The sequence below is a fragment of the Ruegeria sp. CJ6 genome, assembly GCF_056536665.1.
The window spans coordinates 170,506-227,176 of sequence record NZ_JBQFQB010000006.1; the positions used below are offsets into that span (position 1 = coordinate 170,506).

The 56,671-nt window shown below is 55.2% G+C and carries 55 protein-coding genes and 1 riboswitch (1 of these 56 cut by a window edge); of the genes, 31 read left to right on the forward strand and 24 right to left on the reverse strand.

The genetic code is table 11. The features are described 5' to 3' along the window. Positions 1-722 precede the first annotated feature (722 nt). Positions 723-1,571, reverse strand: a complete 849-nt coding sequence (locus ACR0BT_RS17545; RefSeq protein ID WP_170818946.1) for a LysR family transcriptional regulator — start codon at positions 1,569-1,571, stop codon at positions 723-725. A gap of 86 nt (positions 1,572-1,657) precedes the next feature. Here ACR0BT_RS17545 and ACR0BT_RS17550 point away from each other — a divergent pair, with 86 nt between their 5' ends. From ACR0BT_RS17550 to ACR0BT_RS17565, 4 genes are all read left to right on the forward strand, one after another. Next, on the forward strand, positions 1,658-2,125 hold the full coding sequence (locus ACR0BT_RS17550; RefSeq protein WP_170509951.1) for a cytochrome c: 468 nt from the start codon (positions 1,658-1,660) through the stop codon (positions 2,123-2,125). 13 nt (positions 2,126-2,138) lie between these two features. After that, a complete protein-coding gene (locus ACR0BT_RS17555; RefSeq protein WP_480763705.1) occupies positions 2,139-3,047 on the forward strand; it encodes a c-type cytochrome in 909 nt (302 codons plus the stop codon). A gap of 158 nt (positions 3,048-3,205) precedes the next feature. Further along, complete coding sequence (locus ACR0BT_RS17560) at positions 3,206-4,087, forward strand: cation diffusion facilitator family transporter (protein WP_480763706.1); 882 nt, start codon at positions 3,206-3,208, stop codon at positions 4,085-4,087. Positions 4,088-4,246: 159 nt separating this feature from the next. Then, positions 4,247-5,110 carry a hypothetical protein gene (locus ACR0BT_RS17565; protein WP_480763707.1) on the forward strand — a complete coding sequence of 288 codons (864 nt, stop codon included), beginning with the start codon at positions 4,247-4,249 and terminating at the stop codon, positions 5,108-5,110. Positions 5,111-5,186: 76 nt separating this feature from the next. Here ACR0BT_RS17565 and ACR0BT_RS17570 read toward each other — a convergent pair whose 3' ends face one another. The 3 genes from ACR0BT_RS17570 to ACR0BT_RS17580 all read right to left on the reverse strand — a co-directional run bounded on the left by ACR0BT_RS17570 (position 5,187) and on the right by ACR0BT_RS17580 (position 7,736). Continuing rightward, positions 5,187-5,834, reverse strand: a complete 648-nt coding sequence (locus ACR0BT_RS17570) for a response regulator (protein ID WP_480763708.1) — start codon at positions 5,832-5,834, stop codon at positions 5,187-5,189. Then, the gene (locus tag ACR0BT_RS17575) at positions 5,831-7,228 is read right to left on the reverse strand and encodes a sensor histidine kinase (RefSeq protein ID WP_480763709.1); all 1,398 of its coding nucleotides are present in this window, start codon (positions 7,226-7,228) and stop codon (positions 5,831-5,833) included. Before ACR0BT_RS17575 ends, ACR0BT_RS17570 begins: the two co-directional genes overlap by 4 nt. A 109-nt stretch (positions 7,229-7,337) precedes the next feature. Continuing rightward, a complete protein-coding gene (locus ACR0BT_RS17580; protein WP_170509942.1) occupies positions 7,338-7,736 on the reverse strand; it encodes a MerR family transcriptional regulator in 399 nt (132 codons plus the stop codon). Positions 7,737-7,835: 99 nt separating this feature from the next. Here ACR0BT_RS17580 and ACR0BT_RS17585 point away from each other — a divergent pair, with 99 nt between their 5' ends. Both ACR0BT_RS17585 and ACR0BT_RS17590 read left to right on the forward strand, forming a co-directional pair. Beyond that, complete coding sequence (locus ACR0BT_RS17585) at positions 7,836-8,159, forward strand: hypothetical protein (RefSeq protein WP_480763711.1); 324 nt, start codon at positions 7,836-7,838, stop codon at positions 8,157-8,159. Between the two features lie 22 nt (positions 8,160-8,181). After that, positions 8,182-8,415: a GDCCVxC domain-containing (seleno)protein gene (locus ACR0BT_RS17590; protein WP_480763757.1), complete on the forward strand. Its 234-nt coding sequence runs from the start codon at positions 8,182-8,184 to the stop codon at positions 8,413-8,415. Between the two features lie 199 nt (positions 8,416-8,614). On the opposite strand, the gene mntR is transcribed toward ACR0BT_RS17590, so the two are convergent. Further along, complete coding sequence (gene mntR / locus ACR0BT_RS17595; RefSeq protein WP_480763712.1) at positions 8,615-9,067, reverse strand: manganese-binding transcriptional regulator MntR; 453 nt, start codon at positions 9,065-9,067, stop codon at positions 8,615-8,617. A 116-nt stretch (positions 9,068-9,183) separates the two neighbouring features. Between mntR and ACR0BT_RS17600 the strand changes: the two genes are divergently transcribed. Genes ACR0BT_RS17600 through phnE form a run of 4 tightly spaced genes read left to right on the forward strand, consistent with a single transcriptional unit; the run spans position 9,184 to position 13,407 of the window. Then, entirely contained in the window at positions 9,184-11,037 is a 1,854-nt protein-coding gene (locus ACR0BT_RS17600) for a cytochrome c peroxidase (protein WP_480763713.1), read from the forward strand. Further along, entirely contained in the window at positions 11,037-11,897 is an 861-nt protein-coding gene (locus ACR0BT_RS17605; protein ID WP_480615653.1) for a phosphate/phosphite/phosphonate ABC transporter substrate-binding protein, read from the forward strand. Before ACR0BT_RS17600 ends, ACR0BT_RS17605 begins: the two co-directional genes overlap by 1 nt. Beyond that, positions 11,894-12,664: a phosphonate ABC transporter ATP-binding protein gene (locus ACR0BT_RS17610; RefSeq protein WP_480763715.1), complete on the forward strand. Its 771-nt coding sequence runs from the start codon at positions 11,894-11,896 to the stop codon at positions 12,662-12,664. Before ACR0BT_RS17605 ends, ACR0BT_RS17610 begins: the two co-directional genes overlap by 4 nt. Further along, on the forward strand, positions 12,664-13,407 hold the full coding sequence (gene phnE / locus ACR0BT_RS17615) for a phosphonate ABC transporter, permease protein PhnE (RefSeq protein ID WP_480763717.1): 744 nt from the start codon (positions 12,664-12,666) through the stop codon (positions 13,405-13,407). Before ACR0BT_RS17610 ends, phnE begins: the two co-directional genes overlap by 1 nt. 7 nt (positions 13,408-13,414) lie before the next feature. Here phnE and ACR0BT_RS17620 read toward each other — a convergent pair whose 3' ends face one another. Both ACR0BT_RS17620 and ACR0BT_RS17625 read right to left on the reverse strand, forming a co-directional pair. Further along, positions 13,415-14,164 (reverse strand): transglutaminase-like domain-containing protein, encoded by a 750-nt coding sequence (locus ACR0BT_RS17620; protein WP_480763718.1) that lies wholly within the window; start codon positions 14,162-14,164, stop codon positions 13,415-13,417. 97 nt (positions 14,165-14,261) lie between these two features. Next, entirely contained in the window at positions 14,262-14,690 is a 429-nt protein-coding gene (locus ACR0BT_RS17625) for a MerR family transcriptional regulator (RefSeq protein WP_170392752.1), read from the reverse strand. 177 nt (positions 14,691-14,867) lie between these two features. Here ACR0BT_RS17625 and ACR0BT_RS17630 point away from each other — a divergent pair, with 177 nt between their 5' ends. From ACR0BT_RS17630 to ACR0BT_RS17665, 8 genes are all read left to right on the forward strand, one after another. Continuing rightward, positions 14,868-15,467: an SCO family protein gene (locus ACR0BT_RS17630; protein WP_480763719.1), complete on the forward strand. Its 600-nt coding sequence runs from the start codon at positions 14,868-14,870 to the stop codon at positions 15,465-15,467. 5 nt (positions 15,468-15,472) lie between these two features. Further along, positions 15,473-15,895 (forward strand): disulfide bond formation protein B, encoded by a 423-nt coding sequence (locus ACR0BT_RS17635; protein WP_480763720.1) that lies wholly within the window; start codon positions 15,473-15,475, stop codon positions 15,893-15,895. Continuing rightward, a complete protein-coding gene (locus ACR0BT_RS17640) occupies positions 15,892-16,551 on the forward strand; it encodes a DsbA family protein (RefSeq protein ID WP_480763721.1) in 660 nt (219 codons plus the stop codon). Before ACR0BT_RS17635 ends, ACR0BT_RS17640 begins: the two co-directional genes overlap by 4 nt. An 18-nt stretch (positions 16,552-16,569) precedes the next feature. Then, the gene (locus tag ACR0BT_RS17645) at positions 16,570-17,049 is read left to right on the forward strand and encodes a copper chaperone PCu(A)C (protein WP_170508625.1); all 480 of its coding nucleotides are present in this window, start codon (positions 16,570-16,572) and stop codon (positions 17,047-17,049) included. Continuing rightward, a complete protein-coding gene (locus ACR0BT_RS17650; RefSeq protein WP_480763722.1) occupies positions 17,049-17,675 on the forward strand; it encodes an SCO family protein in 627 nt (208 codons plus the stop codon). The genes ACR0BT_RS17645 and ACR0BT_RS17650 overlap by 1 nt, the downstream gene beginning before the upstream one ends. After that, positions 17,672-19,039 carry a M23 family metallopeptidase gene (locus ACR0BT_RS17655; RefSeq protein ID WP_170625042.1) on the forward strand — a complete coding sequence of 456 codons (1,368 nt, stop codon included), beginning with the start codon at positions 17,672-17,674 and terminating at the stop codon, positions 19,037-19,039. Before ACR0BT_RS17650 ends, ACR0BT_RS17655 begins: the two co-directional genes overlap by 4 nt. A 76-nt stretch (positions 19,040-19,115) precedes the next feature. Continuing rightward, the gene (locus tag ACR0BT_RS17660; protein WP_170391782.1) at positions 19,116-19,307 is read left to right on the forward strand and encodes a hypothetical protein; all 192 of its coding nucleotides are present in this window, start codon (positions 19,116-19,118) and stop codon (positions 19,305-19,307) included. Between the two features lie 23 nt (positions 19,308-19,330). Then, positions 19,331-21,226, forward strand: coding sequence for a penicillin acylase family protein (locus ACR0BT_RS17665; RefSeq protein ID WP_480763723.1), 1,896 nt, complete (start codon positions 19,331-19,333; stop codon positions 21,224-21,226). A gap of 192 nt (positions 21,227-21,418) precedes the next feature. On the opposite strand, the gene ACR0BT_RS17670 is transcribed toward ACR0BT_RS17665, so the two are convergent. Further along, on the reverse strand, positions 21,419-23,761 hold the full coding sequence (locus ACR0BT_RS17670) for a heavy metal translocating P-type ATPase (protein WP_480763724.1): 2,343 nt from the start codon (positions 23,759-23,761) through the stop codon (positions 21,419-21,421). A 186-nt stretch (positions 23,762-23,947) separates the two neighbouring features. Here ACR0BT_RS17670 and ACR0BT_RS17675 point away from each other — a divergent pair, with 186 nt between their 5' ends. Beyond that, positions 23,948-24,220, forward strand: a complete 273-nt coding sequence (locus ACR0BT_RS17675) for a hypothetical protein (RefSeq protein WP_480734780.1) — start codon at positions 23,948-23,950, stop codon at positions 24,218-24,220. Positions 24,221-24,261: 41 nt separating this feature from the next. Here the strand turns inward: ACR0BT_RS17675 and ACR0BT_RS17680 are convergent, their stop codons facing one another. Further along, on the reverse strand, positions 24,262-24,924 hold the full coding sequence (locus tag ACR0BT_RS17680) for a L,D-transpeptidase (protein WP_170392745.1): 663 nt from the start codon (positions 24,922-24,924) through the stop codon (positions 24,262-24,264). Positions 24,925-25,139: 215 nt separating this feature from the next. Further along, positions 25,140-25,352, forward strand: a riboswitch (cobalamin riboswitch). A gap of 76 nt (positions 25,353-25,428) precedes the next feature. Between ACR0BT_RS17680 and ACR0BT_RS17685 the strand changes: the two genes are divergently transcribed. Then, positions 25,429-26,112, forward strand: a complete 684-nt coding sequence (locus ACR0BT_RS17685) for an energy-coupling factor ABC transporter permease (RefSeq protein ID WP_170663599.1) — start codon at positions 25,429-25,431, stop codon at positions 26,110-26,112. A 105-nt stretch (positions 26,113-26,217) separates the two neighbouring features. On the opposite strand, the gene ACR0BT_RS17690 is transcribed toward ACR0BT_RS17685, so the two are convergent. The 10 genes from ACR0BT_RS17690 to ACR0BT_RS17735 form a co-directional block, all read right to left on the reverse strand. Further along, positions 26,218-26,841, reverse strand: a complete 624-nt coding sequence (locus tag ACR0BT_RS17690) for a transglutaminase-like cysteine peptidase (RefSeq protein WP_255611833.1) — start codon at positions 26,839-26,841, stop codon at positions 26,218-26,220. 504 nt (positions 26,842-27,345) lie between these two features. Further along, entirely contained in the window at positions 27,346-28,767 is a 1,422-nt protein-coding gene (locus ACR0BT_RS17695) for an AMP-binding protein (protein WP_480763725.1), read from the reverse strand. Further along, positions 28,760-29,605, reverse strand: a complete 846-nt coding sequence (locus ACR0BT_RS17700; protein WP_480763726.1) for a hypothetical protein — start codon at positions 29,603-29,605, stop codon at positions 28,760-28,762. Before ACR0BT_RS17700 ends, ACR0BT_RS17695 begins: the two co-directional genes overlap by 8 nt. Then, positions 29,602-30,933 (reverse strand): hypothetical protein, encoded by a 1,332-nt coding sequence (locus ACR0BT_RS17705; protein ID WP_480763727.1) that lies wholly within the window; start codon positions 30,931-30,933, stop codon positions 29,602-29,604. The genes ACR0BT_RS17700 and ACR0BT_RS17705 overlap by 4 nt, the downstream gene beginning before the upstream one ends. Beyond that, positions 30,930-32,030: a BtaA family protein gene (locus ACR0BT_RS17710; protein WP_480763728.1), complete on the reverse strand. Its 1,101-nt coding sequence runs from the start codon at positions 32,028-32,030 to the stop codon at positions 30,930-30,932. The genes ACR0BT_RS17705 and ACR0BT_RS17710 overlap by 4 nt, the downstream gene beginning before the upstream one ends. Continuing rightward, the gene (locus ACR0BT_RS17715; protein WP_480763730.1) at positions 32,023-34,479 is read right to left on the reverse strand and encodes a PEP/pyruvate-binding domain-containing protein; all 2,457 of its coding nucleotides are present in this window, start codon (positions 34,477-34,479) and stop codon (positions 32,023-32,025) included. The genes ACR0BT_RS17710 and ACR0BT_RS17715 overlap by 8 nt, the downstream gene beginning before the upstream one ends. Beyond that, positions 34,476-35,387 carry a UbiA family prenyltransferase gene (locus ACR0BT_RS17720; protein ID WP_480763731.1) on the reverse strand — a complete coding sequence of 304 codons (912 nt, stop codon included), beginning with the start codon at positions 35,385-35,387 and terminating at the stop codon, positions 34,476-34,478. The genes ACR0BT_RS17715 and ACR0BT_RS17720 overlap by 4 nt, the downstream gene beginning before the upstream one ends. Continuing rightward, positions 35,384-36,511: a hydroxymethylglutaryl-CoA reductase gene (locus ACR0BT_RS17725; protein WP_480763733.1), complete on the reverse strand. Its 1,128-nt coding sequence runs from the start codon at positions 36,509-36,511 to the stop codon at positions 35,384-35,386. Before ACR0BT_RS17725 ends, ACR0BT_RS17720 begins: the two co-directional genes overlap by 4 nt. Positions 36,512-36,992: 481 nt before the next feature. Beyond that, positions 36,993-38,360: a sensor histidine kinase gene (locus ACR0BT_RS17730; protein ID WP_480763734.1), complete on the reverse strand. Its 1,368-nt coding sequence runs from the start codon at positions 38,358-38,360 to the stop codon at positions 36,993-36,995. Continuing rightward, positions 38,357-39,025, reverse strand: a complete 669-nt coding sequence (locus ACR0BT_RS17735) for a response regulator transcription factor (RefSeq protein ID WP_170424968.1) — start codon at positions 39,023-39,025, stop codon at positions 38,357-38,359. Before ACR0BT_RS17735 ends, ACR0BT_RS17730 begins: the two co-directional genes overlap by 4 nt. Positions 39,026-39,164: 139 nt before the next feature. Here ACR0BT_RS17735 and ACR0BT_RS17740 point away from each other — a divergent pair, with 139 nt between their 5' ends. The 5 genes from ACR0BT_RS17740 (at position 39,165) to ACR0BT_RS17760 (ending at position 44,809) form a co-directional block, all read left to right on the forward strand. After that, the gene (locus ACR0BT_RS17740; protein ID WP_170402506.1) at positions 39,165-40,253 is read left to right on the forward strand and encodes a type 2 periplasmic-binding domain-containing protein; all 1,089 of its coding nucleotides are present in this window, start codon (positions 39,165-39,167) and stop codon (positions 40,251-40,253) included. Between the two features lie 79 nt (positions 40,254-40,332). Next, positions 40,333-42,363 carry a tripartite tricarboxylate transporter permease gene (locus ACR0BT_RS17745; RefSeq protein ID WP_170513284.1) on the forward strand — a complete coding sequence of 677 codons (2,031 nt, stop codon included), beginning with the start codon at positions 40,333-40,335 and terminating at the stop codon, positions 42,361-42,363. A gap of 92 nt (positions 42,364-42,455) precedes the next feature. Further along, positions 42,456-43,544, forward strand: a complete 1,089-nt coding sequence (locus ACR0BT_RS17750) for a 4-oxalomesaconate tautomerase (protein ID WP_170609833.1) — start codon at positions 42,456-42,458, stop codon at positions 43,542-43,544. 51 nt (positions 43,545-43,595) lie between these two features. Continuing rightward, a complete protein-coding gene (locus ACR0BT_RS17755; protein WP_170391780.1) occupies positions 43,596-43,832 on the forward strand; it encodes a hypothetical protein in 237 nt (78 codons plus the stop codon). After that, positions 43,829-44,809 (forward strand): D-2-hydroxyacid dehydrogenase family protein, encoded by a 981-nt coding sequence (locus tag ACR0BT_RS17760; RefSeq protein WP_480734769.1) that lies wholly within the window; start codon positions 43,829-43,831, stop codon positions 44,807-44,809. Before ACR0BT_RS17755 ends, ACR0BT_RS17760 begins: the two co-directional genes overlap by 4 nt. Here ACR0BT_RS17760 and ACR0BT_RS17765 read toward each other — a convergent pair. Next, a complete protein-coding gene (locus ACR0BT_RS17765) occupies positions 44,778-45,740 on the reverse strand; it encodes an AbrB family transcriptional regulator (protein WP_480763736.1) in 963 nt (320 codons plus the stop codon). The two genes, ACR0BT_RS17760 and ACR0BT_RS17765, sit on opposite strands and share 32 nt — an antisense overlap. Positions 45,741-45,920: 180 nt before the next feature. Between ACR0BT_RS17765 and ACR0BT_RS17770 the strand changes: the two genes are divergently transcribed. From ACR0BT_RS17770 to tcuB, 3 genes are read left to right on the forward strand one after another with little or no spacing between them, the layout of a single operon-like run. Then, positions 45,921-46,601, forward strand: a complete 681-nt coding sequence (locus ACR0BT_RS17770; RefSeq protein ID WP_170392730.1) for a GntR family transcriptional regulator — start codon at positions 45,921-45,923, stop codon at positions 46,599-46,601. Positions 46,602-46,612: 11 nt separating this feature from the next. After that, a complete protein-coding gene (gene tcuA / locus ACR0BT_RS17775; protein ID WP_480763737.1) occupies positions 46,613-48,007 on the forward strand; it encodes an FAD-dependent tricarballylate dehydrogenase TcuA in 1,395 nt (464 codons plus the stop codon). Continuing rightward, positions 47,997-49,067 carry a tricarballylate utilization 4Fe-4S protein TcuB gene (tcuB, locus tag ACR0BT_RS17780; protein ID WP_480763738.1) on the forward strand — a complete coding sequence of 357 codons (1,071 nt, stop codon included), beginning with the start codon at positions 47,997-47,999 and terminating at the stop codon, positions 49,065-49,067. Before tcuA ends, tcuB begins: the two co-directional genes overlap by 11 nt. 226 nt (positions 49,068-49,293) lie before the next feature. On the opposite strand, the gene ACR0BT_RS17785 is transcribed toward tcuB, so the two are convergent. After that, positions 49,294-52,386 (reverse strand): hypothetical protein, encoded by a 3,093-nt coding sequence (locus tag ACR0BT_RS17785; RefSeq protein WP_480763739.1) that lies wholly within the window; start codon positions 52,384-52,386, stop codon positions 49,294-49,296. Between the two features lie 374 nt (positions 52,387-52,760). On the opposite strand from ACR0BT_RS17785, the gene ACR0BT_RS17790 reads away from it, so the two are divergent. After that, positions 52,761-53,060, forward strand: coding sequence for a hypothetical protein (locus ACR0BT_RS17790; protein WP_480763740.1), 300 nt, complete (start codon positions 52,761-52,763; stop codon positions 53,058-53,060). Then, positions 53,057-54,091: a hypothetical protein gene (locus ACR0BT_RS17795; RefSeq protein WP_480763741.1), complete on the forward strand. Its 1,035-nt coding sequence runs from the start codon at positions 53,057-53,059 to the stop codon at positions 54,089-54,091. Before ACR0BT_RS17790 ends, ACR0BT_RS17795 begins: the two co-directional genes overlap by 4 nt. 58 nt (positions 54,092-54,149) lie before the next feature. Here ACR0BT_RS17795 and ACR0BT_RS17800 read toward each other — a convergent pair whose 3' ends face one another. Next, the gene (locus ACR0BT_RS17800; protein WP_480763742.1) at positions 54,150-54,386 is read right to left on the reverse strand and encodes a chlorhexidine efflux transporter; all 237 of its coding nucleotides are present in this window, start codon (positions 54,384-54,386) and stop codon (positions 54,150-54,152) included. Positions 54,387-54,587: 201 nt separating this feature from the next. Between ACR0BT_RS17800 and ACR0BT_RS17805 the strand changes: the two genes are divergently transcribed. After that, positions 54,588-55,394: a LysR family transcriptional regulator gene (locus ACR0BT_RS17805; RefSeq protein WP_480763744.1), complete on the forward strand. Its 807-nt coding sequence runs from the start codon at positions 54,588-54,590 to the stop codon at positions 55,392-55,394. Here the strand turns inward: ACR0BT_RS17805 and ACR0BT_RS17810 are convergent. Next, positions 55,391-56,272 (reverse strand): NmrA family NAD(P)-binding protein, encoded by an 882-nt coding sequence (locus ACR0BT_RS17810; RefSeq protein WP_170625055.1) that lies wholly within the window; start codon positions 56,270-56,272, stop codon positions 55,391-55,393. The genes ACR0BT_RS17805 and ACR0BT_RS17810 overlap by 4 nt on opposite strands. A gap of 56 nt (positions 56,273-56,328) precedes the next feature. After that, positions 56,329-56,671: the end of a lyase family protein gene (locus tag ACR0BT_RS17815; protein ID WP_480763745.1), read on the reverse strand. The gene runs 773 nt beyond the window's last position; only the last 343 of its 1,116 coding nucleotides appear in the window; the start codon falls outside the window, past its right edge — the gene reads right to left on this strand; it ends in the stop codon at positions 56,329-56,331.

The following is a 56,671-nucleotide window of genomic DNA, read 5'->3' on the forward strand; positions in this document are numbered from 1 at the left end:
CGATTTGCGAAACGAACAACGCTATGGATGATGCCGAAGGCCTAGTGCGGGCTCTGATCGCCAGTCGGCGCAAACCACGGTGGATGTCAGCGAGAAGCGCGTTTGCTCATTAGTCGAGGCGCAGCGAATACCTGAGAAATTCTAAGAAGGGCGCTGACTAACCGGAAATGCCTTGACTTGCGAATGTTTATGTCTGCGCTCCTCTGAGGAAAAATAACATATAAAATCAGTAAGCTAATATCTATCAAATGGCGAAGCTGTGTGTCTCACCACACTCCTGTTGTTTAAAGTCAAACGAACCCGATCTAACCGTCATGGTTGGACCAGAAATGCGGTGGACGTTCGTCATCAGAAGACGCCCCCAATGTTAGAAATTAGTTGAATTTGACATTTGCTTCATAAACTAACCCACCGCCCCCAGTTCATGCTCCGACGGACTGTTTGGTTTGATCTGACTTCCCTTTCGGAAAATCAGGGCTGATTTGTAGGTCAGGCAGCGAAGCTGTCTTGGGGACGAGGTAATGCTATTCGGCAATAGTGCTGCAGCCCGCAGACGCAAGCTGAGGACACGGTATTATCCAATGGAGTTGCCTTAGAGGTCAGCCGCGCCTTTTGCGACGTTCGTAACCGTAATGATCGCGCGCTTCCTGCCACCGGACGAAACCCTTGAAGGCCTGAAAGCGTACAGTCCGCCTGAGCGAGGGCGCGACTTCCCGTTGTTCTCAGCGGCAGAGTGTTTTGTTGGCTATGCGATCAACCAAAGCTCGTTGTACAATGGCAAACCTCGGAGTGTGTGCTATTTCATCAAGTGTCGCGACCCACAGTGGAACATCAATTCCAGGATCCATCTCGCTCGATAGCTGAAGCCGAGGGTCCGCGTTCCCGATGAACAAAGGCAGAAACGCTCTGCCCACCCCAGATGCAGCCATCTGCTGAAGCACTAAGAAGCTATCTGCTCCGTTGGTCATTTCATCCGCACTGACATGATCGGCAAGCCATTTTGCTGGAAGAGAACGACTCAATGCCCCATCAAGCCGCAACCATTTTCGATTGGTGCCGCCGTCGTCGAAAACTCCAAATGACAGCGTACCTGCGCGCTCCCCAACAAGCCCTTCTTCAAGTTTTATGGAGGGTCTTACGGCGATGTCCGCAGTTAATCTCGACAAATCATGATGGCTGTTGCCGCTCAATAAAGTCAGCTCCAAGCCAGGGTACAACTGGGATATCTCTTTAAGTATCTGGGGCAAGACAAGCTGACAAAGGCTGTCAGTTGACGCGATACGTACGTGACCTACTGGAGACCGGTTTGCTCCTACAAGCGCGCGCTCGACCGATAGCACCGCATCTTCGACGCTTTCCATAGCCGACAGAACTGCTCTGGCCTCGGGCAGGGCGGAGTATCCCGAAGGGCTTTTCTGGAAAATCACACAGCTATTGCGCTCTTCGAATGCGGCCACCCTTCGCAACACGGTCGCATGCGTGACGCCCAGTGCCGCTGCCGCTGCATTGAGTGAGCCGTATTTGCTTACGGCGAGCGCGTACCGAATATCATCCCAGTTTTCGTTGTTCATAAATTAACAAGTGACGACCAATAACAAACAATTACAAGAAAAATCGTTCAAGTTAACATTCGGAGCATTAAACAGGGAGACACATCATGAAGAAGAAGTTCTCAGTATTCGCGGCAGGTCTTTTGTCATTGGCCGCCATTGGCACAGCCATCGCCCAAGAAAGTGAAAACCCAGCTGTGAAAGCTCGTACCTCAATCATGCAACTCTATGCCTTCAATCTTGGTACACTTGGCGGAATGGCTAAGGGAGAGGTCGATTATGATGCCGAGGCCGCAACTCGGGCCGCGAATAATCTTGTTGTACTGACACAAATCGATCAATCCGCGATGTGGCCCCAGGGATCTGACAATGCGTCCGATCCGACCACCCGTGCATTGCCTGCGATCTGGGAGAACTTCCCTGACGTTGGTGCGAAAGGGCAGGCCATGGCAGACGCCGCTGTTGCGATGCAGGCTGCGGCAGGTCAAGATGTTGATGCCCTAAAAGCAGCGATGGGCGATCTGGGCGGAAGCTGTTCGGCATGTCACAAAGCATACAGAGCTCCAAAGAACTGATTGAGCACTGACGGTGCGGCGCTTTCTTTTCTTTGTCGCAATCGTCATTGTGTTGGTCGGGTTGGCCGGTTTGGTGCTGACCCGACCTCAACGAATGGAACAATCACGACTCGACGGTTTGAACCCAGATCTTGCCAGCGGTGAAATCGTGTTCCACGCGGGGGGATGCGCATCCTGTCATTCAGCGCCGGATGCGGTCGGTGAAGACAAGCTCGTGCTCGCTGGTGGTCGCCGGTTTGAGACGGAATTCGGCACGTTCATTGCCCCCAACATTTCCAGTGACCCGGAAACTGGTATCGGATCCTGGTCTGCCCTGGATCTGGCCAATGCCTTGATCCATGGAACCGGACCCGAAGGGCAGCACTATTTCCCAGCGTTTCCCTATACCTCTTACGCCAACATGTCGGCCGAAGACGTGGTTTCGCTACACGCATTCCTCGGCACGCTGCCAGCGGCCGCAACGGAAAGTGTTGCACATGAAGTAGGTTTTCCTTTCAGCGTTCGGCGCGGACTGGGGGGATGGAAGCTCTTGTTCATGTCATCAGGCTGGGTGGTCGAAGGTGATCTGACCGACCAACAAAAACATGGCAGGTATTTGGTCGAGGCGCTGGGTCATTGCGCTGAATGCCATACCCCGCGAAATGGTTTAGGGGGCCTGAAACGAGACCTTTGGCTGACGGGTGCACCAAATCCAAACGGGAAAGGTCGTATCCCCGGCTTAACCTCAGACCAGCTTGATTGGTCAGAGGCAGACATTGCCGAATACCTAAAATCTGGCTTTACACCAGACTATGACAGTGCGGGTGGTGAGATGGTGGACGTCATCGAGAACACCTCACGGCTGACGGATGAGGACCGTTTGGCGATTGCAGCCTATCTCAAGGCTGTTCCTGTTTCGTCGACCGGGCTTTCATCCGAATAACAGTCGTTTGGCGCCACGCAGCGGCGACCAGATGCTGTCGCCAATAGGATGCCGTAAGACCTATTCCCTTTTCGCCAAACACCTGTTTTACGTTTTGAACATCGGAGCTCACCAATCACCCGAGTTTCTGTACATGATTGACTGAGGGTCGCGACCAAATGACACAAAAAATCGCTCTTTGGTCTATCCCGATATCCATTGCGGTACTGGCCCTGAAACTGTTGGCTTGGTGGCTGACAGGTTCGGTGGCTTTGTTGTCAGACGCAATGGAATCAACCGTGAATGTTGTCGCGGCTTTGTTGGCGTATTTCGCAGTTCGGGTTGCCAATAAGCCCCCTGACCAAAACCACCCCTTTGGTCACAAAAAAGCGGAGTATCTTTCAGCCGTGGTTGAGGGCGCGCTGATTGTGTTGGCGGCGTTCTTGATCATCAGAGAAGCTGTACTGGCGCTCCCGAACCCGCATCTTGAGGATGCGACGCTGCTTGGAATTGCCGTCAATATCGTTGCAACGGGTGTGAACGGTGCATGGGCCTACCTCTTGCTTAGGACAGGTAGGCGCGAGGGATCGCCCGCCCTGGAAGCGAGCTCCCGTCACATTTTTACGGATGTTATGACTTCTGTTGGTGTCGTCGCAGGACTGATACTAGCGCTTGTCACCGGCTGGTTGATCCTTGACCCGATCTTGGCAATTCTTGTTGCGCTGAACATCTTGTGGGAGGGTTGGAAAGTTATTCGGGCATCCGTCGACGGCCTGATGGATGTGAGCCTGTCGGAACATGACTTGCAGACTGTTTCTAATGCAATCGAAGCAAATCTCGGCGCAGCCTTAGAGTATCATGACCTCAAAGGGCGCAGATCCGCGAATGTTATCTTTGTAGAGTTTCACCTTGTTGTGGATGGCACGATGCCAGTCAGCGCAGCGCACGATATATGCAACGACATAGAGGAAGAACTAGAGTGTCTGTACCCGGGTTCCGTCTTTGTCATCCACCTCGAACCTGATGACGAGCTGAAAGGCGACGGGGTTGATCCCCACTAAACTGCTCATTTGGTTCTGCAAAGAATTTATTGGTTTGACTGATCTGATTAAGACGTTCGGCTTGAAATTCGTCAGACCTAAGCCCGATGTGGGAAAGTCGGGCCGGTAGTAGCCTGTCTCCAATGTCACGAAGCGTGTCGATCAAAATTGGAGGCGAAAGTGAAAATTCAAAGAAAGCTGGGTCAACTTCTAAGTACCGCGGCGTTGGCTTCGTTGATTGCCGCGACGCCTTATGTACCAACCTTTGATGAAGATGGCCGTCTACATTTTGAACCGTCATATGCCTTTGCCAAAAGCGGCAAAGGGAAAGACGGGGATGATCGTGACGATGACCGGGATGATGATCGTGACGATGACAGGGATGATGATCGCGACGACGATCGGGATGATAACTCGGGGTCGGGTAATAGCGGCCGTGGTGGCGACCGAGATGATGATCGTGATGACGATAGAGACGATGATCGAGACGACGACAGAGATGATGACCGGGACGACAATTCGGGGTCAGGAAAAAGTGGTCGCGACGACGATGACGATAATGACGATGATGACTCCAAACGCTCCAATAAGGGCAGCGGAAAGAAGGATAAGTCTAATTCAGGGGGCAAATCGTCGGGTTCGGCTGGGATAACAAAGGTCGAAACGAACGCCAACGGCATTGAGGTGCGTTACTCGGACGGAACCAAGGAAGAGATCGAAAACGGGCGGTATGAGAGAAAGAATGCTCAGAACCGGACTGTTGAGGAACGCCCCGCGACCGGTGCTGATGTTTCAAGGCTTCGGTCCTTGGCGAATGGTATCTCAATCGACAATGTACGCTCATCTGGGCAAGGCGGCACTGCTGGAAGTCGACCCACGAAAATCGAACGCCAAGGCAACAATATCGAAGTAAATTATGCCAATGGTTGGAAAGAGGAGATCGAGTTTGGGCGTTACGAGTTGAAAGACCCTTACAACCGGACTGTTGTTGAAAGAAACGCAACGGCCTCTGATCGCCGGAGGTTACAGTCGGTCGCCAACTGAGCTGCAATTCCAGTCGATAATCCGTTGGCGGCTTCTTTTTGGTGAGGGGCCGCCACCGTCGTCAAAGAGACCGCAGCTATTCTCCCTTGTTCCAAACATCATGTGCAATGAGCGCGGCCTCTACCCGATTTCGCGCATGAAGCTTGGACAGAACTGCGGTCATGTAGTGCTTCACGGTCTTTTCCTGAAGGTCTAACTCGTCGGCGATTTCACGATTACTCAGTCCTTTGGCCACACGTCTCAGTATTTCTTCCTCACGATGTGTAAGGTCATCTAGAATGCTGCCGTTAACAGACATGCCGGTGTCAGCGTTGATTTGAAGAAGTACCCGCGAGGCCAAGCCAGGAGAAACGAACCCTTCACCTGCGGCGATGCTGCGTAAAGAAGCGGTTAGTTCGCTTGCGGTTACTCCCTTCACAATGTACCCAATCGCACCCGCCTCCAAGGCGTCCGCGACATCGCCGCTGTTCTCTGAGACCGTCAAGATTGCAATGACGGGTGGATTTGCCAATGCCGCGATTTTACGTGTCGCGCTTATCCCGCCACCGGGCATCGAGAGGTCAAGAATAGCTATGTCCGGCTGATGCGTGCCGACCAGCGATACTGCCTCTTCAGCACTGGACCCAGCGGCTAAAACTTCGAAGCCATCTGCTTCATCCAACGTGCGTTGCAAACCATCCCTGAATATCGGGTGATCATCGGCTATTACGACAGATGTAGTCATGATGTGCCTAACTTTCTGGGAAATAGTGTCATAGCTATGGTGGTGCCTTCGCCCGGTCTCGATGCGACGTCGAACCTGCCACCAATACTCTCGACCCGATCTCGCAAGCCCATAAGCCCCTGGCCACCATCGTCTCGCAACGCGGTTTCTTCTGACCTGTCAAATCCTGGTCCGTCGTCTGTGATCTTTACAACTATGCGGTCGTTCTGCGCCTCAGCGATAACAGTGCACTTGGAAGCTGGAGCATATCTAGCGGCATTGGAAAGCGTTTCCTGGAGGAACCGAAAAACGCACAGTTTGTCGGACAATGACAACTCTGGGGCCTGGCTGCCCAGGAATGAAATATCCGGTCGCAACGGGCTGTGTTCGGCGTGATCCTCTACGGCTCTCTTCACAACATCGACGAGTGACAGGCTATCGATATCTGGCGCGGACAGCCCTCGCGAAATTGCACGAATTTCAGCCAGCGATTTTTGCAAAGACTGCTGAATTTCCACTGCCTCTTTAGGCCTTTCCGACTCTTTGGAAAACGCCGCCTCCAGTCTAAGGGCGGCGAGCGACAGGTATTGCGCAGGGCCATCATGTAGCTCAGCTCCAAGATTCTTGAGGAACCGATCTGTTTGCGTGGTATATCTTTCTGACGCCTCGACCACACGCGACCGCAGCAGCGCATTCTGCTCAGCCATCTTCTCACTTTCTTTCAACCGCTGTTTAAGAAGAGACCCCTGTCGTCGAATTGTTTTGTCGCCAATTGCGACAATGGAATACAGAACAATAGTACTTGCCAGAAATGCGGAGCCGACGACCAACCAACTTGTTCGCCTAGCCTTGGCTAAGTCTAACTCAAGCTGGTCAGCTCTTTCGTAGAACTCCGCAACTGCGATGATTTCGCCGGACCAGAGTTCGCGGATGGGGCTGTAAACTTCAAGCAGTGGTATCCCCAATGCCGCCTCGGCGGCGCTCTCGGCATGATCAAGCTCTTCGAAAGAGCCGGAGATATCTCCGCTCCACGCTCGCCTTAAATCATCCGTTGGCTTGAAACGGTTTCCTATGATGTCTGTATCCGAGGCATGCGCAATCACACCGCCTTGCTTCCAGAATTTGTAGGAAACGATACGGTCACGCATTGGTTGGGTCATGAATATCTCATCCAGCGCCAGGCCCGCCTGCTCAGAAAGGCGGTCGCCATGTGCCAATTCCTGGCTGAGCGGGGAAACTACGCTTTCCATATACAGCGCTGCGGAGTTGGCGGAGTTTTGCACGACTGCGTTCTGAATTCGATTAGACACCCAGACCCCAACGATTGCGGTAGCAGTACCCATCACGAAGATACTTGCCGCAAGAAAGACTCGCGACAACGACCAATTGCCAATCGTCAGGTCAGTTACTTTCACTCTCATCGTGAAATCGACTATGAACTACAATCTGTTACCGCACCACAGACCTTGGTCTGAGGTGATCTGGCTAAATCTCAGACCCTGAGTTTCCGCCCAGCGTCCAGTGTCAGATATCATCCATCGTTCCCAGTCTTTGCAGCATCGGGCAGTGAACGTTACCACTATCACAATTGGCGGTAAGCTCACTCAAGGCGAGCTCCAGACGTCTGAGCTCATCAATCTTGCTTCGAACGCTGGCAATATGCGCCTCGGCCAATTCTTTCACTGACCAGCAGTCTTCGGCACTTCCTTCTGACAGCTCTAAAAGCGCCTTTGCGTCTGGGAGAGGAAATCCCAGGTCGCGGCACCTCTTCAAAAATCGAAGTCTTCCCACATCGCTTGCTGAATAGAGGCGACGATTGTTCAGAGCTCGCACAGGTCTTGGTACGATACCTTCGCGTTCGTAGTAGCGGATGGTTTCTATGCCAACCCCGGATTGCCGGGAAGCCTCACCTATCGCAATCATGTGAAGTGCCTCCACTTGATCCTGTAGTTACTACAGGAGTTATACGCTCTGAATACCGGTGCTTCAACACAATCAAATCGAGCATCTCGGGAGCAAAAGATGAAGAAATACGTGAACCTCAGCTACTTGGGATCGGTTTCAGCTCTGGGCGTCGCAACATGCTGTGTTCTTCCAATGGCCATGATGTTGTTAGGCTTGGGCGGCAGTTGGTTGGCAGTATTCGGAAAAATAGCGGCGGCAAGCTACTATGTTCTCGCCGTCTCAACAGCGCTGGTCGCGGTTTCGTGGTTCTTAGCGCATCTAAACGGGACGTTGGCAAATCTGAAATGGTGGCTTGTCGGAAGCACGGCGACTACCGCGTTGGCATGGTTCATCGTGTTCAATGAGGCTCAAATCAATGACTATCTAATCATGCGGATGTGAGACAATGACAAATCAAACTGTGATGCTCGATAGCACTTTGACCTGCCCAAAGTGTGGGCACATTGAAACCGAAAGAATGCCAACTGACTCGTGCCAGTGGTTTTATGAATGCAAATCATGCAAGGCAGTCTTGAAACCGTTAGAAGGCGATTGCTGTGTCTTTTGTTCCTACGCAACTGTACCGTGTCCGCCAATTCAGTTGGGGGATAGCTGCTGTAGTAAGGCCACTGCGGCTAAAGGTTTCGACCCCCAATGAAAATAAATGAGCTAGACCGATTTTTACCTTGGCTGCTTGGAAAAAGATTCAATCACTAAATCCGCTCATTTTTCGCTTTTCAGATGCGACAAGGGTTCGTGCGGGGCTAGTGTAACGGCCCAACAAAGGTTTAAGTGGTCTTAGTCTTTCTAAAACTAAGAGTGTCAGAATTCGCCAGCACAACTTAGGTTTTTAGTTTCTACTTTGTTTCCTCAGTCCGCCCAACGAACCCTTTAAAAACTGCAAGGGTCTCTTCGCTTACATGATGCTCAATACCTTCAGCATCATGCTCTGCGACTTCCTTTGAAACACCCAAGGCGATCAGGAAATCCACGACAATTCGGTGACGCCTTCTACAGGCTTCCGCCAATTGACGCCCGGCATCGGTCAGTTGAAGTGAGCGGTAGGGAATTTGTTCTATGAAACCTTCTCGTTTCAAACGGGCCAAATTCTTGGAAACCGTAGGTTGGGTCACGCCCAATCGCTCGGCTATTTCGACCGGGCGCGCCGTGCCATTCTGATGGATCAGCTCCGCGATAAGTTCAACGTAGTCTTCAACCATTTCGCTTTGGTGGGCCTGTCGCACAGCCTCAAACCCGCTCGCCTGGGTATCAATACTACGATCAGAATTTACCGGTTTTGTATCGGTCATCGGCTCATGATTACGTCGCTGGTCTAGTCTCCAGTGTATGCACCTGAAAGCCGAGCTTGACAATGAGCATGCCTTCATCATTAAATTAGACAAGGCTAACTTTAATAGACAGTGCTATGAAACACCTGATAGCGTCCACACTTCTTTGCGCATTGCCAGTGATCGCGGATGCCACGGCGATTGAAGAATCTCCTTGGGCACCACGCGCTGCCGCGTATCGACTGACCTTGTTCATGGGAAATCTAACTCCGGTTCCCTGGGATGATATTGAGAGGAGTTGGACTTCGCCTGCACCCGGCAGTGACATTCAGGTCGCTCCCTTATCACGCGTCTCCGACAATGAGGCGCTTGCGATCAACCGAGCTATGCAAGCCGAAGATAGGCAGGCGCTGTTTGAAGCAAGCACAACTGCCATTGCTGAGGGAATTCTGCGCCATCTGGATGTCGCAAAGACCGAGCTGGGTCAGCCTGAAGCGGCACGCGAGGTCGCGCAAGCGGCTGCTCTGTTCCGCGCATTCGAGGATGGTATCAAGGCTGCAGACACGTCGGCGTCTCGCGATCTGGGCCGGGCATGGTTGGTTCTGAACTCCACCCTTGGCAGCGCAGGAGTACTGGGCAGTGGCGCACAAACAGTGGATGTCGACCAATTTGCAGAAGCTCAGGCCACTATTGTTGCCTATATTCGTGCCAACTATCTGCCATCCGAGTATGCCCAACGCGACAAGTTAACACCGCTGCCTGAAGCAGTTGTGCTTTCCGGCGAACATATCACAATGCCCGCCACTCTGCCTCCAGGGTCAAACATCGGAGATCAGGCGCAGCTGCCGCGGCTGGTTCTTCAATTTGAGGAGGCGGGTGAGGATGAAGCCAATCTACCGCTGGTGGCCTATGGCGATATGCTGTTCGACAGCCCTGAAATCTTCGGCGGCCCGGCGCGCGAGTTGGGCATTGCCTGCTCGACCTGCCACAACCGCTCCGACGTGAACCGGGATTTTTTCATTCCGGGCCTTTCATCCCATCCGGGTGGGATGGATGTGGACGGATCGTTCTTCAATCCAATGTTCAATGACCGGACCGATGATCACTTGGACACGCCTTCCATGCGCGGCATCCGCTTTACCGCACCTTATGGCCGCGACGGGCGCGAACCCAGCCTGCGTCGGTTCATCCGAAATGTGATTGTGACCGAATTCGCGGGAAAGGAACCAACGCCGTTCCAACTGGATGCGCTGGAAGCCTATGTCAAACAGTTCGACTTTCTTCCCAACCCAAAGATCGATCGGTCCGGCAAGCTGACCGATCTGGCGTCAGACGCCGCCAAGCGCGGGGAGGTGCTGTTCAACTCAAAGTTTGCCGGACTTGGTGACAAGTCCTGCGCTTCGTGTCACACGCCTGACCGTCAGTTCCGCGATGGTCTGACCTACGACATCGGCAGCGCTGAACCACCATTCCCCGGCGGCACGGCTTCTGCGTTCGAAACCCCGACGCTGCGCAACGTCAATTTCACTGCACCTTACATGCATGACGGATCGCTGCCGACGCTGGCCAGCGTTGTTGACTGGTTCAATGATACCAAAAATTTGGGTTTGGACGAAGCACAGCGCGCAGATCTGACGGCCTACGTCGAAGCTGTTGGAGACGGTGAAGACCCCTATCAAGTATTCGAGGGTCGCAACAGCGTATTCCGCTTGTCCTGGGAAGAGCTGACGACATTCGCCAGCACGCTCGATACCCTGCTGCCGATGCAGGATGCCGAAAACATAGCGGTTCTGATCGACACGGTAGCTCCTGATCTGGCCGCGGATGCCAGTGTCATGGTCAATCAGAACGCCAAGCCCGAAATCTACGAATTCGCCGCGATCCTGCGAGCGGTCGGCGATGCCAGCGCCGAAGGGAACTGGACCGAAGCCACCCGCCGGTGGGAACTGTTCAAGGCCATGCAGGCCGAAATTGACGAGAGGATGTTCTGATGTTGTCGCGCCGCAATTTTCTGGTCGCTGCAGCCGCATCTGCAGCCCTGCCCGTAATGGCTGCAACTGACCGAGGGCTGAAGCTGGCCTTCATCCCGCAGGAGAACCCCGAAAAGTTATTGGGTGACATCAACGTCATCACCGGCTGGCTTTCAGAGCAGATGGGCGTCCCGGTCACGGGGTTTGTCACGTTCGACCACGCTGCCGCCGTTGAGGCGCTGCGCAACGGTGATGCCGATATCTCGTTCATGGGAGCGTTGCCCTTTGTGTTGGCCGAAGACCAGATCGGCGCCGTACCGCTGTTGTCCGAGGTATATCGCGGGCAACCCAGCTATTCGGGCCGGGTCTTCGTGCGGCGTGACAGCGGAATCGAAACGCTGGCCGATCTCCGGGGACGTGACATCGCCTTTTCCGATCCGGTCTCGGAATCCGGTTACATCTATCCGCTTGATCTGTTTGTGCGCGCCGGGCTGTTCTCGGGCACGGGCGATGCCGACAGCTTTTTCGGGCAGAAATTCTTTGCCGGTGGTTACCAGCAGGCGATGCAGGCCATGGCCAATGGGCTGGTCGATGCGGCGGGTGCGAGCCAGTATGCCGATCTCTATCTGACCCCGGATCAGCAGGCCGAGGTCAAGGTGCTGGCGGAATCAGAACAAATTCCCAGCCACGCAATCATTGCCCGCCCTGATCTGGACGCCGGGCTGCAGGCGAAGTTCATTAAAACCATGCTGCGCCTCAACGAGAGTGAGAACCGTCACCTACTGGCTTACCTCTATGGCCCGGACGGGTATCTTCCTGCTGATCCTTCGGTTTACGAAGGCGTGCGCGAGACTGCGCGGCGGTATGGGTTTCTGAAATGAACCCAGTAGTTTCACTCAACGCGGTATCGCAGCACTTTGCCGGTGCGGCAGCTCTTACAGATGTTTCACTATCGGTGCAGCCCGGTGAAAGCGTCGCGCTACTCGGTCCTTCGGGTGCGGGCAAATCAACATTGCTGGCGTTGTTGGATGGCCGTTTGAGCGGTTGGCAAGGCGAGGCACAGGTGCTGGGCAAGCCACTTTTGGCAACAGGAATTCCATCCCGCGAGGACCGTGCCAATACTGGCTTTGTCTTCCAGGAATTCGCATTGGTTGATCGGCAGAGTGTTTATCAGAATGTGATGAACGGTCGGATGGGCCGGATGAATATCTGGTCCTCACTCTGGGGTCGGTTTCGGGGAGAGGACCATATGTGCGTGACACGGGCGCTTCAGGATACGGGGCTGTCCGATCTGGCAAGCCGCCGAGCCGATCAGTTGTCGGGTGGACAACGGCAGCGCGTTGCGATTGCCAGATGTCTGGCACAAGAACCCGAGTTGATTCTTGCGGATGAGCCCGTCAGCAATTTGGATCCTGCTCACGCCGAACGAATTCTGAGCCTGATCACCAGCTCTGCACGTAGCCGCGGAATCGGCGTCATTTTCAGTTCGCATCAGCCAGACCTGTCGCGCCGCTTTGCCGAGCGCATAATAGGCCTGCGAGACGGCGTCGTATTGTTCGACAAACTGTCTACCCAATTGACCAGCGGGGACATCGATGAACTGTATCACGGTGCCAGTGTCACATCGGGACTGCGTGTAGTCAGTTGATGGGTCGATCTGTCATTTGGGTCATGCTGGCACTGGCGATCCTGTGGTCGCTGACCAGCGGGGATATGGGATTGGGCAAGCTGCCAGGCGCAGGGCCCCGTCTGGCAGAGTTTTTGGGGCGTATGATCCCACCTGACCTGTCCGTTTGGCGCGAGGTTCTGACCGGGCTGGCGGAGACACTGAGGATCGCCATTCTGGGAACATTGTTCGCCCTGATCCTGTCGGCGGGACTGGCCGTTTTGGCCTCTGAAACTATGGTGCCAGCAGCGATCTGGCGTCCCGTCCGTGCCTTGCTTGCGGTTATCCGGTCGATCCCACTGATCCTGGTCGCTATGCTAATGGTGGGCGCTGTTGGGTTGGGCCCGCTTCCCGGTATACTGGCAATCACATTTCACGCGACCGGCATGTTGGCAAAGTTCTATGCAGAAGCCATCGACAATGTTGCCACCGCTCCTGTGGCGGCGCTTGAAAGCGCAGGGGCCAACAGAATTCAACAGTTGCGTTGGGCAATCTGGCCGCAGATGGCGCCTGTGATCATGCGCGATACCGTATTTCGGTTTGAGCTAAATCTGCGCGAAAGCCTGATACTGGGCATTGTCGGTGCCGGTGGCATCGGGTTGTATGTACAAACCTACGTACGGTCGTTTCAGTATGAAAAGGCTGCGACCGTGACGTTGGCAATCATCGTTTTGGTTTTATTGTCAGAGGCACTGAATACGGCCTTGCAAAAGCGCTTCAGTTGAAGCCCCGCTATGCATTTCCGTGTGTATGCGTGGCGGCCATTCGAGCCTTCAGCTTCCCATTGCGGAAGGAACGTACGCGCGCGTTCATCCAGTGGCGGAATATGAAGCGATAGAGCCAACCACGAATGCTCCCGAAACTTTGCGCATGGTCAGCATAGAACGCATCCGGAGTATCAAAAACGCCAAAATCCTGCACGATGCCGGTTTTCTGAATGTACGTGTCACGACCTTCCCATTCGACCTGAGGGTCGCTCAAACAACCGGTGCCCGCCCCGTAACCGCACAGGCTTTCTGTTTCTGCAAAGTTACGCTGCAACGCCTCCAGGTATGGCTGATCCAGAATAAATCCTTCGAGGTTGACCCAACGATCGCCTACTTCAACTTCGACCCACGAATGCAAGATTTCTTCTGGCGCCAGCGGATAAATCAATTCGGGGACCACACCCCTCTGCAACTCTTTGTGGATCATAAAGCCATGCAAACGGCATCGAATACCGCTGCCGCGAAACAGTGCCATCAAAAGCGTGCCCTTGGTATTGCATTGCCCAAAGCCGTTAGCGAGCACCTCTGAAGCCGGGATATCGTCAGCACGGTTGTAACCAAAGGCAATCTCGTTACGCACGAAATCATAAATAGCGCCAATTCGATCCGAGACAGGCAGATCGGGCCAGCGCCGTTCCGTTATGAGTCCCAAAATTGCGGGTGTTTCAAAATCAAGCAGAGGTGTGGCGGTTAACAACGGGTCTCGGTTCAGCATTTGGTCTCTCGTCGAATCAACTCAGAAAGACTTGTAATTGCTACAGTGACTGTAGCTTCAAGAGGCTATTTCCAGTTCGCAACAACGCTGCCCAGGGTTACGCGCCGATGTCTTCGTGATCAGTAAGACATTCGGAATGATCGCGTAGAACTTCGAGTACACGACAATCCGAGGTGTTGCCGCCACTGCATTCATGCACCATGCGCTCCAGCTCGGTTCGCAACGCTTCTAGCCGCGCCATTCTTTGCTCAATCTGTTTGAGTTGTCGGCGCGCAATACTGTCGGCTTCATGACATGGGCGATCCGGATCGTCGGACAAATCAAGCAGTTCGCGTATCGCCTCAAGCGAAAACCCCAATTGGCGGGCGTGACGGATAAAAGCCAGGCGATCCAGTTCGGTATGGCCATAACGCCGCTGGCCACCTTCGGTGCGCCCCGGTTCCGGCATAAGTCCGATCTGCTCGTAGTAGCGGATCGTCTGAACCTTGGTTCCGGTCTTTTTTCCAAGCGTTCCGATCGTCAGCATCTGGGTCTCCTTTCAAAGCTACAGCTTATGTAGGCTCGGGTTGACGCCGCACAATAGCACCTTCCAGACGTTGGACCTGTGACACCCAGCCGCAGGCTCAAAATCCCCTTTGAACCTCTAGCAGGTAGAGGGTGTACATGCCGTTCTGAACCAAGAATCACAGGCGGACGGCTAACTTTGAAACTGACCGTATTTCAAAAAATCTTATGGGTACTGGCTGGTGTCGCAACGGCGGCATTTGCCTATCTGATGCTGTGGTCAGAATATAGACCTGCGCGGATTGAGGAGGGGTCTGTTCCGTTCGAAGCCAGGTTCGAACTGACAGATCACTCTGGTGTTGTCCGCACCCAGAACGACTTTGCAGGCAAGTGGATGTTGGTGTTTTTCGGTTTCACCAACTGCCCCGACGTTTGCCCTACAACACTGTCCGAGGTGGCAGCAGTGCAGGAAGGTCTGGGAAATCAATCAACCCAAGTGCAACCTATCTTCATATCCATCGACCCCGAGCGCGACACTCCGGCCGTGCTGGCCGAGTATGTGCCACTTTTCGATGCGGGGATCATTGGGCTTACAGGCACGCCGGAACAGATTGCGGAGACGTCCAAGACCTTTCCGATTTTCTACGAACGGATCGAACAAGCTACTGCACCGGACGGGTATACGATGGGGCATACCTCTCATCTGTTTCTGTTCAACAAGGACGCTGGATTCGTTCAGTCCTGGTCATATGGCACGCCAGCCGAAGAAATTCTTGCGGATCTGAAACAAAGACTCTGAGCACCATGTCCCGGTTTTCCAAAGATACACTTCTCGGCCTGGCCTGGGCGCTTGCCCTGGTTGCGTCTCTTTCTGTTCTGTTCATTGGAGAGATCCTGGGGCAGACGCCCTGTGTGCTTTGCTGGTTCCAGCGTGCGTTCATGTTCCCATTGGCGATCGTACTGGGGCTTGGCCTGTGGTGGCAGGACCAGAACGTAGGCCGCTACGGAATAGTACTGGCATTGGGGGGCGCTGCTGTCGCCTTGTGGCACATGGGCCTGTATGCTGGCCTGATCCCCGAAAAAATCCAACCATGCTCGGCGAGTGGTCCGTCCTGCACCGACGCAAATCAATCTGTTTTGGGCATCCCGATTCCGCTGATGGCGCTAGTTTCATTCGTGCTAATCGGCGTTCTGTGCGCCCTTTCACTCAAGGAGAAACAAGTATGAACAGACGAGCCCTGATTTTGTCCGTTCTCGCATTTGGTGGTGCCGGTTTCGGAACTGCCGCCTGGTACGTGAACCGAACGACTGCTTCAGGCAATACCGAGCCTGTTGCACCCGAAATCGCTGAAACACTTATCCGTTCTTACTCGCCTGTTCTCGGCCCAAAGGACGCACCGGTTACAATCGTCGAATTTTTCGATCCGGCTTGTGAAGCCTGCCGCGCCTTTCATCCGGTCGTGAAGGACATCATGGCACAGCATGGAGACGCCGTGCGCGTTGTGATCCGGTACACCCCTTTCCATGGCGAGGGCTCAGAGGAGGCGATCCGCGTGCTTGAAGCGGCACGCATGCAGGGGGTCTTTGAACCGGTACTGGAAGCCGTGTTGCGAGAGCAGCCCAAATGGGCCGCGCATGGTGCGCCTGAGCCTGGTCTTATTATTCGAATTGCAGCAGCGGCGGGACTGGATGCCGAGGCAGCGCAGGCACAAATGCTTGCGCCCCAGACAGTCGGTGTTCTCAATCAGGATCGCGCTGATGTCGAAGCGGTCGGTATAAGGCAAACTCCGACATTCTTCGTCAATGGCAAATCTCTGGATCCGTTTGGTGAGGCTGAATTGAGACGCCTGGTCGCTGCAGAAGTTGCAGCACTGCAAAGCTGAGCAGTAGCGAGAGGTACTATGAGACTCACTGCAAAAAATACACTTCTGGCAGGTGTGCTAAGTGCATTCGGTTTTACGGCCATTCTCTCGGCGCCGGTACTGGCAGGGGTCGATGATGTTGTCGTTGAAGGTGCCTGGTCGCGCGCGTCTATCGGCACCAACCGGCCGGGGGCCGCTTACATGACGATCCGCAACACCGGCAATGAGGCCGTCACGCTGACGTCTATCCGCACCGATCTTGCGATGATGCCCGAGATCCATCAGACATCGACCAATGCAGAGGGCGTCAGTTCCATGGCACCAGCTGGCGAGCTGGAAATTGCGCCGGGTGGTTCCGTAGCGCTTGAGCCGGGCGGGCTCCACGCTATGCTCATGCGGCTGCAACGCCCTATGACCGAAGGCGAGAGTTTTGCGCTGACTCTGATCTTTGCTGATGGCACAGAAAAGACCGTCAACGTGCCGATATTTGGTATTGCTGCGCGAGGCCCCGAGAACTGATGCAGCGGCGACGCGTTCTCACATTCGGGGCTGCGGGACTTGGTGCAGTCGGCCTGACACTCTTTGCCGGATGGTGGCAAGTGGATGGGCCGGGAGCGGCTCAATCTGATCGCCTTCGTCCCCTTGCGTTGTCAGACATGAACTTTCGCATGGTTGATCACGAAGGGACCACCGTCACCCCGCAATCGCTCGTCGGACGTGCAACAATGGTGTTCTTCGGCTTTACCTACTGCCCGGATGTTTGCCCGACGACACTTTCGGATATTTCCCTCTGGCTGGATGATCTGGGCAATGACGCGGATGAATTGAACGTCGTGTTCATAACCGTAGACCCTGAAAGAGACACAGTCGAATCTATGGCCGACTATGTCAGCTACTTTCATCCCGCTGTCCGAGGGTGGGTCGGCGTTTCGGACCAAATCGCTCAGGCCGCAGACGATTTTCGCGCCACTTATGAAAAAGTTCCAATGGAAGATGGCGACTACACAATGAACCACACTGCAAGTGTATTTCTGTTTAGCCCCACAGGCGAATTTGTCAGCACCATCGACTATCATGAGCAGAGAGAATTCGCTGTGCCCAAGATCCGTCGTGCTTTGAAAAGTGGAGCGGATAAAACATCATGAACGCACGGTTTCTAGCAACCTCGGCAATTGCGATCAGCAGCGTCTCAATTGCTTCGATCGTGTTCATTGCCTCGAACCGGTCTGAAGTGACGGCGCCTGCGCCCACGGTCTTTCCGGTGCCCAAGCTTCCTGCGGAACCGCAGATCACATCGGCTCCGTTGCTGAACGTACCATCAGCAGAACTCGCTCCAAGCCCCGTTTCGTTTCGACCTGCTCAACCGGAACCCATTCAGGCAGAGGAACCTTTGCCACCTGTTGAACCGCCTTCACGGACATGGACGCGCGAACTTGCGTTGGGTGACACGCTCGACAGTTTGCTGTCTAAAGCCGGGATCAACGCAACCGATCGGGCCGAAATCGCACTTGCGCTTGGCGCTGAATATGATTTGCAGCGTTTGCGCCCGGGCCACTCGATAACAGTCGTTACAACCGCAGCGGATCAACCGCAGAGCGTGGAGCTTGCGGTGGAAGATGGTGTAAGAATCGAGGTGATACTCAGCGAAACGTTGTCCACGCGCGTGGTCTCGCCAGAACCCGACACCGTCATTCTGGCCCGCAAAACAGAGATCGAAACTTCGATTTCAAATGCGCTGAGTAGCGCAAAGATCCCGGTTCGCTTTGCGGTGGATCTGGCGCAGATGCTGAGCGGGACAGTGGATTTTCGGAGGGACCTGACAGGTGGTGAAGCTCTCCGTCTTCTCTGGCGCGAAAAGAGCATCGATGGCGAGAGAACAGGCCAGCCAGAACTCATTTTTGCGGCGCTGGAAGTTGATGACCAACTTTATGAAATAGCATGGCCAGATGCCGAAAATGGCCGCGCCACAATCTATGTCGATGGTGAGCTTCTTCGCGTCTTCTCGCAGCCAGTCGAGGGCGCGCGCCTGAGTTCAGTCTTTGGTCGGCGAAAACATCCGGTCTACGGAAATGTTCGGATGCATACAGGTGTCGATTTTGCTGCCGCACGTGGTACTCCGGTGCATGCGACGGCCCCGGGCCGCGTGTCTTATATTGGTTGGCGCGGGGGGTATGGGCGTGTGGTCGAAATCGCTCATGGATCGGATACGGTCACGCGATACACGCATCTTAGCGCAACCGCCGATGGTCTGACCAAAGGTCAGCGCGTGGAGGCGGGCCAGGTGGTTGGTCGTGTCGGGTCGACCGGCACCGCGACCGGCCCAAATCTTCATTATGAAGTATTGGTCGACGGGCGCCCGACAGACCCGCTTTCTGACGATCGACTTGCTGCCGCTGCGAATGACAAGGTAGAAAACGAAGCAGCGCAAAAGCGATTAAGTAGTGCACGGGCACAGCTTGAGAAGCAGCTGGGCGATCTCACTGCCAAGAAACGCGAAGCTAACTCGTGAGAGTTCTTTCAGAACGCCTTCAGACGCGCGGCTATCAGTTTGACGGTTTGAACGCCTGAAGTGAACTGCACCGCAAATGAACAAAATCAGAGGATGTAAGATGATGGCAATCGCGGGTGCCTTGGTTGGCGCCGTTTGGGGTGGGGTTCTGGCAAAGCGCCGGAATGGCAACAGCCTTGATATTCTTCAGTATGCTGCAGGATACGCCATCGTTTGTGGCCTGATTGCGTTCTTTCTGTCGATCGCAGTTGTGCGTCTGATTTCCTAGGCTGATCCGAATGGTGGTTGAAATTGAAAGCGCTGCTCAGGATTGTGCTTGGGTTGGTTCTTGCAGCCCTGTTCATCGCTACCGTCTGTTTCGTCACGGCTACATATCTCATGCTGGCTTCTCTTCCGGACTATGAGGAAGATTTTAGGTTAGAGGGTTTGAAAGATTCTGTGGACGTCCTGAGGGACTCTATGGCGATCCCACATATCTCGGCTTCATCCCCGTCCGATGCCTATTTCGCACTTGGTTTCGTTCATGCGCAGGATAGATTGGGTCAGATGTTAAGGGAACGACGGTCCGCTTCTGGTAAAGTACCAGTTCCGCGATATCGCGATATAGATCCAGTTTTGTCTGAAATGCTGATTGCCTATGCAGCCGGTGTCAATGCCTGGATCGGGGAGGTGTCAAAAGGCCGGCGTGGCCGGGGGGCACCAGAACTGTTGTTGTACGATGAAAAGAAAATCATGGCCTGGCGGCCAGAGGATAGTCTCAGAATAACTCAACAGTTTCTAGACATTCTGCGGGAGACAGAGAGTGGCGGCGCGTCAATTCCAGGCGACAGACCGAAAACACCTGGATTGATCATGAACACGCCAAAAGCTCGGCTGGGAGCCTGGGCATTGACCAGTGAACGAACGGTTTCCAATTCCCCAATTCTCGCGGTCGAGGCTAGCGGGCCGCTTTCGCTCCCATCAACCTGGTACATGGCTGATCTTCAATTTCCCTCGGGGGCAGTAGCAGGGGTGACTTTGCCCGGCGTGCCGTTCGTTGTTCTGGGTCGTTCAAATGACGTTGCTTGGGCCTTGGACTCAAATGCCGGGCAACCTGAATTGCAAAACGGCACATCCGAATGGGTAGATAGCGATATCTTTTTGAAAACTCTTTACCGACTGACACAGGTAGTCACCGCAAAAGACGCCGTGAAGTTGATCTCTGAAATGCCTCTGTTCGGGTTGGAGACCGTCGTTATTGACAAAGAAGACGTCATGACCTGGCCGGGCATCTCCGATGAAGATGCAATCCTGCTTCGGCAGCAAAGGCTCAAAGAACTTGATGCGCGCCAACGCGTTTTTTCAGTTGATGGTGTTATGGCGGTACAACAAGATACCGTTAGTTCAGCAGCGCGTAGCTTGTTGCCTCTGATGGCAGCGGACTTGTGGCGTTCTGAACCCATGATCCCCGCAACCGACGACCCGCTCGATGGAATCCGAGAGGATGCCTTGAACCGCTTAGCTGAATGGAACGGTGAAATGGATCGTTTTTCGCCGGAGCCATTGATATTCTGGGCATGGACGCGTGCTTTGCAACGCCGATTTCTACAGGATGAATTTCCTGCGGCGCGTGATTTGTGGACCAATCCGAATCCATATTTTCTTGCCGCGGTTCTTTCAAATAGAGACGAGGCCGCGATGTGGTGTGACAATCGCACCTCAACTCGTGTCGAAACCTGCGACGAGTGGATCGTTCTCGCACTCGACGATGCGCTCGTCTGGATAACCGAGCGCTACGGTCTCGACCTTTCTTCGTGGAGCTGGGGATCTGAACACGTTGTGAATCTGGATTGGTCTGCGGTTAGCCCAGCCGGATTCCTCAATGGGTTGTTATCTGTGCGGGAACCGAAGTCCGGAGGACCTTATTCATTGCTCTCGTCTCAATTCGGGATGTCTGACGAAAAACCGTTTGCAACAAATATCGGCACGAATTTTCAGGCCGTCATGTCTGTTTCAGAAGACAAAGGCTTCTTTTTCCTGTCACCATCCGGGCAGTCGGGACACCCGCTTTCGCGGTTCTACAAGAATTTGTTTTCTTCATGGATGCGCGGTGATTATAGGATGATGACAATGGATCTGGCAGTAGCAGAGGGTGGGGCAGTGGGGCGATCCAAACTAACCCCCCACATTCAGGATGAAGTTGACTGATTAAAGTGCGGCGCCGGGAAACCTGATCAGTGTCAATGTCCCTCATCTTCAGGATGAAATGCCACACAAAGCCCAGGACTGATTGATATATCGGGCACCACGCCACAGTGATAGATTGCGAAAATCGGCTGTGGGATGCTGATTTCAGTGGGCATCCCACAGCACACGCAATCTTAGGTCCCGCGCGCCTGATTACTGCCCATGCGCCAATTCAGCATTTTCACCTGGCGTTCCAACGGTTTCTGTTCCTGTTGAGTGTACGTTACCCTCCGAGGCTTTCAGAAGCCGCAAGGCGTTAGCCACGACCAGCAAGGACACTCCGACATCTGCGGCGATTGCACCCCACATTGATGCCAATCCAAAACCGGTAAGGGTCACAAACAGTGCTTTGGTCGCAAGTGAGAAGCCGATGTTCTGACGGATGATCGACATGGTTCGACGTGAATGATCGATCAGCCAGGGTACTTTGCCGATGTCATCAGTCATCAGAGCAATGTCTGCAGTCTCAATAGCAGCATCAGATCCAACTGCACCCATCGCAACTGCATAATGTGCCCGAGCCATCGCAGGCGCGTCGTTGACGCCATCGCCGATCATCGCAACCATCTCGTGCTGTTCTGCCAGTTCCTCAATCGCAGCGACTTTGTCCTCCGGCAGAAGTTGGGCCCGGACTTCGTCGATGCCGACTTCGGCTGCTACCGCTCTCGCTGTTTGTTCGTTGTCACCAGTCAGCATGATGATTGACTCCACGCCCTGCGCATGAAGCCGGGCAACGATGCTTCGGGCTTCGGGTCGAATGCGGTCCCGCAGCTCAAGCAAACCGGTTAACCCGTTCTCATCCCCGACAACAACAAGTGTGCTTCCCGCGTTTTCGATTTGGTTGCGCAACTCGGCAGGGATGGACGCGCCAAAGCCTTTCTCTACAGCGAAGCGGTCGGAGCCAAGCCAGATATCTCCACGCTCGGTACGGCCTTCCAGACCACGACCGGGAACGGTTCGGATGTCTTCAGCCGCCGATATCGAAATGTCGGTCTGTTCTGCCCGGGTCAAAATGGCGCGGGCCAGCGGGTGTGAAGACCGAACCTCAAGGCTGGCAGCGCTCGCCAACAGCTCCTGCTCGGATGCGGCGCCCAGCGGATAGACATTGGCCACTTCAGGCTCACCCATGGTGATCGTGCCTGTCTTGTCCATGGCCAGTGCGGTGGTACGCCCGGGGGCCTCGATATATGCGCCGCCCTTAATCAGAACCCCAGCCCGGGCCGAAGCGGTCAAAGCCGCAACGATTGAAACCGGTGTGGAAATTACGAGCGCACAGGGGCAGGCGATAACCAGCAGAACAAGCGCATTGTAAAACCAGAAGCCCCACGATGCGCCAAATGCAAGCGGCGGGATCAGGGCGATGGCCACTGCGACGACCATAACGATGGGCGTATAGATCCGCGCAAATTTTGTAACCCACTGCTCAACCGGCGCGCGGCGCGCATGAGCATCACCGACCATCCGGATGATCTTGGCAAGCACGGTGTCTGACGCTGTTTTCGTCGCACGTATTTTGAGGGTGCCTTCACCATTGATTGTGCCGGCATAGACCTCATCACCCAGCTCTTTGGGAATCAGCGCGCTTTCACCTGTGATTGGAGCCTGGTCAACGGCACCAGCCCCTTCGATGACTTCCCCGTCAAGTGGAATGCGATCCCCACCCCGAACGATGAAGCTGTCACCGACAAAGACATCCGCCGCCGGGACCGTTGCCTCAGAACCGTCAGCACGAACCAGCCGAACCGTCGGGGGGGCCAGATCAAGCAGCGCGGATACCGCGTTCCGAGCACGTCCGACACTCCAGCTTTCCAGATAAAGAGAGAGCGAGAAGAAAAATGCTACAGTTGCGGCTTCAAAAAACTCACCCAGAGCGATGGCACCAGCGACGGCAACAACCATCAAAAGGTTCATATCCGGCGAAAGTCGACGCGCCGAAGACCAGGCCTTAGGGGCCACCAGCCAGACGCCAAACAAGATCGCGACCGCGAACAAAGCTGCCTCGGGCAAAGGCATCGGAACCTCACCATGTCCCGAGAACAGCCCGAGCGCACCGCCCATGCCGGTTTCGAAAATGTGCCAGCCAAAACCCGCTGCCCAAAACCCTCCGCTAAGAGTGGTGAACCGCCGCTGACGTGCAATATGCGCCGCCTGGTCCTGGGCGGCATTTCCGTCATCCCATGGTTTGGCGGTCATACCAGTACTGGCAACCAGCATCATGACATCTTCGTCAGATAACTTGGCAGCACTTTCAAGAAGTGTCATCCGACCGTTGATCACATCAAATGCAAGATGCTCTTCGCCACCTGCTTTCGGGCCGACGACACGGTTCAGGATCGCCACCTCTTCGGCGCAATCAAGGCCAGAGACCTGAAAGCTTCTACCACCTTCAGGAATTGGACCGGCGGGGGCGATGTCGCCACACCCGCCGCTACCGCATGCGTGGTGACCATGTTTGTTTTCGTGGCCATGGTCGTGGCTATGGGTATCGGATGACATGATTGGACCTCAAGAATCTCTATGGTCCTTTGTAAATAGTTCCTACAGTAACTAGAGCTTCAATACCTTTTATATTTTTTTCATCCGGGTTCTTTGCCTGCGATATTGTTAGTTCATTTCGTCTTGCGGGCCGGCCGTGTGGATGCAATCTAATTGCAGATGACGCAAAAAATTTGGAACAGATCAATGCAGAAACAGATCGCAATTACCATCACGTTAGTCTCGATTACGGCTGGTTGCTCAGCCCAGTTCACTGGGGCCAAAAGCAAAGCACTTGAACCAGGCAACGTGCCAGATTCGGTCGTAGCGCTGGCAGGGCCGGCGCAGGATTTGACCACGGCACGCCTTTTGCCAGAAGATAATTGCTTTTGGTATGAGCACAGCGGACCTGTCGAGACGACATTGGTACCATTGCGCGCGACGAATGGCGCTCCGATCTGCATTGCGCGCGACGCCTGATCGAAATGAGGGCAGCGACGTCCATGTACGCTGCCCAATATTCATGAGCGGGCTGTGACGCTATCTTCGGCAGAGTATAGGAAAGCGGTCGAGCCGGTTTTCACGTTTGGGTAGAGGTCATTGATATGAGCCATGATCATTCGCACACATCCAGAACTTGCGCGACCGCCGATGCTTCTTGGCTCAGGCGTGCCGTGAATTCTGAGATATGTGTCTCGGTCTCCAACGTATAGATAAAGGGCACGAGAGCCGAGAGCATTATTCGGCCCGGGCTCCATGCCATTCCGGAATTCCGCGTATTCGGGGTTGCGCTCGATCATTGAAGCGGTTGGTGTCCAGTGTGGCCATTCGACCTTTCGGCGGATAACATAGGTGCCGGGCTCGTAAAGATTCCCACGCGCGATCGCTACGCCATAGCGCATTGCGGTCCCGTCTTCTTCGATATGATAGAGATAGCGCGCGACGGCATCCACATGGATGTCACCTGGAACCAAACCATCATTTGCCGCGACGCGTCTTGGTAAAAAACGGTCATGAACACCCCACGGATTTGAGGTCATTGGATCGTAACCAATTGGCGTGACCTGACTGTCCCAATAGGTCTTCTGCGATGCGGTTGGCCAGGTTTTGGCGATCAATGGACTGGCCGCAGACGCCGAGAACAGCGCTGTGGTGGATTGAATGAAATGGCGCCTTGTAAGCATAGGTCTCGTCCTGGTTCACAAGTTTAACGTATTTGGATCGCACTATCGCGAATTAATCCGAATCTTAAAGCCTCTAGCAGCTAGAGCTTCAAGAGGTTTCAGGTAACGCTTGGTTTACCCTGTCGATCAAGTGACCGGTTGCGTGAATCCTGCTTCGGTCGAGTTTACATTGGAATAGGTCGCAAAGACAATTGACACAGGCGAAGCCGCCATTGTAGCGGTGAATTGTTTTCGGTTCCTGATGGCTGAAGCCAAAAGGATTAAAAGGGAATACGGTTCGGTGTTTTCAATGGCGCCAATTCCGTAACTGCCCCCGCAACTGTGAGCGGAGAGCGATGCCAAGACACCACTGGTTCGTAATGGAACCGGGAAGGTTGGCGGAGCGAGCACCCGCGAGTCAGGAGACCTGCCGTAAAGCGCCGGGCTATGCCCAGACTGAACCTGTCGGCCTTACGGTCGATTCAACCTGACAAGCCGCCGGGTGAGGCGGTAGGGAGAAAGAACATGCATATCGAACCGGGCATCGTGAATGGTGCCAAAATCGCGCTTTCCTATGTTACCGCCGCAGGTGCGGCTACTTACGCAGCGAAAGAAACGTTTTCCACATTGCGAGCGAATGGACCTGCATCTTTTGTTATGCGCTCGGTGCTCGCCACCGTTGGGGTTTTCCTTTTCTTCGAAGTCCTGCCGCATTTCCCGGTTGGTGTCTCTGAAGTCCACTTCATCCTGGGGTCGACGCTGTTTCTGCTTCTCGGTGCTGCACCCGCGGCTTTTGGATTGGCAGCTGGTCTCCTGATTCAGGGTGTGTTTTTTGCCCCGTTCGATCTTCCGCAGTACTTCATCAACCTGACCACTCTGCTGGTGCCGCTATTTGCGCTACAAGCACTGGCCAGCCGCATCATCGCACCCGGCACAGCATATGTTGACCTCAAATATAGCCAAGCTCTTGCCCTAAGTGCGACGTATCAGGGAGGAGTAGTCGCATGGGTTGGGTTCTGGGCCTTCTACGGCCAGGGTTTCGGCGCAGAAACCATGGCGTCGGTTCTGTCCTTTGGCGGCGCTTATATGCTGGTAATCGTCATTGAGCCGATTGCTGATCTGGCAGTGCTTGCGGCAGCCAAGGCAATGCGCGGTTTGAACAGTACAGGTCTGGTGACTCCGCGTTTGTACAACGCTGCGAAAGCTTGACCAAAGTTTGAAGCGGTGTCCTAAACTTGGGTTGCCGCGAAACAACCAGTAGTCGCAGGACCAAAATTTTATTGTGGCGCGTCTCGAGGGCGCGCCACATTGTTTTTAGCCGCTAGAAACCTGTACCCAACGATCAGGGTGATTTGGGTCCTGTATTCGTAGGAAAAGATACCTCGTTTCCTTCCACGATTTGATCCTGTTGGTGACATTGTCCAGAATCAAATCGCCTTCACTCGAGCGATAAACTAAAACTGCATGGCCACTGCGATTGGTGTCTAAGACAGTTGCAATAAGTAGCTTCGTAGGATCCAAGCCGTTCTGCATTAGTTCAAACTTCTTTTGCAAAGCGAAATCTTCGCAATCCCCTGACCCCTGCATTGGTAGCGTCCAGTATTCCTTTGTCCCGTATTGGTTTTGATCCGAAACGGCGCGGATCCTCCGATTGACGCGCAAGTTAATCGCTTTAACGATCTGTTTCTCCTGCGCTTCTGGCAGACCAGAAGTACGAGTATTCGCGCACGCCCACGAATAATCTTTGCAGAGTGATTTGGCGCCCGATGGCGCCTGAACCTCTCTATCTAGTTTGATCCAGGGAAGCTCAGAAGCTTGCAATGAAGCGGCGGAGACAAGGTAGCTGCATATGATACAGGCCAACGATAGATAAACTGGTAACCGTTCCGAAAGTTTTTTCTGAGCGGAAGTAGGTTTTGTCATATCTGCTTTCCCCATACTCGTTTCTCCTGGGTATCTGAAGCTACCGAGCCAAGAGAACTCTATTTCAATCTTTTATGTTCATCGACGCATTACAACAGCTTATTCAATTTAAAATGCAGAGCAGCAAAGTTCGCGAGCGCGCAGTTATTAGTCGTGATTATGTGGGTGAGCTTAATTGAGATTCTTGCAGCGGCATAGAAGAAAGCCGGCTAGTAGTCCTGGGTTAGAAACGCTTGAGGTTTGTGGCGGATTTGGATGACGCGTCAAGCTGAACATCTTTGTGCAATGAAATGGGTATCAACCGTTCGCCGGGGCGCACCCTAACAGTGTATCTGCGATTATATGTTTCATGCGGCCAGATGTAACTGGCAATTGCAGATTTCCCCTGACCAAGGTGTGCAGGTTTTGATTGGAAATTCTAAAACAATGACTTCGTCGCTACACTCAGTCCTCTGTTAACGCGCACAGCGACGGGAGCGATGAGTTGGGCAGGTTCAGTGGCCTACGAGACATATTGCGTCAGGTTTCTATGATGCGTGCAAGTTTCGTACGATCGACTTTGGAGGCATGACGCTTGTCCATAGGGATGTTCTTAATCGAAATCACATTTGGAACGCCAAAACCAAGCGCAGATTTAGTCCAATCGTCGATGTGATCCGCGGAACCTTGGACGCAAAGTGTGGGGCCTGCTTTGGTATTGACGAGCGCGCATCGATCTACACCTGGCCATCTCTGTGCCGCGACTTCGATAGCAAAGGGGAAGAGCGTACCTGAAAAGACTTCAATTTCGGACCCGACGCGCCCCCATAACCATAAACGCCCGTCATCATCCAGCGCGCCAGCGTCACCGGTCCGGTGCCATATGACACCACCTTCTTCGATTTTGTTGTTCTTCGAGTGGGTCGGGTCCAAATACCCGTCATTCACATGTGCGCCGGCGACCTGAACTTCATTGTCGCGGATGCGGAGCGTGATTTCGGGCACCGGGTATCCCACAAGTAGACCCCTTCCAACAGCCATGTCGTGGTGATCCTTCACCGTGATATCCGCGGCGTCAAGATGGGCAATCGGTTCAGCCTCGGTCGACCCATAAACGCACACAACCGACAGGCTGTGCCGGGTTCTCAACGCCTCGACAAGACTCGGAAACACCGGACCGCCGCCGGTGAACACCGTGTGCAACGGACCGGTATCCTCGGATTGAACCAGTTTTTCACATAGCGATGGTGGGATGAGGGCCCGGGTGATCTGTTGCGTTTGAAGCCAGCTTTCCAACTGCACGGGCGACAATTGGTCCAGCTTGCTGAACCTCCAGTTGGGCAGAACACTTGTGCGCCCGGCCGCCAGATTGATCAGGGTGAACACCGGAAAGGCCACCAGATCGCGCTCGGCCTTGCGGCTGTCGAGGAGGGGTGCGATGGCATCGTGCTGCGCCATCAGAAACGCATGTGAGCGCGGAATGGCCTTGGGCAAGCCAGTTGTACCAGAGGTAAAGGAAATAAGGGCGATATCGTCCGGTTGTACCTTTTGCGCCACCGGGTTGCTGCGGCTTTTACCAGGCGTCAGCAGGGGCAATGCCCAGAGATCCGGAACCAGAAACTTCAGCAAAGAATACGCACCCGCTGCACAGAACGCTTTTGGCTTCGTTGTTCGGGCGGCGTGGCGCAGACCGGCCAGCCCCAAGGCTGGCTCTGGTAAGACAACGGTTGCGCCAAGGGTCCAAAGCGCAGCCAGACTCGCATATAGGTCCGCGTTGACAGGCATGGCCAACAACACGCGATCACCTGACTGGATACCCTTGTCCTGCCACCGACCTGCCAAGTGCTGAACGCGCGTGCGCAGGGTTTGAAAGGTGATCTCGCGGCCCTTGCCGTCCACTATGGCTGTCCGGTCGGGAACCCGTTTAACCGCCGTGGCGAATTGGGACAGCAGGTCAGCCATTCAGCTTCCGTCCAAGCAAAGTATAGCGCCGGAATATTGTCGCGCCTTCCGCTGCACTGCGCTCGGCGGAGGTGTTGTCATCATGGATCAGCGCATGAATGGCGGTTTCGTACCCCATCCTGAGCGCCGCCTTGTGAAACCGGTGAGCCAGATGCCGTCCGGCGCCCGGTTCGAGACTTGCATAGGTCTTGAGGATTGCGGATGCCGGATTGGGGCCTTCGGCATAATTGGGAATGCCAAACAGAAACCCGGCCAATGTCCCGTCATGGCGGCGCGCAAAAAGGATCAGGTCGGGCTTCATCATCGGCACAACTGGCATATACATGGCCAGAAAATCTGCCTCGGCAATCGGCTTGTAGAACGCGTTGTTTGAGAACGCACGGGTTGAAAGTTTAAAGACCTGACGAAACAGGGCCTCGGGGTCTGTTCCATCCCATTCTTCCACGACAAAACCATCGGTTACTGGCGGTGCTGATCCAGCGGCGGTCCGCAGCGACACCCGAGCCGAGAAATAGCGGCTGATCTCGGTGAATCCTGCGGATCGGAACACCTCAAGCTCATGCGGTTTGTTGGTGGGCTCCATCAGGAACGGAGCGGACCCGTCGCTGTCCGAGACGAACCGGTAACTGTGCCAGGTATCGCCTGACATCGGCCCGATGATGCGATCCAGGCCTGCATCTTGCACCCTCTCGATCCCTTTGCGCAGGATTTCTGCACCGGCTTCGGGCGTTTTGCACAAAAAATCGCCGAAGGTCGCGGCGCGCGCGCCGTCCCAGATCGGACCGTTCAGATAAACGGTCAGCTTTGCATCCGCCGTTCTGATGATCTCTTTGGTCATGAAAAAACTCCGGCAAAGAACCCAGCGCTTAGCGATCCAGCAACGATCCAAACGTAATAAAGCAACGGCGGCGCGAGGGCCAACAGCGTCAGCCTGAGCACCCTATCTTTTTCGAACCAATGTGGTCGGAGCAACGGCGCTGCGGCTGAACAAGCTAATGAGAACAGGGCCAGTACCGTCAGCGGTTCGACCCAGTTCGACTGTTCAGAATTCTGGGAAACAGCCCAAGTTCGAATGAAATAAAGGACAGCCGCAGCAAGTGGTATAACAACAGGAATGGGACGCAGCGCCACAGCAGTGAGCCCCATAGCTAACCCCATCGCACTGAGCCCAAAAAAGGAAACTGCATCCCATCCCGTTGCATTTCCAGCCGCAAGCCAACCGAACCCCAAAAGCCCCAAGGCGGCTATGATATCCAGATCGGGGTACCTACTGTCACAAGGCGACGCAGTACGCGCCCAGCCATGTGCGGCAAGAACCATGATCGGCAGTACTGTGTTCTGCAGCTTTGCGGCGGCCAGCAGCAAAAAAACCGCGACAACATACACACGGGTCGCATGTTTGGTCAGGCCCAGTTTGGTTCCCACTACGCCGAAACTGGCAAGGGCGGCAAAGAACATGGCGGCCAACAGGGCGAGCTCTGCCAAAGAGCTGAAATAGTGGCCGTTTAGGAAAATCAACAAGCCAAGCGGCAGGAAAAGGTTGTCAAACCCGCGCCAGCTTTGTGCCTCGACCAATGTGCCAAAAGCCGCAACCATAAGGCACAACATCATGATGTTAGATGGCGGGAGTTTCGATAAGAACAAGAAGCAGATGATCGCAACCAATAGTGTTACGACAAAAAACACCACTGATCCTTCTAAGCTCTTATCGCCATCTTCTACCACGTAGCGTTTGGTTCCATACGTGGTCCCGGCAAGCGCAGCGGCTGCATCCGCGAGTGTCAGAACGGCGATTGGCAGTATGTAGAACAGCGTGTTTTCCCCGGCTAGCAGAAAGCAAAGCCCAACTGACAGGGCGAGCAGAAAGTCGCCGTAGGACGTACGATCCACACCATGCAAAGTTGCACCCAGACCCGACGAAAAACGAGGCAGGCGCAGCACCAGCATCACCAGGATTGTGGCCGCAATCAGCATGTAAACCGGCCAGCGATCGGGAAACAACCAGGGCAGCAGCAACGCAAAGAGGCCGGTGCTGACATGCATAAGCTTGCGCTGCACTTCGGGTTTCAGGCCCGCTGTATTAGCCAGATTGCGTATAATCATCATTATGCCGACCAGAGCCAGCACCGACCCCGCCGCCAGCAGAATCTGCCCAATAACAGTCACGGTTGAAACTCTTCGACGACGAAATCCGAATAGAAGAATGCCATGTCGCGGGCCTTCTGCTGTGTTTCGATGTCGGTCAGGGTTTCAACCTTGTTTCTGAATTCCGGCGGAACCCTCCGGGGTGCCATCATGTTCCAATAGACTAGTCGGGCATTTGGCTCCGCAGCGGTCAGGATCGACCCGTAAACCTGATGGAAGGTCTCGGGCGACATGTACTCGAAGATGTCGGACAGGTTGAATCCTCTGGCTTTTTCGTCGGTTGACACAAAAGCCTCAAGCGATCCAAGGCGGATGTCTAGACGATCCAACCGGGATCGGATTGTCTCATAATGCTCGGGACGCCACGCCATTGGCAGCACGTCGCCATGATCGCCTTTGAGAATCCAGTGCAGATAGGGATTTTGCGAGGGATCGGTGGTGACTCCCGCATGACGGATGCGGCGGGCGACATGTTGGGCCGGGCTACCCTCGACATGGTCGAAAAACGCACTGTCCCGGCCCATGCGACCCATGACGAGGCGAGAGAAGAAGATGTTCAGCAAAAGACGCCATCGCACCGTGTTGAACCGTGTGTCGAAGAACGACTGTCGCTCTGCGGGCGAGCGGGGTACAAACACTGCGTCAATCGTTCGGCGTGAATGCACAAGAGGCAGTAGCCAAGTTCGAAAGATGCGAAAATAGCGCTCGAACTTGCCGACGCCACCGATGCCGTGTTTTTCGACTTCCGTGATCAGAGTCCGCCAGAAAGCGCGCGTTTCGGCATCTGTGGCTTCCAAAACCTGGTTCAGCAATGCGCCCCGTCGGCTACTTCGCCGCGAGCCGGTGAGTTCAATGAATTCGGGATGGGTCAGCACTTTGTAGGCCGCGATCCTAAGCTTAAGGCAGGCGATCTGGGCCGGTGAAAGATCCAGAACGACAATGCGCGCGGGATCGAGTGTTAGCATTGCCAGCGCATTATCCCCGGCAGAGCAGATGGAGACCAATGTCTTGCCCGCACAATCGCCCAGGGCGGAGGTAAGAACATCCGCGTCTTCCCACAGTTGGGCATAGCGGATATGGTCGAAATCCGCCTTTTTCTCAATCTCACTGCTATCCATCGCACCGCTCCACCGCGCCGCTTGCCCCGTCGACCCGGATCATCTCGCCATCTTCGATCCAGTTGGTGGCGCCTTTCAAGCCAACCACGCAGGGGATACCTAGTTCGCGTGCGACAATCGCAGAATGTGACAACAGAGATCCCCGTTCGACGACGATGGCGGATGCGTTCGAGAATACGGCGATCCAGCCCGGATCGGTGTGGCGCGCCACGAGTATATCTCCGGGGTTTAAGGCCTCGGTGCGCGGGTCGCGGATCACGCGCGCGCGCGCCTTGATCTGACCTGCGGAACAGCCCGTGCCCTGCTTCATCCGTGCAGGGTCCACCTCGGCTTCTGCGCTCTCGGACCAGACCGGCGCGATGGCGGGGCCACGGATTTCGATGCGTTCCGGCGGATCTGGGCGTCGGGACGAGGCTTCGTCTTCCAGTTTGCGCTGCGCAACGATGCCTTTCAGATCGGGTGACAGGCTATAACCTTCGACTGCTCCGAGAACTTCATGTGTTGTCAGGAAGAATACATCCTTTGGCGATGAAAGCAGGTCACGCGCAGCGAATTCGCGGCCGATGCCCAGAAACACGCGCCGCGCATAACCAAATATGCGCGTGCGTTCAAAGCGCAGGTTTTCTCGGTCGCGCACCCGCGCCTTGGTCCAGCCCAAAATCCATTTGGCGAAGTACCGTTTGAGTGGGTTTGACGGAAACAGAGCCTTCCAGTCCGGTTCATCGCCGTCCTGACGCCCGGAAGGTGGACGTTCAGCGCTGGCTGCAATGGCCAGCAACAGACTGGTCGGGTCATCGCGTAACGGTACGCTTTCCAGCTTGAGCTCTTCCGTACACCGGTCGCCGAACTTCTCAAGATACGCATCAACCTCGGCTGCGATTTGTCGGTGTCCTGACAAAACCGACAGATTTGCATTGGCCTTCAAAGGAGCGGCAAGCCCTGCCTGCCGAACCAACTCTCCCATCCGGGCGATGCGTTGCGCGGGTTCCGCCGAAACGATATCACCTTGCCCGATCATGAGGTCGTTGTGCAGGCTCAACCCGGCCTCGCCCAGCCACTTTTGCAGCAGGTTGCGCGAGCCGCCAAAGGCAATCATGCACAGGAAATCGTTGATCAGCGGGGCATCCCACCGATCCAGCAGAGTGCTTTCAATGCGCCGGTATTCCGCAGCCAGTTGGGTCGCGTTAGAGGCATCCACGTTCAGCCCCGTCTGTAATATGTCGTTCAGCCTACGGTAAAAATCACGCCGGGTCTGCGGTAGGCGGATGGCCTGCCAGATCAGGCCGCCCGCAACCTTGGCCAGTTTCGCGTACTCCACGATCTTGCGCCAGCCGGTGGTGGGGGGTGGGGCAAGAGCATCCGTGACCTCACGCGGCATCGGTTCAGAAACGCCCATCATCGTTTCCATATAGTCGCGGTTCAGTGAAAACCCGGGCAAAAGCGCCAGCGCGCGATACCAGTTGATCAGATTGTAATAGGCGCGCCCGTCCACCCGCCCCAGTAAATTGTCAAACACAGTGGGGTTCAGCGCGACCGTGTGCCGGGACACGCCCAGCAGCCTAACGAAAGCTCGATATACCTGAGAATACACGTGCAGGGCAAAGGAATAAGTCAGCGGGCTGACGATGCCCGGATAGCTTTCGACGATATTGGAATTGTCGAAAATGGTAAGCGTCTGATCTTCGAGCGGGGCAGGGCGCAGGGCCGTGGTGATCGGGCGGGCCTGCAGAATATGCAGCCCTTGCGCATCAATGGCCCATTCGATGTCCTGAGGAGAACCGAATAACGCCTCGGCCTTTCGGGCGAGGGCCTCGATGGATCGCGCCTCCGTGACGGTCAAATGTGCAGGGGCGTCAGGAGCGCTTTCCGGTACGCCATCTGCATCGATGACCCAGTCTTCTCCGTCCGCTTCCCCCGATACAAGCTGCTCTGCAAGCCCGTCAATCGCTGAGATCACGACCACATCGCGCCGGCCACTGACCGGATCGGCAGAAAAGGCGACACCGGCCGCTTTGGCATCGATCATGCGTTGCACGATGATCGCGGGGGCCTCGGCCTCGCCACCGGATTTGACCGCGCGGTAGGTTTCGACCGTTGATGAGAAACCGGATTGCCAAACCTGCTTGGCCGCCGCGATCACACTCCTGCCGGGAACATTCAGGACCGTTGCGAACTGTCCTGCATGGCTGTGGTCCACGCCATCTTCGGACTGGCCAGAACTGCGTACCGCGTAAGGCCCGGACCCGAGTGTTTCAAGCGCGGTGGACACCGCCGGTCGCAGGCCTTTTTGCGCGATCGGGCCCGATTGCCCCATACGAAACGCGTCATTTGTGATGACAAAGAATGCGGGCGGGGAAAACCCGTGCTGTGTCAGATGCGACAGGGCTGCCGCTTTGCCTCCAACCACAGAGATGTCGTTGGCATCCATTTGGTCGACGATGAAAGTCATGCTACGGCTCCGATCAGGTAGGGTAGGAAACCAGCCGTGGCATAGCAGAAAAATACCCACAGACCGGAAACAGTGTCCATCCTGTTTTGTGCTTTCACAGTGGGTGTCTGACTGTAGTGGAATGCAGCAACCCCGCAGGAGACCAGCGCCAGCGCGCCGATCAGGGCGCTTGGCCAGCCAACTCCGGTGGCGCTTCCTGTGCCGACGAGAAGCGCGTAGGATAGCAGAACGCAGCCGATCCAGATACGTCCCGCCATACGCGGACCCCATTTGGAGGAATAGGTGTCGACCCCTTCAATCTCGTTTTCGGGCGCCCACAATTTCCGCCCGATCTCAAGGACGCATCCATTCGCAAAGGACAACGCCAGGAACAGCCATAGTGAGGGTGCTGCGCCGCCTGCCGGCAGCCATTCGAGGCCAGTCAGCAATAGATCGATCAAGGGCATGATTGCCATGTGGCTTAGCAGGTACAGAACCGGCCGGGCCTTCAGCCAGGCCGGGACACCGAATTCAACTGTCATCGCAGCGAGCCAGATCCAAACCGCGCCCAACAGCCACAAAACCGACGGGTGCCAGAACCAGGAAGCCGCAAGTGCAAGTGGAATGGTCAATAAGCCCAAGCTCAAAACTTCGCCTGGTGAGACCAATCCGCGTGGGATTGGCCTGTTGGGTCGGTAACGTCGGTCATCCTCGGCGTCCTTGAACTCGTCACAGACCCGCATCTGGAAGAACAGCGCCATGGCCAGCACAAATCCGGCGGCAAAGGCAGGCCACTCGGGCAAGGGGCGGTCTGCCAGACGGGCAGACACACAAATGCTGGCCGAAGAAAACACCAGCAGCAGGGGGACGGTTTTCTTAAGCGGAAAGCGCTCGGATTGGTAAATCCAAAATCGGTTCTGAAAGCTCATCTGTGGCGGGCCAGACTTTCATGGGCGCGGGTGAAATGACCGGCAGCAATCGCGGCGACAATGGAGATTTCGCCGCATAAGCACGTGGCCGCAGCAACTTCGGCCAAAGCCGTGCCACACCCGCTGCCCCGTAGACCGAGTATGTTCAGCGCTGCTGCCTGGCTTGGCAAACCGGTTCCGCCGCCAACCGAGCCGACAAGGATATTCGGAAGCGTAACCGAGCAGAATAGATCGCCGCCCCTAGGTTCCATACGCGTGACGCCCATTGCACTTTCGGCAACGCAGGCCGCGTCCTGTCCGGTTGCGATATAGAACGCAGCCAGCCCGTTGGCATAATGCGCCTGTGCGCCAAACTGGCCAGACAAATGTGCGCCCAGATTGGCGACGCGGCCATAGTCCAGCATCGCCTCGACCGTCGTGCCCAGCGTCTTTTCGACAATCTCAGCCGGCAGCGTAACCGAGGCGCTGACCTTACGCCCGCGCCCCGTCACCAACCCCAGCGCCGAGGCCTTTTTGTCGCCCGAGAAATTACCTTCGACATACCAGTTCTCAATCGCAACAGGACAGCTATCCGCGATTGCATGGCAAAGGGCGTCGGTGGCGATGGTCACCATGTTCTGACCTGCAGCATCACCAGTGGTATAGCGGCAAATCAGGAAAACGACGTTGGTGTCAATGAATGGCTCCAGCGATACAAGCTTGCCATGACGGGTCGTCGCTTCGGCCGCAGATTTGAGCCTGTCAACATTGGTCACCACCCAATCCACAAATTGCCCCGCTCTTAGCAGGCTATCGAACACAAAGGCCGGGGTCCGCAGCACGCCTTCGTATAAAACAGCGGTACTGATACCGCCCGACCGAGTGGCGGCGTAGGCGCCCCGGGCATAAGATGCGACCAGCGCTGCCTCGGTTGTTGCGAGGGGGACATGAAAATCGCCGTTGGCGTTCATTCCGTTCAGGCGTAAGGGGCCAATAACCCCGACTGGAAGCTTAACCGTCCCGATGAAATTCTCGATATTGGCGCCATAGGTTTCGGCATCTTCGATAGCCGCCAAATCTGCAATTTGTGCCTGATCCTTGTCGCTGGCCGTTGGTTTCAACTTTTCCCAGAATCGTGCGACCATCTCCTTGGTCGGCTTGCGAGATGGGCGTAAGGTTGAAAACTCAGCATCGCTTGGCGCCATCTGCTGAGGTATCTGGTCAGCATCAAATCGTGCTTTTATGCGTTGAAGCATTTCCCGGACATGAAACGGAATTACCAATAGCGCGCTCCAATAGATTTTCTGTGCAACGCTGTTGCAACCAAAAACCGCTGCGAGGCAAGTTATCAGTCGTTTGATCGAAATCCAGTCAAATGTTCATCGATCAAGTGTTTGATCCTAAAGGGTCTCGCATTTGTCGCAGTTGAAATTACCGGTAGGCCTGAGGACGATGATCTTGGCACGACACGCATCGCCAATGCGGGCCCCCAACTCACGCGGGGCCGGCACGTTTAGTGAACATCTCAGTCGCAGCAAAAAGGACGCGGAAAACCTACATTCGCAGCAATTTTAAATAGTGTATTTCAATCCTGATAGGGGCCGGATTTGTCAAAAACGAAACAATTCAAAGGATTATCGGAAGCTCAAGCGTAACGCTCGCTCCTCTTTCGACCTGGTTGATTAAGACTGATCCGTCGTGGCGCTGCGCCACCGCAGAGACGATTGACAAACCCAGACCACTGCCTTCGGAATATTCCAGCTGGGAGAACCGACTAAATGCAGCTTCGCTTTGGTCGGGCGAAAGGCCAGCGCCGTCATCAGCGACAGTAAGCCTAACGTTTCCGCCGTCAGAACGCAGGACGACTGAAATGCGGCTTAGTTTAGCGCCACCGTGCTTAACAGCATTGTCTAACAGGTTCTTTAGAGCTTCAGTTAGAAACACCTGATCACCTGATACTATGACCGCCGTCTCGGGCATCGTGACATCAAACTCGATGCCTTTTGCAAGAATGTGAACTCCCATTTCTGCGCAGGCTTCTTCGACAACCGAGCGGAAATCAATTTCAACCATTTGATCTTGGTGCGTCGGTTGCCTGAGCCGTTCAAGTGATAGCAGTTGTTCAGCGACTGTTGCTGAGTTCTTTGCCGCTGCGACAAGCTCGATGATGCGTTTATCGCGGTCTTCATCGGTTTTCGCATCTCGAAGCGCTTCGGCCATCGACTGAACGGCGGCCGCAGGGTTACGTAGCTGATGTGCCGCTTCGGATATGAACACCTGATGGGCATTGATACTTTTTTCCACCTGTCCAAAGAGTCGGTTCAAGGTTTTGACGACACCTTGAACTTCGACCGGTACAGGGCGTTTGATCTCACTCAGGTCATCTGGGGAGCGCAGGTCGATTGCGTCCTGTAAATCCAGGAGGGGCCGCAGGCCGCGAGCAACTCCGAACCATACCACAAATGCCAGAGTGGCAAGTAGGATTCCCATGAGAATTCCTGCGCGGATTGACAGCTCATTTGCAAACGCGTTGCGATCCGCCATACGTTGCCAAACTGTGACCGTCGCATCTCCTATCAGATTTTCTATGGTCACACGTTCTGTCAGCTTAAGAACTCGTACCGGCTCGTCGCGATAGAGTGCTTCGAAAAACTGCGGCCTGTTCGCCTCTTGAGCAGACGGGTTCGCGGGTGCCGGAGGGTATGCATAGCCAGTCACGTAGATGCCACCCGGGCCCGTAACATGATAAAAGATCTCTCCGCCCGACGCGTCGCGGATCAAGCTGCGCGTGGTGGGCGAAAGTGCGTCACCTCCTGAAATCGCGACATCTCGTGAAATTGCAAGACCGGCAGATAGCAGGCTGTCGTCGAACAGCTCCTGAGCCGTTTCCTGGGCAATCATAAAGCGCCAAAGCCCAAGAAGGATCGCAAGCAACACCAAGGGTGTCAGGATAAGAATGAAGAGTCGTAGCCTGAGGGAGCCGTGCCTGATCACTTCTGCACCTCAAGAAGGTACCCCAGACCGCGCGCTGTCTTGATCTTAATGCCGAGATTTTGAAGGCGTTTTCGTAACCGCGACACATGAGGTTCAACAGCTGAGTCATCGACATCGGCCCCAACGCCATAGACATAATCTGTGAGTTGGCTTTTAGGAACAATTCTGCCCCGACGCTCCAACAGACATTCAAGCACCGCTATTTCCCGCCGTGGTATATCCATGACTTCGCCCTGAACACTAACCTGACGCGATGCGCGGTCGAATTCGAGGCTACCGATGCTCTCCCGCGCTCCGTAGTCAAGTTCTTTGCGCCGAGAAAGTGCTCGGACGCGTGCTTCTAACTCGTCCATTTCGAAGGGTTTGACCAGATAGTCATCTGCGCCCATATCCAAACCGGTCACCCGGTCGCTTGTTTCGGTGCGCGCTGTTAGCAGGATCACGGGCGCACTGTCACCACGTTCGCGAAGCGACCTCAGGATGTCCAACCCTGACCGGCCGGGTAGGTTGATATCCAGAACGATCAAATCCGCGCCTTCTTGTTGAAGGTACAGGTCAGCCGCATCTCCGTCAGTCAGTATATCCGCCGCATGACCTCGGTCACGAAGGCGATAAGCAATGGCATTGGCGAGTGGCTCATTGTCCTCGACTATGACGATCCGCATCGGGTCTCCCGCAAGTTTCGCGCAAGGTTGGCGCTCCATGATTGCCAGATGGGAGGGGGAATCAACCCCACAGTTCTATTTGCGATCACGGTAGCGCCGGGGGCGATGACGTGATTGTCTGGTCAACAGGGAGGAACCAATGACCATTTCCAACTTCACCCGTCGCGCCGTCGTGGGGCTGATCGCCGCCGCCGGTATCGCTGCACCTGCCGCTGCCGAGGTTGATTTCTCGGGCAAGACCATCGAATGGGTCATCCCGTTCTCGGAAACGGGTGGTTCGGCTAAATGGGCCAACTTCTTTGCGCCGCTTCTGTCCGAAGCTCTTCCGGGTCAACCGACCGTGGTCGTGAAGTTCATGCCGGGTGCTGGTTCGACCAAAGGCGCAAACTGGTTCCAGGAACAAAGCCACGATGATGGAACCTTGTTGTTCGGCACTTCCGGTTCAACTCAATTCCCTTATCTGCTGAGCGATCCGCGCGTGCGTTATGAATACAACGACTGGATCCCGGTTATGGCGTCCGGGACAGGAGGTGTCGCCTATCTGAACGCAGAAGATGGTGCCAAGTTTGATGGCTCCGCAAATGCGTTGAAAGACACGAACTTCATCTACGGCTCGCAGGGCGCAACGCGTCTGGATCTCGTGCCGCTGTTGGCATGGCAAATGCTGGGTATGAACGTTGAGCCAGTCTTTGGCATCAAAGGCCGTGGCGATGGTCGTCTGATGTTCGAACGTGGCGAAGCTAACATCGACTATCAGACCTCATCCGGCTATTTGGGTGGATCGGCCCCGCTGGTTGAGGCCGGTCAGGCTGTGCCGATGATGACCTGGGGGGCGCTGGATGCCGATGGAAACATCGTCCGCGACCCGACCTTCCCTGATATTCCAACCTTCAAAGAGGTTTGCGAGGCAACGGATGGCTGTGAAACCAGTGGCGAGGCGTGGGACGCTTGGAAAGCGTTCTTTGTCGCGGGTTTCCCGGTTCAGAAGTTGGCTTTTCTGCCTGGTGATACACCACAGGAAGTGGTCGACGCCTACACCGCAGCGTTTCAGGCTGTGACCGAGCGCGGCGACTTTGCTGATATTTCGTCCAAACGCGTCGGTAAGTACCCGGTATTTGTGGGCGACGGTTCCAAGGCGGCGCTGCAAACCGCGACAAACGTCGACGACAATGCCAAAGGCTACGTTCTGAACTGGCTCAAAGAAGCCTATGGTGTCGAGCTGAACTAAGCCCACACACCACAGCGCGCACCCCAATGTCGGGTGCGCGCTTTTTTAAACACAAGACAGTATATGAAAGGCGGCCGCTATGGAGGTTTTCGCCACCGCTCTTCCTGCGCTCAATGATGCGTGGGGTTTGATCCTGCAACCTATCGTACTGGGATATCTTGTTCTCGGTGTCGTTATGGGACTGGCCGTAGGTGTTTTCCCGGGACTTGGCGGTATTGCCGGTTTGTCCCTGTTGCTGCCTTTCATGTTCGGGATGGACCCAATCCTTGGTTTGGCGCTGATGATCGGGATGGTCGCCGTTGTTCCGACCTCTGACACCTTTGCTTCTGTTCTTATGGGGATCCCCGGCAGTTCCGCCTCTCAGGCAACTGTCCTGGACGGCTTCCCAATGGCGAAGAAGGGTGAGGCTGCGCGGGCACTATCTGCCGCGTTCGCTTCATCGCTGTTTGGCGGTTTGGTCGGCGCAACCTTCCTAACAATGTTCATTCTGGTCGCGCGGCCCATCGTTCTGGCGTTTGGTCTACCAGAGATGTTGATGATCACCATCCTCGGCCTTTCCATGGTTGCCATTCTGGCTGGGCGCATCCCCTTAAAGGGCGTCGCAGCTGCTGGGCTTGGGTTGATGGTTGGCACAATTGGTGAGGCGGACGCTGGCGGTTCGCTCCGTATGGCAACCTATGACATTCCGTATCTGACAGATGGTTTGAAGCTGGTCATCGTTGGATTGGGCATCTTTGCCGTTCCCGAAATCGTCTCGCTGCTGCGGCAGGATCGATCGATTGCCAAAGGGGCTTCGCTGGGGGCGGGTTGGCTGGACGGCGTCAAAGACTGGGCCGCGAATATCTGGCTGTCTGTTCGCTGCTCGATCATCGGGGTGGTCGTTGGCGTCATTCCCGGCCTAGGCGGTTCGGTCGTCGACTGGATCGCTTACGGCCATTCGGTTCAATCGACCAAAGATAAAAGCAACTTCGGCAAGGGCGAAGTGCGTGGCGTCATCGGGCCGGAAAGCTCAAACAACGCCAAGGAAGGCGGCGGGCTGGTGCCTACGCTACTGTTCGGCATTCCCGGCTCGGGCTCGATGGCGATCTTCATCGGCGCAGTGGCTCTGTTGGGGTCTGGCGACATCGAGGTCGGTCCAAGCATGCTCAAGGACAATCTCGACATCACCTATTCGATCGTTTGGCTTTTGGCGCTTGCTAACGTCGTGGGCACCATCCTGTGCATCGCGGCTTCCGGAGGCATCGCCAAGCTGACAACGATCCGCTTCACCTATCTGGCACCTTTCCTGTTTATGCTGATCAGCTTTGCAGCCTTCCAGTCCGGTCAGAACTTCGAAGACCTTCTGGCGCTGTTCGTGATCGGCCTGATCGGGATCTTCCTGCGCCGGTTCGATTGGTCGCGTCCGGCCTTTCTTATTGGGTTCGTGCTGTCGAACCCGGTTGAGAAGTTTACCAATCAGGCGTTCCAGATTGCCTCATTCCGGTTCCGCAAAAGCTTTGGTGAGGGCATGGAGTATGTCTTCAGCCCGATCGTGATTGTTCTGATCTTGGTCACTGTGGCTTCGGTCATTTTAGGAATTCGGCAGGCTAAGATGATCATGGCCGAAGGTGAAGTCCAGTCTGGCAGCAAGCGCGCGCCGTTGATCTTCCTGCTGGTGATTATGGCCTACCTAATCGCGGCATTGATCAACGCCAACATGATCCCAGACTACAACATGACCGACAAGATCATCCCGTTGGTGATCGGCGGTGTGTCCTTGTTCTGCTGCGTGATCCTGCTGATCCAGATGATGCGGAGACCCGAGGGTGATGCAATCTTTGCCGATAAGGAAATTGCCGGTGAAGATGCGAGCGCACCGCATGGGCTTTGGTCGACGTTGGCGTGGTTTGCAGGTCTTATCGCGGCAACGTGGGTTGTTGGTTTCATCCTAGCCCTGATCGGGTTTCTGATTGCCTTCTTCCGCATTCGAGCCGGTTCAAGCTGGCAGATGACGCTGATCCTGACAGCCTGCGGCATCGGTTTCATGTGCATCATGGCAGGCGCTCTGAACCGGGATTTCCCACCGGGACTGTTGCAAGACATGGTGAGCCTGCCATGGCCACTGAAATGAATGCTCCACTGAGGTCCGGCCTGCGAAGCAGACAGGTCGGACAAAGCTGAAAACACAACAGTTTTTGACGGTTTGTAGAGGAGGGGTTTGAGATGACCCAGACAGCAATCCCGTATATTTTTATGCGTGGCGGCACTTCGCGGGGGCCCTATTTTCGTCGCTCTGACCTGCCCGTGGATATGGACACGTTGGCTGATGTGCTGGTCGCTGCCCTAGGGGCTGGGCAGGCGTTTAACATTGACGGAATCGGTGGCGGTACTGCTGTGACGACCAAGGTAGCCATGTTATCTGTCAGCGATGATGAATGGGCCGATATCGATTATTTCTTCGCGCAGGTTTCGGTTGAGGAAAAGCTGGTCGACTTCAAGCCAACTTGTGGAAACATTCTTTCCGGCGTCGCTCCGGCCGCAATTGAAATGGGTTTGTTTCAGCCTCAAGGCGATGAGACCGTGGTCCGGATACGCGCAGTTAATACGGGTGCGCGAGTGGTTGCCAAAGTGCAGACCCCGGGTGGTGAACTGGCCTATGAGGGCGATGCCGAGATTGCCGGAGTTCCTGGGCAATCTGCACCGGTACAACTGAGTTTTATGGGAGTTGTGGGTTCGGCAACAGGTGCATTTCTGCCCACCGGAAATCTGCGCGATACGGTGCAAGGGGTCGAACTGACCTGTATGGATGTCGCCATGCCTATGGCTATGGCCCGCGCCACCGATTTTGGACTAACTGGGTATGAAAGCGCAGAAGAACTGGACGCCAACCGCTCTTTCTTTGCCCAGATGGAGGCAGTTCGGATCGAAGCCGGGGAACTGATGGGTATGGGGGATGTATCGAAATCGGTAACCCCCAAATTCGGGCTGTTGGCACCAGCCGAAGAGGGCGGAACCCTTGCAGTTCGGTATTTCATGCCATGGAAAACTCACCCGACAATGGCCGTTACGGGTGCGCAGTGCATGGCGTCTTGTGCTTTGACGCCCGGAACCGTCGCTGATGGGTTGTTGGACCGACCTAAGGCAAGCCCGGCTGAAGTTGTGCTGGAACACGCTTCTGGGAAGATTGATGTGCTGGTGGACTTCTCGAATGACGGGGACTTCAACGTAAACTCTGCTGGTCTGGTGCGGACTGCGCGAAAGCTTGCAGATGGGCATGTTTACATACCCGGATCTGTGTGGAGTGGCAGTTGAAACTGGGATCTCCGTTATGTATACTAAGGTATACAATATGAAGGTGCCACGATGAACAATTATTCTGAATGCCTCGATATTGCGCGTCAGGAACTAAGGCTGGCGCAGTCGGTCCTGCGGCGGGACATCGCGGAATACCCAACACCGATCGCCGGGTGCGATGAGCAGTTCAACCATTTGCTGGATCAAAGCGAGCGGGTCCGCAATGCGCTTGCAGCACTCGATACGCTGCATTTTGTGCCGACGCCAAGAAAACTGAACACCGGTCAGGGTGTGGAAAGTCGATGAAGGTTCACATTCTGGATGATTGGTTTGATACACTGCAGGGCTTGCCTTGTTTTGGAAAGCTATCCGACCACGAAGTGAAGATCTGGACAGATCATGTCGAGGATACCGATGAATTGGCGGCACGGTTGCAGGAGGCCGAAGCGTTGGTTCTGTTTCGCGAACGCACCAAAGTTACCCGCGAGTTGATCGAAAAGCTGCCGAACCTGAGATTGATAAGTCAGCGCAGCGTGTATCCGCACGTTGATGTGCAGGCATGCTCGGACAACGGTGTTCTGCTGTGTTCAAACATGCATGGTGGAACGCCTTCATATGCTGCAGCCGAACTCACTTGGGCGCTGATCATGGCTGGGATGCGCGATTTACCGGCGCAGATGGCCTCGGTCAAAGCGGGGCGGTGGCAGGCCGGAGTTGGCAAGACGCTGAGAGGGCGGCAGCTGGGACTGTACGGCTATGGCCGTATCGCACGCGCTGTCGCGGGCTACGCCGAGGCATTTGGAATGAATGTAGTCTGGTGGTCCTCAGATGAAGGCCGGGTTCGGGCGCAGGCAGATGGTGTTCAGGTCGCCGCGAACCGCGAAGCTTTCTTTGCTAACAGCGATGTTGTCTCGATCCATGTTCGCCTGAAGCCAGGCACAAACGGCATCATTACTGCGTCGGACTTCGCACACATGAAGCCGGGATCACTGTTTGTGAATACATCCCGTGCTGGCCTTATTGCAAAAGGGGCATTGCTTGGGGCGCTGAATGCCGGCCATCCCGGGAAGGCCGCAATCGATGTCTTCGATTCCGAACCCCTCAATGATCCGAAAGACCCCTTGCTTTCGCATCCAAATCTGATTGCGACGCCGCATATCGGCTTTGTGACCGAGGATGAGTTCGATCTGCAATTTTCGGACATTTTCGATCAAGTGAACGCCTACGCTGCAGGCGCTCCGGTTCACATGATCAACCCCGAGGTTTGGACCAGCGCAGGATAAGGTTGGCCGCTATCGGCGCACCGATGATTACCAACACGATCCTTGTCAGATGATGCGTGATCACAAAGCCCAGATCCGCGCCTGAGACGATGGCCAGAACTGTCATTTCTGCCTGCCCGCCGGGGGCAAAGGCCAAAAATGCCTCGACCGGTTGGCCCAGCCCCAAGGTGGTGACAACGGCGGTGAAAGCGGCTGCCAGAACGGCGAGGACAATGACATAGGCGAAGCCCGCCGCTACCACACGGCGTAGTTCGACCCATGTGACACCTACGAATTTCACGCCGATTCCGCAGCCGATAAAGAACTGAGCCGCAAGGATGGCCTCGCGAGGCGGTCGGGTGTGAATGAAGTCGCCCAGTGACAACGCAGCCGTCAGGATCATTGGTCCTAGAATCGACGCTCCGAACAAGCCGATCCGCTCACCGCCTTTCCAGCCGACAAAGGCAGCAAGAACCATCAGCGCCAATTCATGTATCGGCAGGTTGCGCGCGGGCTCTCCGATTGGGTTGGTGAGTTGGGCGTCGTAAAACACCGTAAGAAACAGAGGGGCCAGCGTTACAATAATCAGAACGCGGGTTCCGTGGATCAGGGACAGCGTTCGCGGGTTAGCGCCAGCCTCGGCCCCGAAGATGATCATATCCTGCAATCCGCCGGGCATGGCCGCGTAAAACGCGGTCGTGGTATCAAAGCCCCAGACCTTGCGGAAGAAAGGCACTCCGACCAGCGCGATCAGCAGGATAAAGAACGGGATCAGTGCAATCGACGCTGCCATCTTCGGCAGTTCTGCAAATAGGGCTGGGGTAATCGAAGCCCCCACAGCCACGCCGAGTATGGTGCGCGCCGCAATCGAGACCTGACCAAAGCCTTCCATTGGAGCATGAGCCATAGCCGCGATCAGACACGCGCTCATCGGGCCGAACAGAAAAGGCAATGGCAGATCCAACGCCCAGAATAGCCCTGTGCCAAGAAGTGCCAAACCCAGTGTTAAGGCCCGCTTTGCGAGGAGAGAAGGTGTTTTGTTCCGGGTGGGCAAAGTGCAGCTTCCGACAATATTGACTCACTATGTATCCAAATGTATACAAATGGACGCAAGAAGACAAGTGAGCACGCGATGACCATTCAGGACGACCCCTTACAGCCTGGCCCGCAAGGCAATTCGGCGTATCAACGCCTGTTGGATGAGATTCGCGAGGGCACCCTTCTGCCCGGCGAGCGCCTGCGCGAGATTGAGCTGTCTGAACGGTTGGGAGTCAGCCGAACACCGGTGCGCGAGGCGATCCGGCAGCTGGAGACCGACGGCCTGGTCACGCATGTACCGCGGCAGGGCGCGACCGTCCGCAGTCTGGATTACGCCGAGGTGATGGAACTCTATGAGATGCGCGCAGTGCTCGAGGGCACTGCGGCCCGTCTAGCAGCGCGTGCGGCGTCGGATGTCGAATTGGACGAGTTGGACGTTTTGAATGATCGTTTGGCCGAGGCTGGCACAGGTCCAGACGCGGCTCGGATCAACCGGATATTTCATGCCACACTTTTGGATGCAGCCAAGAACCGTTTTCTCGCGAAATCCATGTTGTCCTTGCAGAAGGCGCTGCTGATCCTTGGGCCGTCGCAATTGTTGGACGGAGATCGGGCCGAAGCGGCAGTCGCTGAACATCGGCGTATCATGGCCGCGCTGAAGGCACGTGATGGCGCGGCGGCCGAGACAGAAATGCGCGGGCATATTCAGGCCGCACAACGAATGCGTATCCGGGCGTTGCAGGAACGCGATCGGACAACCGACGAAAATCACTAGGTAGACAGGATATGGCCACCCAAAAGGAAGCTTACGATATCGCTGTGATCGGTGGCGGGAACGCTGCTCTATGCGCCGCGATGACCGCCGCCGAAGCCGGTGCCCGCGTTCTGATACTGGAAACCGCGCCAAAACCCTATCGCGGAGGAAACTCGCGCCATACGCGCAATTTTCGCTGCATGCATGGTGGCCCTTTGGGCCCGTTGATCGAAGAGTATAGCGAAGACGAATATCTCGCGGACTTGATGAAGGTCACCGGCGGCAAAACTGACGAGCATCTGGCCCGCCTCGCGATCCGCACTTCCGAGGAATGCCTGCCATGGATGGAAGAGCACGGTGTCAGGTTTCAACCCTCTCTTTCCGGAACACTTTCTTTGGCGCGGACAAATGCCTTTTTTATGGGAGGCGGGAAGTCTCTGGTGAATGCTTATTACCGAACTGCGGCGGGTTTGGGTATCGATGTTTTGTATGAAGCCGCCGTCACGCATTTGGAGCTGAACGGGGATCGGATCGAATGGGTCGACTATACCTATGAAGGTCAAAACCACCGGATAATGCCAAAGGCAGTCATCGTCGCCTCGGGCGGGTTTCAGGCCGATACGGATTGGCTGACCCGTGCATGGGGTGAGCCTGCAAAAAACTTTCTGATCCGAGGCACTCCTTATAACCGAGGCGTGGTCCTAGCTGATCTTCTGGATCAAGGCGTCGAGAGTGTTGGCGACCCGACCCAATGCCACGCCGTTGCTATCGATGGGCGTGCACCGAAATTTGACGGTGGTATTGTCACCCGTCTGGATTGTGTGCCGTTTTCGATCGTCGTGAACAAGGATGCCGAGCGCTTCTACGATGAGGGCGAGGATGTCTGGCCCAAGCGCTATGCAATCTGGGGGCGCTTGGTGGCAGCCCAACCAGATCAAGTTGGCTATGTGGTCATCGACGCCAATTCGTTGAATCTGTTCATGCCGTCGGTGTTTCCACCGCTGAAGGCAGATACGTTGGAAGAACTGGCCGGGATGATGGGCCTGCCTGCCGAAAAGTTGGCCGCAACAATCGCTGAATTCAACGCCGCCTGCGGAGACACCAGCGCCTTTCATCCGACAGAGCTGGACGGCGTTTCAACATCTGGCTTGAACCCGCCCAAGACCAACTGGGCGCGTCCGATCACCGAGCCGCCATTTTACGGTTATTCGCTGCGTACGGGCGTAACCTTCACCTATTTGGGCCTCAAAGTCGACGATGCCGCGCAATGTTCGAGCGCCGACGGCAAGATCAAAAACATGTGGGCGGCTGGCGAAACCATGGCGGGCTCGATCCTTGGGCAAGGCTATCTAGCCGGTTTCGGCATGACCATCGGAACCGTCTTTGGACGCATCGCAGGACGTGAGGCCGCCGCTTATGCAAATTGAATTGATACAGGAAGCCCGCCGTCAGGCTGAAATTTGCAACGCCTGCCGCTATTGCGAGGGCTATTGCTCGGTCTTTCCGTCGCTTCATGCGGAACGCGCGTTCTCGGATGGGGACGTCACGCAACTGGCCAACCTGTGCCACAACTGCCGCGGCTGCTACTACGCCTGCCAGTACACAGCCCCGCACGAGTTCGACCTGAATTTGCCGAAGGCTCTGGCCGAGGTACGGAGGGACAGCTGGGAAAGCTTCGCATGGCCGCAGCCGCTGGCGCGCCGATTTCACACCCATGGCGGGGCGATTGCGCTGGCACTTGTGGTCGGATTTGCCCTGTTGTTCTGGGCAATTCGCGCGATAGGTTCCAGCGGAGGGGACGGGTTTTATGCCGTTCTGTCGCATAATGCGATGGTTGCGATTTTTGCTCCGGCATTCTTGTTGCCACTCTTTAGCATTGCCATCAGCCTAAGGCGCTATTGGGCCGAGGTGGGGGGAAAACCCATCAAAATGGCGGACCTGCTGGCCGCCTTCAAACGAGCGGGCAAAATGCAGGATCTTGCCGCAGGTCATGGTGAAGGCTGTAATTTTGAAGACGAAGACCGGTTCAGTCAGGCGCGACGTCATATTCACCACGCGATCATGTATGGCTTCCTGCTTTGCTTCGCGTCGACCTCGATTGCAACGGTTATGCATTATGGCTTTGGAATGCATGCGCCGTACGGGTTCTGGTCTTTGCCCAAACTATTCGGAATCTCCGGCGGTGTATTGTTGACAGTGGGTTGCTGCGCCATGGTAATTCTCAAGCAAAGGTCCGATCGTAATCTAGGTGATGCTTCGGCATGGGGCGGCGATATCGGTTTCATCCTGTTGCTGGGATTCGTCGGTTTTAGCGGACTTGCTCTTTACGCTTTCGGATCAACGGCTTTGATGCCCGCGTTGCTTGCTGTTCATCTTGGATCGGTCCTGACATTCTTCCTGCTAACGCCCTACACCAAGATGGCCCACGGTTTCTATCGGCTTGCTGCTCTTATCAAGGATGCGCAACGGAAAAGAGATAGTTACTAGGCTGCGGCGACCCTGTCGCCCCTTGGGAAGCGGTGGAAAAGTAAAGTTAAATCGCAGCTTGAGGTCTGACTTTGGGATCAGACAGGGCGGTCCCATCTTGGTGTCGTTGAAGCAAATTGCCCTCCTGTATGTAGAGCGCAATCACGATCATGATTCAGCCTAGCGACCGGCACCTCTAGATCGCGCAGCCCGGGCCGATAATGGCCCGGGCCACTCCCAGTTTGCTTTAGCTGGCCAGGCCGCAGGAGGAAGAGTCGCTGTTGTTGGTGGTGTCTGTCTCCGTCACACCATCGGCCGGATTGGCATTGACGGTGATCTTGAAGGGGATCTGCTCGCCACCTTTGACCTCGTCCGGGAATTCGAGCGATAGTGTGGTCTCATCCCCGTTTGGCCCCAGTGCCGGTGTCGGCAGATCGACCACCACGCCGCTCTGGAAGAAATCGACCCGCGTGGTCGAAGGCCCGGCAGCCCCTGCACCAATGTTACGCACGATGATCCTCAACTTGCGCGGCTCCTCACAATACCAAGCCGGGAAGGGTGGCGGGCCGGGAGGGAAGGGCTGCACCGGGATCAGGTCCGGCTTGTCCTCGGGTGGAGGCGGCGGCGGAGGTGGCGGTGGCGGGGGCGGTACCTTTTTGATCAGCCGAGGCACGACTGGTTCGACATCGATGGTTTCCACTTCGCCTTCACCATGGGCAGCGGTGTATACCGCGACCACGTCCAGCGGTGTTTCGCTGTCGATAAAGACAAACCCTTTCAAGAAACAGCATTCGGCCACCCGCAGGTGTCGTGCCACATCTTCGCAATCGATCTCCATCGATTCCCAGGGACCGAGTTTGTTCTTCGTTCTGGCCGAGACATTACCCGGTTTTTCGTTTGGCAAGGCCGACGACACCCGTTTACGAAAACGCACAGCATCTCCGCTGCCGTTTCCGATGTTGATTGCTGTGTGATAGCGGCCCTGGGACAAAATGCGGCCCTTGGAACAGCCGCAGACGAACTTGACAGCGTAACGATAGGTCATCTTCGGTTCTTCCTCCTCGCAGCAATCGATGTCATCTTCGGCACGGTTAACCTCCATTCGGCGAAGGGCGACGTTGTTGTCACCAAGTGCCAGTCGATCGACAGGCAGACTGCCTGCGATCGTCTCGACATTGCTGCGGTCTTCTTGCGTATCCACGCTGGCAAGAATGTATTCCTCGCACAGGTCCTCGGGGCACCATGGGATCGGGCCGACGATCACTTCGTCGCCACAATGCACTGATTGGCCGATAGGTTCGCCTACGATCAGCGGATCCCAGTCATCCGGCCATGTGGTGCCCTTGCCTTCGGTCGCGCGGGCTAATGACAAAGTCACTGATTGGGCTGGGTAGTTGCCGCGATTGCCGATCCGGACATACAGATAATTCTCGACGCAGCGGTGCGGAGTCTCGTGGTCGGTGCCGCCGTCAGGACGGTGCCGATTCCAGATGCCGGGAGCATTGTTGCCCGGTTGGTGCCAAGGGTATTCACCCTGTCGTCCGTCATCAATGAAGACGTCAACATCAGGCGGGGATCCGTTGTAGAGCGCCTGTTTCTCAAAGCCCCAGCGTACCACTTTGTGTGCCCAGCCTCCGGCTGCACCGTCGAATTGAGCAGTGTTCTCGTCTGATTCCTGCAAGGCGCGGGAAAAACCTTCGACTGTGTTGGGCACGATCCCGGCCAAAAGCGGCACCGCCTGCAGGATCAGATAGATCGTGTAGCGGCTGGCATGCAGCCTGTCGTCCAGTTCTGTGGAATCACCTCCGAGAGATCGATAGATTCGGCCCAAAGTAGTGGCATTGATCTCGGTCGACCGATATCCGCCCACGTCCATCGTGCCACCCCAGCCCCAACCCGAGGCGACCGACCGGTCCCATCGCCGGGTGATTAGGTTGCTGAAGGGGAAGGTACGGAAACGATCCGGCGCAATACCTTGAGGATCGTAAAGTATTGCCGCCAGCGCGTCACCAAAGCCATGACAAAAGCCGAAATTGGGCCAATTGAGATGATCCCATAGCACCGCGTGCCCGAATTCATGCGCCGATACGCGCGAGTCTGTGGCCATGCCGACTGTGGAGCCATTTGCCGCAAGCGCATAACGAAAGCGTAGCACACCATTGCCTATGGCATTGCCTGGCGCCTGAGCATTCACCGGTCCTGCAATGGGATTGAACCAGCGGTGATCAACATCCACTGGGAAGGTCACCCCGTCGAAATAGCTGGGCAGATCGAAGCCCAAAGACTGGACGAAGCGATACAGGAAATCATGGTTGTAGTACGCACAGACCGCCGCGAAATCGTCGCTGTCGGCGGGATAATCAAAGATCGATGCGGCACCGGCGTTTTCAGTCGGTGGGGCGATGTTTGGTGTGTCGAGATCCCGTACCGCCACCAATTCGCCGCTTAGTTCCACCGGTGCGCCACCGCCCGGTAATATCAACCGTTCCAGCGCCACCAGTTCGCGTTGCGCATCCAAAAGCGCAACCGGGGCCGTCGGATCAAGCTCTGAATCTCCTGAAAGTGATATCGGGTCGTCTGTGAAGACGTAACCCGAAACACACCCCACCAATGGCCGGATGTAAAGCACCGCGCCGGTTTCCCAATCGACCAATGCTCGCCAGTTCAGCTCTCCGTAGTCGGGAATTTTGCAGCCAAAATGCACAAGGCTTACGAAACGCCATTCGCCGTCCTTGATGCCCTTTGGTACACGACCGATCTCTGGCAGCGGGGTTAACTCGACCCCTTCGATCTCGCCCGGTTCTTTGTGTGGCAGGCGATGTTCTGCGTCGTAGCGATAGACAAAGTCCCGGGTGTCATTAACCTTGAATTTTGTGAACTTGGCCCCTTTCACAGCTTCGCGCAGAACCGTGCCAGCTTGTTTGTCGCGGCCAGCGGGCGGAGTAGGGGCGTTGCTGAGTTCGATATCGGCAGCAACACTTGAGGACGAACCGGTGACCACATTGTCTGGGCCGGCCATGCGCAGTGTCAGACCGCGCTCCCAGACCGGGATGCCGTGATGTGTCTGACGAAATGTGTAGACCAGAAAGGACTGTACTGCCTTGGCTTCTTCCAGCCGCAGCTTGCTGCCCTCCTCGCGATTATACTTGCCTGAAACACTCTCGCCGAGCCTGTCAAGAAAATCAGGCTTTATCCGGTAAAGCCCCGCCACTTCGGCGGCATAAGCCTGCGCCACATCCAGCGCACTGGTTCCTTTAGAACGCCCTCCAAGAGGGTCGCCATGATGCTGAAGTCCAATGATCGCGCCGTCTGGCGCGCGTTCAAATACTGTTTCGGGCATGTCTGCCTCCGTTCAAAATCATTCTAAAACGCTGGGCCAGAAGCCCTGGATCGCCCGGCCGAACGGCAGAAAAAAGAACTTGTTGTAATAAAAAAGAATAACGAAGCGCGATGGCCGGAGAGACCCAGCGGCGATCCTGCCAACAAAGCTATCGTAGCATTTATTGCCGATTCCCGCAAAAATCTGCCAGCTAAGCCTGAAGGCACGATCACCTTTGTTTTGCTATCGCCGCTCACCCGAGGCTCTCGGTCAAGGCGGAGCTGTAGCTGTAGATATGTAACGGTTAGCGCCGTACAACTGGCATCGAATTTGCAACGCCATCACGGATGTAATCACTGTGTTGCTGAAGAAGAGGGTCATCAGACTAGGAAGCCATGAATATCCTCTACGCGGACATTCTCATTGATGGCCTAGAATGGTGCGACCGGATTTTCGGGAAATACCGTCCTGTCGCACCGCTACATTGCCTGACCAGTCGTTCGCGACAACGTTTGGCATTTTGGGCGCTATTAGAAATGGTGGCGCGGAATTGCGAGCGCGGCGAGATGAGTTTTCCGCATTCCTGTTGCATAAGCTACATCAGCTCTGTTTGGGCATACCCAAGCAACCATCTTGGGTTGGAGCACAAAGATGGTAACCTGATCTGCAAGACGATTGCAGGAGAAATGCCATGAACAATTCGTCGCAGCTTTGGGGCACCATGTCAGTGCGCGATCACCTTCGACCGAGCGCTTTCGTCGCCGAGTTGGTGCTTTTCGAGACACTGGTGATCCCCCGGCCACCGCAAGGAGCGACCTGGCCTGCAAAATGGAACCCGGTGCGCCAGGACAAGATACTAAGCTGGATTCCCAAAGATCGTTTGATGGAGGTTTCCTGGGACAACGCGCACCACATGGAGTGGAAAAAACGAAAGATCGCTACGGACGCCGAAATGGATGTGGCCGATCTTCAGCAACAGCCCGGATTCGAAGCAGCGCAAAAGGAAGAGGATTTCGATGCGCCTGCGTTTCACCTAACGCGTCGGGTTCTTCAGGATTTCGTGGATGCCAAACGGAACCGGGCGCTAATCAAGGGAATACCTCTCACCGAGGTCGCAGTTATCCCGGCCTATGATGGCCCTCAGGCTTTCCTTGATGACACTCCAGAGCAGGAACCTTTGCTGCGCTCGTTTGGTTGGGAATTTCTGGTTCCACATCACGAAACTGCTGAGGGCAAGACACGCTCTCATCAAGACCAGATCAAGGCCGCGCTTGATCTTTGCGCAATGCCTGAGGTGCAGGAACACCGCAACGCCTTGCGTGCCTGGACATCGGTCGAAGCTTTGAGAGGAACCAGCAAACAAGAGGCGCGCGAGCGCATGGAGACGCTGGTTAAGGCCTACGCAAAGGCTGTTGCAGCCACCAAAATACCAGTCAGATTGAAATGGGGCGCGGGCATCGCTGAATTCATTGGTGCGATCGCAGCTCTGTCCATCAATCCTGCCTTCGCACTGCTCGGACCGGCGATCAAATTGGGCGAAACAGCAGTCGAGCCCCGTGTTGAAAAGGCGGCAAAGATTCCCGATGCCATAAAACCCGCAGGATTAATCCATGCCATGCGAGAAGAGTTCACAAATGCTCAGGTCGCACACCTGAACTTTGACGACGCTCAACGGACCAGGATCGAAGATCACTGGCCCCATGGTTCCCCATATCTGTTCCTTTAGCGGATGATGAGAATCCCATCATCAGCATAAAGGCATACGCATTGGGCGTAATCACTGGTCAGTTGCGATAGCTCGAAACAGAAGAATTGGACTGATTGACCAGTTTGAAATGCGACCAATCAAACGTGATATTAAAGACAACGTTCCAAAGCATCGCTGCCAAGGAGAAGAACACCCCAAGCATCAATGATTTCTGCGCGTCGATATGTGTGATTAGCGGAAGTAGTAGGGCAATACTTATAAGCGCAAAGATCTCGAACAACACCGCGTGCACAATCCGACCGGCAAAGCTCATGAAAGTTCTCCTCAATTCATGTCGTTGGGCAAGTAACGGTCTGTTGTTGCGATCCATAAAGCTGATTACCATACTGATGATAGATAGATGGAAAGAGGGTTCTGATGCGCGCGTCATTCGAGCAGTTGGCGGCGTTCGTTACCACCCACAACGAAGGATCCTTTTCCGCCGCAGCCAGAAAAATGCAACAAAGCACAATCGGTGATCAGCACTTTGGTCGCCAATCTGGAGGTCGATCTGGATGTCGAGCTTTTAGATCGCAGCTTAAGATATCCCTCGCTTACCAAAGCAGGAGAGGCGTTGATCTCGCCGGCCGAAATTCTGTTGGAACGGCGCAGCCGTTTTCTAGCGGTCGCAGATGCCTTATCCATGACATTGGAAAACCGCGTTACCCTCGCCATGGCGCCGCACATCAAACTGGCCAATCTGGGAGAGATCATTCGCAGCTTCAGTGAAGAATTTCCTTCTGTCGATGTGGAGATACGTGCCTTTACTGCCGCTGAGATTCAGCGATTGATCGTCGATGGTGTGGTGGATTTGGGGGTTATTCTGGAACCTGAGAGCATCCCCCAGGCACTAGACTTTTGCTCATTGGGCACGCTCAGGCTGGTGTGTGTCAGCCATCCCGAAGGTCCGCTTGCTCAAATGTCGTCAGTCTCTTGGGAAGAATTGCGACTACATCTTCAGATATTATTGAAGGAAGCCGATAATCCCAACAGCACTATCCTTAAGGCATCGTCGTCTATTTGGCAGGTCAGCACTGCATCGGAAGCCATTGATCTTGTGCAGGCCGGCCTAGGGTGGTCGGCGCTGCCATTGCACGCGGTGGACGTCTTTGTTCAGATCGGAGCGTTAAAAATCCTGCCACTGCAATTCGAGACCAAGAACTACGCCGAACGCTCGGTGGATATGATCTGGTCTTTCGAAAGGCCTATAGGTCGAGCGACGGTAAGGCTTAAGGAGTTGCTCGCTGAAAAAGCCGTTATTCAAAATTCCAACGTGACTTAAGCCTCATTTCGAAGCTCCTCGGCGAATGAGGTAATGGTGTGTTTTGGCGCTCCAAGAATCCCACGGGTTTCTCTGTCCACTTGCTCTTCCCGCAACTGTTGCACAAACGTCAAAACGTGTTCGATGAAAACGGCCTGCTCTTCCGGCAGCCCCATTTCATCAAGAGCATCCATGGGTAACTCAACCACCTCCGCCTCGGGGGCGAAAGAAGCGAGAAATTCTTTGGCCGCTTCGGTATACGTGACGGCCTGTTGACCCTGCACGGCAAATTCCATGTTTTTGGCAGCATCGTTACCGATGGCATTGTGGACGAGTTCTGCAAGATCGCTGGAATTGGTGAACCAGATTGGATGAATGTGATTTCCGATTACGGCCAATTGATTGTCCATCAATAGCTTGGGCAATGAATCCAAAAAGAAGGAGCAAAAGAAAAGAGTATAAGGAATGCCAGATGCTTTGATGGCATTGATCCCGCCCGTGCGTATCGCGTTGGTGCCATAGGCCATGCCCTCGGTCGAAAACTGCGGATAAGCGTAGTCGACCCCTGCAATTTGCATGATGTGCTGAACATCGACCTCTTTTGCTGCCGCGATAATGTTAATTACGCCTTCCCGCTCTGTGTGGAATGGTGCGGTGGTGTCCAGAGATTCGGTATTCAGCGTAATGTACAGCGTCTCAGTGCCGTGAAGGGCTGATCTCAGGCTGGCCAAGTCCGACACGTCGCCCTGGATAAGCCGAACCTGCGTGGGAAGCATTGATTTTGCCGCCTCAGGATCACGCACGATGGCAGTTACTTCTGCACCTTTCTCAACAAGTTTCGCGGTCACGCGATGCCCCAAATGGCCTGTGGCACCGATGATTGTGATCTTCTTGGTCATAGTGGCATCTCCTGTGTTCTGCCACGCTTCGACAAGTCAGGATGCGATGTGTTTAGTTATGATCTATCTAGATGATAGATACTATTCACAGGGCGATAAGACGAAACCAGCAGCGCCATCGCGTTAGTATCGGTCACTAAACTCTTGAACATCCGTTCCGACCAATGCAGCGCGCCGGAAGTCAAAAGAAAGACCTCGGGAACAACGATCCATTCCCCAATCCAGACGCCACCCGATCGTTCATGCTCATGATGGGTCAGTTCACCTATTTGTCCGGCCCGTTGGCGTCCCAGCCGAGCGACGGCCTCCCCAAATTCCGATGCGCGTTGATTTCGTTTGTGGGCCATCGCTGAAGACGATCCTTTGCCAGGTTCATGAACTTCGGCGAATTCACCGATG

What these genes read in the sequence shown, in the direction of transcription:
- ACR0BT_RS17545 (WP_170818946.1), bottom strand. Translation starts at nt 1,571, where the DNA reads ATGAACAACGAAAACTGGGATGATATTCGGTACGCGCTCGCCGTAAGC.
- ACR0BT_RS17550 (WP_170509951.1), top strand. Translation starts at nt 1,658, where the DNA reads ATGAAGAAGAAGTTCTCAGTATTCGCGGCAGGTCTTTTGTCATTGGCC.
- ACR0BT_RS17560 (WP_480763706.1), top strand. Translation starts at nt 3,206, where the DNA reads ATGACACAAAAAATCGCTCTTTGGTCTATCCCGATATCCATTGCGGTA.
- ACR0BT_RS17570 (WP_480763708.1), bottom strand. Translation starts at nt 5,834, where the DNA reads ATGACTACATCTGTCGTAATAGCCGATGATCACCCGATATTCAGGGAT.
- ACR0BT_RS17580 (WP_170509942.1), bottom strand. Translation starts at nt 7,736, where the DNA reads ATGATTGCGATAGGTGAGGCTTCCCGGCAATCCGGGGTTGGCATAGAA.
- ACR0BT_RS17585 (WP_480763711.1), top strand. Translation starts at nt 7,836, where the DNA reads ATGAAGAAATACGTGAACCTCAGCTACTTGGGATCGGTTTCAGCTCTG.
- ACR0BT_RS17590 (WP_480763757.1), top strand. Translation starts at nt 8,182, where the DNA reads ATGCTCGATAGCACTTTGACCTGCCCAAAGTGTGGGCACATTGAAACC.
- mntR (WP_480763712.1), bottom strand. Translation starts at nt 9,067, where the DNA reads ATGACCGATACAAAACCGGTAAATTCTGATCGTAGTATTGATACCCAG.
- ACR0BT_RS17600 (WP_480763713.1), top strand. Translation starts at nt 9,184, where the DNA reads ATGAAACACCTGATAGCGTCCACACTTCTTTGCGCATTGCCAGTGATC.
- ACR0BT_RS17605 (WP_480615653.1), top strand. Translation starts at nt 11,037, where the DNA reads ATGTTGTCGCGCCGCAATTTTCTGGTCGCTGCAGCCGCATCTGCAGCC.
- ACR0BT_RS17610 (WP_480763715.1), top strand. Translation starts at nt 11,894, where the DNA reads ATGAACCCAGTAGTTTCACTCAACGCGGTATCGCAGCACTTTGCCGGT.
- phnE (WP_480763717.1), top strand. Translation starts at nt 12,664, where the DNA reads ATGGGTCGATCTGTCATTTGGGTCATGCTGGCACTGGCGATCCTGTGG.
- ACR0BT_RS17620 (WP_480763718.1), bottom strand. Translation starts at nt 14,164, where the DNA reads ATGCTGAACCGAGACCCGTTGTTAACCGCCACACCTCTGCTTGATTTT.
- ACR0BT_RS17625 (WP_170392752.1), bottom strand. Translation starts at nt 14,690, where the DNA reads ATGCTGACGATCGGAACGCTTGGAAAAAAGACCGGAACCAAGGTTCAG.
- ACR0BT_RS17635 (WP_480763720.1), top strand. Translation starts at nt 15,473, where the DNA reads ATGTCCCGGTTTTCCAAAGATACACTTCTCGGCCTGGCCTGGGCGCTT.
- ACR0BT_RS17640 (WP_480763721.1), top strand. Translation starts at nt 15,892, where the DNA reads ATGAACAGACGAGCCCTGATTTTGTCCGTTCTCGCATTTGGTGGTGCC.
- ACR0BT_RS17645 (WP_170508625.1), top strand. Translation starts at nt 16,570, where the DNA reads ATGAGACTCACTGCAAAAAATACACTTCTGGCAGGTGTGCTAAGTGCA.
- ACR0BT_RS17650 (WP_480763722.1), top strand. Translation starts at nt 17,049, where the DNA reads ATGCAGCGGCGACGCGTTCTCACATTCGGGGCTGCGGGACTTGGTGCA.
- ACR0BT_RS17655 (WP_170625042.1), top strand. Translation starts at nt 17,672, where the DNA reads ATGAACGCACGGTTTCTAGCAACCTCGGCAATTGCGATCAGCAGCGTC.
- ACR0BT_RS17660 (WP_170391782.1), top strand. Translation starts at nt 19,116, where the DNA reads ATGAACAAAATCAGAGGATGTAAGATGATGGCAATCGCGGGTGCCTTG.
- ACR0BT_RS17670 (WP_480763724.1), bottom strand. Translation starts at nt 23,761, where the DNA reads ATGTCATCCGATACCCATAGCCACGACCATGGCCACGAAAACAAACAT.
- ACR0BT_RS17675 (WP_480734780.1), top strand. Translation starts at nt 23,948, where the DNA reads ATGCAGAAACAGATCGCAATTACCATCACGTTAGTCTCGATTACGGCT.
- ACR0BT_RS17680 (WP_170392745.1), bottom strand. Translation starts at nt 24,924, where the DNA reads ATGCTTACAAGGCGCCATTTCATTCAATCCACCACAGCGCTGTTCTCG.
- ACR0BT_RS17685 (WP_170663599.1), top strand. Translation starts at nt 25,429, where the DNA reads ATGCATATCGAACCGGGCATCGTGAATGGTGCCAAAATCGCGCTTTCC.
- ACR0BT_RS17690 (WP_255611833.1), bottom strand. Translation starts at nt 26,841, where the DNA reads ATGGGGAAAGCAGATATGACAAAACCTACTTCCGCTCAGAAAAAACTT.
- ACR0BT_RS17695 (WP_480763725.1), bottom strand. Translation starts at nt 28,767, where the DNA reads ATGGCTGACCTGCTGTCCCAATTCGCCACGGCGGTTAAACGGGTTCCC.
- ACR0BT_RS17700 (WP_480763726.1), bottom strand. Translation starts at nt 29,605, where the DNA reads ATGACCAAAGAGATCATCAGAACGGCGGATGCAAAGCTGACCGTTTAT.
- ACR0BT_RS17710 (WP_480763728.1), bottom strand. Translation starts at nt 32,030, where the DNA reads ATGGATAGCAGTGAGATTGAGAAAAAGGCGGATTTCGACCATATCCGC.
- ACR0BT_RS17715 (WP_480763730.1), bottom strand. Translation starts at nt 34,479, where the DNA reads ATGACTTTCATCGTCGACCAAATGGATGCCAACGACATCTCTGTGGTT.
- ACR0BT_RS17720 (WP_480763731.1), bottom strand. Translation starts at nt 35,387, where the DNA reads ATGAGCTTTCAGAACCGATTTTGGATTTACCAATCCGAGCGCTTTCCG.
- ACR0BT_RS17725 (WP_480763733.1), bottom strand. Translation starts at nt 36,511, where the DNA reads ATGGTCGCACGATTCTGGGAAAAGTTGAAACCAACGGCCAGCGACAAG.
- ACR0BT_RS17735 (WP_170424968.1), bottom strand. Translation starts at nt 39,025, where the DNA reads ATGCGGATCGTCATAGTCGAGGACAATGAGCCACTCGCCAATGCCATT.
- ACR0BT_RS17740 (WP_170402506.1), top strand. Translation starts at nt 39,165, where the DNA reads ATGACCATTTCCAACTTCACCCGTCGCGCCGTCGTGGGGCTGATCGCC.
- ACR0BT_RS17745 (WP_170513284.1), top strand. Translation starts at nt 40,333, where the DNA reads ATGGAGGTTTTCGCCACCGCTCTTCCTGCGCTCAATGATGCGTGGGGT.
- ACR0BT_RS17750 (WP_170609833.1), top strand. Translation starts at nt 42,456, where the DNA reads ATGACCCAGACAGCAATCCCGTATATTTTTATGCGTGGCGGCACTTCG.
- ACR0BT_RS17755 (WP_170391780.1), top strand. Translation starts at nt 43,596, where the DNA reads ATGAACAATTATTCTGAATGCCTCGATATTGCGCGTCAGGAACTAAGG.
- ACR0BT_RS17760 (WP_480734769.1), top strand. Translation starts at nt 43,829, where the DNA reads ATGAAGGTTCACATTCTGGATGATTGGTTTGATACACTGCAGGGCTTG.
- ACR0BT_RS17770 (WP_170392730.1), top strand. Translation starts at nt 45,921, where the DNA reads ATGACCATTCAGGACGACCCCTTACAGCCTGGCCCGCAAGGCAATTCG.
- tcuA (WP_480763737.1), top strand. Translation starts at nt 46,613, where the DNA reads ATGGCCACCCAAAAGGAAGCTTACGATATCGCTGTGATCGGTGGCGGG.
- tcuB (WP_480763738.1), top strand. Translation starts at nt 47,997, where the DNA reads ATGCAAATTGAATTGATACAGGAAGCCCGCCGTCAGGCTGAAATTTGC.
- ACR0BT_RS17785 (WP_480763739.1), bottom strand. Translation starts at nt 52,386, where the DNA reads ATGCCCGAAACAGTATTTGAACGCGCGCCAGACGGCGCGATCATTGGA.
- ACR0BT_RS17790 (WP_480763740.1), top strand. Translation starts at nt 52,761, where the DNA reads ATGAATATCCTCTACGCGGACATTCTCATTGATGGCCTAGAATGGTGC.
- ACR0BT_RS17795 (WP_480763741.1), top strand. Translation starts at nt 53,057, where the DNA reads ATGAACAATTCGTCGCAGCTTTGGGGCACCATGTCAGTGCGCGATCAC.
- ACR0BT_RS17800 (WP_480763742.1), bottom strand. Translation starts at nt 54,386, where the DNA reads ATGAGCTTTGCCGGTCGGATTGTGCACGCGGTGTTGTTCGAGATCTTT.
- ACR0BT_RS17810 (WP_170625055.1), bottom strand. Translation starts at nt 56,272, where the DNA reads ATGACCAAGAAGATCACAATCATCGGTGCCACAGGCCATTTGGGGCAT.